Source organism: Candidatus Ozemobacteraceae bacterium, assembly GCA_035373905.1.
GTDB lineage: Bacteria > Muiribacteriota > Ozemobacteria > Ozemobacterales > Ozemobacteraceae > MWAR01.
This window is the reverse complement of sequence record DAOSOK010000015.1, coordinates 1-57,671: the sequence shown is the minus strand read 5'-3', so window position 1 is coordinate 57,671 and position 57,671 is coordinate 1. Positions and strand designations below refer to the sequence as shown.

Below are 57,671 nucleotides of genomic sequence, written 5' to 3'. Positions count from 1 at the left end.
CGGATGAGCGCACCCGCCTCGCACTGCCGGTCGATGGCGGTTTCAAACCCTCGAGGCAGTTTTCCGAAAGCTCGTGCAAGCGCCTCGAGATCGAGGCCGTCGCCGACGAGTCGCAGACGAAGCATGACCGTTTCGTGGAACCGATCTACCTCCGAGAGCGTTTCGACGGCGTCGGGAGCGCCGGAAAGCCACTGTTTCAACGGGGAAGGCTTCGTGCGCCGAACCCCCGCCCGCGTGCCGACGGCGGAGGGACCGGCGCCGACATACTCACCGCCGTTCCAATAGTTCATGTTGTGGCGGCATCGCCCGCCCGGGCGCGCGAAGTTCGAAATTTCGTACTGTTCGTAGCCTGCGGCCGCGAGTGCGTCGGCAACCTCGAACAATTCGCCGGGGCCGACGTCGGCCGGATCGGGAAACCCGCCTTCGTCGACGCGCGCGGCGAGCGGGGTGCCCTCCTCGACCGTCAGGAAATACGCGGAAACGTGTTCGAGGGGGAATTCGCGGACGAGATCGGCAAGCCCGGGAGCGAGAGACGGCCTGTCGGGCAGACCGAGGATCAGATCGACGCCGACGCGGCCGGTCAGCGACAGCGCCCGCGCAAGGGCTTCCCGGCCGGAAGAGAGAGTGCCCTGACGCCCGAGAAGCCGGAGTTCGTCATCCCGCAGACGCTGAAGTCCCATGCTCAGGCGGAGTCCCGGAATGTCGCGCAGGACGGCCGCGATTTCCCCCGACAGGGTCTCCGGGTTCGTCTCGACCGTCCATTCATCGACGGGGGCGCCGGCAATGGCCCGGGAAACGATTCGAATCAGCTTTTCGAAATGCCCGGGGCCGACGGATGTGGGATTTCCGCCGCCGATGAAGACCGTCCGCATGCGGGGCCTGATCCGTCCATCGATTTCGGTGCGAAGCTCGTCTTCGAGCCTGGCGAGGTAGGCCGTGACGAGATCGTGCGTCGGGAGGGTCGAGTAAAAGGCGCAGTAGCCGCATTTCGAAAGACAGAACGGCACATGGATATACAACCCGGGGCCGAACGTCGTCTCCTGGCCGCCGTCGATCATGGCGTGCGAGCCGACGGCGGAAACCGGCTACGGAGCGTCGAAACGAACGCTTCATCGGCTCGTTCGGAAACGTACCGAAGCGGCGACCAGCCCATGTCGCGGGTCTGCCGGAAAAAGAGGAATAATAAAATGATTGTAATTATTATATTAGGCCAAGCATTGACTTCCCATTGTCCGCTCCAGAGGAGAACCGATGCGCCGTCAAAGGGATACAGCCAGGGGATCGCCCAGGCTTCGCCGTCGGGACCCCGGGAGCCGACGACGTCGCCGATGACGTGAAGGATGAAAAGTCCCGCCGATGTCGCGGTGACGCGCAGCCGACGATCGCCGCAGGCTCCGAGAGCCGATGCCGTGAGGATGCCCGCGAGGACGTTGTGGCCGAGAATGTGATGGAATGCCGAGTAATACACGGCTTCGCCGCCGCGCACCATGTCGATCAGGGCGCCGGCTCCGTCCAGATCGGGGAGAAGTCCCGCCGAAGCGGCGAGAGCGGCGTCGCGTTTCGTCCCGCAGACGCGCTGGGCGATGCACCAGCTGAGAAGACCGTGCGTGACGATATTCATCGTCGTTCGAGATAGACCGACAGCACCGGGTCCGTTGCAAGCTCGAAGGGAGTGCAGCCCGATGCGTCGGGACGGCGGGGATCGGCGCCGCGTTCGACGAGAAGACGCGCCACTTCGGCGTATCCCTTTTCGGCGGCGATGTGCAGGGGCGTCCTGCCACGGCGATCCGCCGCGTTGACCCGCGCTCCGAACATGATGAGGAGGGCCGTCGCGGCGGCATCCCCGGACTCGGCGGCGAGATGCAGGGGCGTGATGCCATTCGTGATACTGCCGATGATCTGGGGCACGTTGGACACGAGCGGTTCGTCTTCGAGCGTCTGGCGGACGGCCGTCATGTCACGCCGGCTCAGGGCCTCGAAGAGACGCCCGGACTTGGCGAGCGTCGTTTCGGAAAAAACGATTCTGGATATATTGCTTGCGATACGAAGCGTCACCCGCTGTTTCGATTTCGGCTGTTTGACCTGGACCTCGTCGCCCGGCTGCAGAATCAGCACTTTCCCGGAAGGGATGCCGGGTCGCCCCCCGAGGCGGCGGATGGCTTCCGCCGCCGACGCGTGGCCGTAGGCCTGCGCGACGTCGAGCGGCGTCTGTTCGTATTCGTTTATACTATTCAATATATCCGCGGGCGAGGCGATGATGACGGGAATATCGGCGTTCCCGAGGGCCGCGCACAGGTGAAGCGCCGTTTCGCCGTCCCGGTTTTTCCGGGCCGGATCAGCGCCTGCGGCCATGAGCAGGCGACAGGCGTCGGCGTTTCCCGCGGCGACGGCGGCATGAAGGGGCGGTCGGCCGCCGGCCAGAGGCGCGTTCGCCAGCAGAGGGGCGCGATTCAGGACGTCGGCGATCCGGGCGGTGTCCGTCGATTTCAGCAGTTCCTCGAAATGAACAGGCGTGTCGAGCCCGCCGGCCTTTTTCAGGATCTCGGCGATATCGGACAAGCCCGCGGCGACAGCCATCGCGAGGGGCGTTTTCCCTTCGGAGTCGCCGGCATTCACGAGAGCTCCGCGGGAAATCAGCCAACCGGCCATGTCGACCGCCCCCCGGCGCGGTCCGTCGCGAGACGGCGCAGGCCGATCTGTCGGGACGGTCCAGTGAAGCGGGGTGCGCCCCCGCGCATCGCATGCGTTGATATCCGCCCCTCCACGGACCAACTCTTCCGCGGCGCGCGTCTGATCCCAGGCGGTTGCGAGATGCAGGGGCGTGACCCGGCTCACGGGACTGCCAAGCCGGGGATCGGCCCCGTGTTCGATGAGGATGCGAACGACGTCGGCGGCGCCCGTCATGGCCGCGATGTCGAGGGCAGACATGCCTTCGTTGCGGTGGTTTCTGCGATTCACGTCGGCGCCGCGCTCGAGCAGCAGGGAGACGATTTCGGCGTTTCCATCCCACGCGGCCAGATGAAGGGGCGTGATGTCCTGCGGATTCCTCGCGTTCACGTCCGCGCCGGCGTTCAGCAGCGCCCGGACGATGGAGATATTTCCCGACTGGGCGGCGAAATGCAGCGGCGTGGCCTGCTGGAGCATCGGCAGGCCTTCCGACCTTGGGCGAAGGGTGTCGCGGTCCTCGACGACGCGCGGGTGTCGGCCCAGGATATCGATGACGCGATCGAGATCGCCCCTGCGGACGGCTTCGTGGATGGCATCCGCGAACGAGGATGTGAGCAGGGGCGGGGCGAGCAGCAGGCAGACGGCGATCAGGGCCGAGCGCGACCGGCTCATCTGGTGGCGCGGCCTCTCACGGATTGGCGACGATGCCGACATTCGGAACGGCGGCGGAGGTTCCCTGCCGGTTCGTCCGCGACTCGCGCGGGTAAGCCGCGGAGATGACGACGGTGATCTTCGTCGGCGTATGGCCGGTGGTTTCGGCCTGGATATCGATCCATTCGACGTTCCGAACCAGGACTTCCCTGCGTTTCAGGGGGGCGTTGAAGGGATCGGCCGTCAATGCCATGGCGTAGTCGGGCGCGCTGGTCGAATACGTGGTTTCACGTTCTTCCCAGATGAGGTTGCCCTGGGTATTCAGGTCGGGCGAGCGTTCGAGTTTGAAGATGTTCCAGCCGAGCACGCCAGCCCTGTCTTCGGATGTGCTGAAGCCCTGCCGTTCGGGCAATGCCCGCGGCATGTACATCGAAACGCCGGAGTTGGCGCCGAGAATGGATGAGGCGGATTTCCGGCCGAGCCCCTGGACGATGTGAACGTAAAATTGCGCGGCGTTCGGCCCGATCAACGTCTGGTCGCGGCCGCCGGCGTCGTGCATTGCGGAAGGCAGGAGCGTCGTCGGGTATGAAGTCGCTTCGATGGCTTTCGTGATGACCATTTCAGCCTTGCGAAGGTCGGTGATGGTGTATTGAAGCCAGGCGGATTTTCCCGCGATCTTCTGGCCGCCGAAAAACAGCGAATACGCTCCGGCGAGGAACAACGACAGCACGACGGTCGTGACGAGCAGTTCGACCAGGGTGAACCCTCTGCGGCCCGGCATCATCGTCGGCTCACTTTGATGATTTTCTCCGTGCGGTGGTCGTGGGAAAGTCCCGTCTGCGGATCGAGAATCGAGGCTTCGACCACCATGCGAACGGCTTCCTGGTTGAAACGGCGCTGACCGGCGACGGAGATGACATTGAGGGCCACGACTTCGTAGGAAGCCCTGTAGGGAAAAAGGTTCGATGAGGAGATATCGAGCGTATACGGGTTGGCGACCATCGCGTCGTTCCAGTTAAGACTCCCCTGAATGCTCGGTTGATTCGTGATGTCGTGTCGAAACCGCCAGAGGTAGAGGTCCTGGTTGGGAACCGGGCCGTTCTCATCCCGCGGCCAGCCCGACGGGAACCAGGACGTGGGCCCCTGGCTCGTGTCGGCCGTATCGAGTGCGTCGAGTTTGTACCATTTCGTCGAGTTGTCGGTCGACAGCGTGCCGTCCGACAGGAAGCGCGGACCGGGGTTATACGGATTGGCGCGGCGGACGCAGGGGGCCGCAGGAGCATACTCGTTTCGCCGGATGAGAGGCAGGTTCGCTCGCTCGGCCGGGGTGATTTCCGAAAAATCGAACGCCGGATTCTTGCCGAGACTGTACATGCTCGCATCGTACAACTCCGTCGGAAACAGCCTGACTTTCAGTTCGGCGTGCTGGATGGCCCCCGCCGCCATATACTGTACCTGGAGTTCGCGGATCGATCGCGTCACTTGACTGCGATACTCTCGGCCGGAGCGCAGGAGCGACAGGGCCGAAACGAGAAGGACCGAAGCCAGGACCAGCACGATGAGCACCGCCATGCCGCGTCGCCGAATTCCGCCGTTCATCAGCACTCCCTTCAGTCCAGTTTTGCCTTGTACGTCACGACATGCAGTCGTTGCGGACGTCCCGCATTGCTGTCGGGACGCCTGTATTCGGATGATGCGAGGTTCCAGCGGATCTGGAGGACGAGGCGCTGCATCAGATAATACCTGCCCAACGAGTCGGGCTGGGCGAGACGCCGCTGATCGATGACGACCGGTTGGGTCGCCGGCCCCCACACATGTATAGCACCAGGTATATTATAATACCGATACGGAGAAACCACGCCGAGGGGGTTGGTCGGCCCCGATTTGCGATACATCGACGGCTGGCCGCCGGTCTCGGTCACCGCGGCGGCGGCGGCCATCGACGCCCATCCGGCCTGTTCTTCCGGGCGTGGGTTCGGGTAGAAGGAAAAGGTCAGCTCCGTTCCGAACTGCGTGTCTGCCGTCGTGTCCTCGATGGGGTCGGAGCGGAGGTAGATCGCGTAATGGATGCCCCTTCCGTCCGTTGCGATACCGTTGCACGTATACCCGCCCGCGGCCATGACGGAGCCCGGAAAAAGCATCTGCGCGAAACTGGCGCCCTGGGGGCCGGTCAGCATGGCGGGGTTTCCCGGAACGAGCGCGGAAAACGGGACGGTGTCGAGGAGCGTGTTCAGCACGAAGCGGGCGCGATCGACGGCGAAGGAGTTGGCCGCGAGAAGGTCCGTGTCTTTCACGTCCTTCGTCAGCAGACCGAAAATCGGGATGAGCGCGGAGGCGAGGATGATCATGGCCAGCATGACCTCGGTCAGCGTCATGCCGGATCTCGAAACGACGTTCTTCATTTGCACGGAAATTGCCGCCCCTCTCTTCCTTCATTATAATAGGCGAATGAGGGGCAAACAAGGAAAAAACGGCGGTCATTCCCGGAACAAGCGAATTCAGGTCTTTCTCCTGGCTGCGATACTGGGATTCTTGAGTCTCGGACCGCAGGGGAGCTTCGCCTGCGATGTCGACCTGATCGCCCTTCTCGAGGCCGAAACCGCATCCGTACCTGCGGCCATGCCATGGATGAGGGCGGCGCACGCGATCGCCTCGTTGTCAGACGCCCTGAATGCGGGGCAACCTTCCGGAGATGCCGTTTCAACGTGGAATGACGCGACGATGGCCCTGTTCGAAACATGGGTGATACCCTCCCGGGGCTTGCGAACCGAAATGGGTTCCACGACCTGGCGGATCCAGCATCTGTTGAATACCGGTGAATATATTCAAGCCCACGAGGCCATCCAGCGTCAGTTCAGGCTCGTTCTCCGGTGCCTCGCCGCGCTCGGGCTCCCGGCGCGCCCGGCGGCCCTCGCGGAGCTGGCCGGAAGGGTCTGGAGCCTTGTCGAGTCGGCAAGGGACCGGGACGAAAAGAGATTTGTCGTCGAATCCGCCGGCCTTGCCTCCGCTGCCGAAGAGTTGAGGAGCGCCTGGAACGTCCCAGCGGACTCTCCCTTGGAGGCCGTCAGCCATTGGTCGGGCGAACTCGGCCGGGTTTCTTCCTTTTTCACGGCGCATCGAGACGAATGGCCCGATGAACTGTTCCATGCCGTCAGCCAGTTGAAGGACGCCCTCGTCCGGCTTCACGGGTTTCTTCTCGAGTCCTGCAGAATGAAGATCTTCCGTTCGCCTTGAACTTGTCGAAGGGCGAGAGGCTCTTGTGCTTCGACAGCCTCGGCACGAACGAGAACACTCGATGGTCTTTTGTTACGCAGGAGGCTCTAAAAGCAAGACTCAGGAATGTAAAAACTTTTGAAATTGCGTAAAAACCATTTTACTCCGCAGAGACCGTATTCCCGGGCTCGCCTCCGTGACATACCGCCTGGTCCCCACTGCGTCGCCCCCCGGAGAGTATTCTCTCCAGGCCCGAGAATTGCTGTATAATTGTACAGGATGATTTTTTTCGAAATACCGAACTGGTCGGATGACCATGAAGCCACCTCGAGAGGAAAGAGAACGATGAAGTTTCCACGCAGGATACACGGCACGACGGGCGGAACCAGGATGGCGTATTTTCTTCTCGCCATGCTGACGGTCGCGTGTCCACCGATAGGTTTTTCCGCCCCCCCGGCCCCGGCGCCGGCGCAGAACGGCCAGGCCCTTGTGGCCGGAGCCGTCGATCTCGCCGCGGTCATCACATTCCATCCGGCGATGCGCAATTTTGACTATCGTTCGGGGAAGTTCGTTTCCCAGGTCGGTGTTCCCGGCACATCGACCGGAATCGAGGCATGGAAGGAAACGCGCGACGAGCAGCGCCGCATCAAAGCCATGGAAGAAGCCATCGAGGCCCAGGTCCGGCGGGTGAATGAGGAACTGATGCGGAATCAGCCCGAGATGCAGGAAGGAAAAAAAGTCGCCAGGCCCGAGTTCGACAAACTGACGAGGATGAACGAGGAGTACAGGAAGCTACTGGCACCGCTGGCAGAACGGGTTCTCGGCGGATTTCCGGAAAAACTGCTCGGCGACATCCCCCGGCAAAACCTCGAACGCATCATGACGGAGGTCCTCTGGGCCGTCCAGGCGAGCGCACAGGCGCGCGGCGCCGCGATCGTGCTGAACACATCGACGGGGGATTTCAAACCCGGCACGGAGGGACTGCCCCAGCCACCGGACCCCGGTTCCGTCGGTATCCTCGAACGCTGGAACATCCGCTCGCTGAGCGATATCGAAGCGCTGATCCAGGCTTCGGGATCCACCCCTATGCCATTCGAGGGAAAGCGCCCGAAGCAGAGGCCCGGACTCGTCTGCGGCGGGCATTTCGAGAGCGTCACGGATCCGGCGATGCTCAAATCGCTGGTGAGCGAGTTTTACGACAACCGCCAGGCCTTTTCCGGCGCTTTCCTGTCTCTGGGTGCGACGCGCCACGTTCTCTCCGGAAGCATCAACGTCACATCGGTCGATCTCACGTCCGATGCCGTTGCCCGCCTGCTCGACCTCTACAAGACGAGGGCCGCCGAGCGGAACGCCATCATGAACCTTCTTCGCGAGCGGCTCGGCCGCTGATTCCTGATCCTGGATGATCAAGGAGCGCTGTATGACGTATCGAAGCATGGTCCGTTGCCCGCACTGGTTCGTTCTTCTGCTGCTTGTTCTGCTGCCGGTGTGCATCGCCGTCGGTGCAACCAATTTTTACAAGGAAAACCGGAACGGGAAGGTTTTCATTCTCCAGGTCGATCCGTCCACGAATATCGAAACGGTGTTCAATCCCGACAAATCCGTCATTTTCCTGGCGCCGAAGGCGAAGCGCGTCGCCGTCCTGCCGACGGCAGGCTGGGGGGAACGCACTTCGAACAAAACCCCCCTCGGAGATCCTCTCGGAGTCGGCGAGTATCCCGGCGATCCCAACGCCATCATTACGTTGCGCGTGAAATCGCTGGGCGGTGCGACGCGGTATGAGCTGTACCGCGGCGCTTCGAGACTTCTCTGGGCCGTCGACGATTACTTTACGGCCTACAATCCCGACAACAACAAGTTCGACATCGCAGTCAGCCAGTATATGGGCCGAAATAAAGATGAAATGCGCGTTTATGTGTATATTTCCAATCTGTTCTACTATTTCGGTCCCGTCATCATCAAGCTGGAGTTCAAAAACAACGCCCTGGTCGAGGCCGGATACAAGATCACGAATGATTGGTCCTGGTACGGCATCATTTTCGATTCTTGGTTCTCCGCCTATTCCTCTCCAAGCCCGCAACGCAACCGCTGGCAAAACGTGACCGAGTCAGGCGATCGCGGGTCGGCTCAGTCCATCAGCGTGAATGCAACGTCGGATACGTCGGACCTGCTCGTCTACCACCCCACCCGGAGCTACTCCCTTCAGCACGTCTGGGACACCAGCCGCACGAACGGGAGCTGGGGCATCAACTACCTGCTCGACAACAACCGGGTCAAGAAGGCGAAGTCGACGAACTACCTGACGAACGATCCGAATCAGATGACCCAAATTTTCGACGTCGGCATGGATCTCGGCAACGCCTATGCCGACACATTGCTCTACTATCGGAGTTATTACAACCACGGCAATACCTTCGTCGCCAATAACGTCAACACGAACACATCGCTGTCCCATTTGTATTACGACGTCGAGGATGCGGCCGGTCAGATGGTCGAGATCCGGGACGGCGCCCCCAACGGAGCCGTTCTCAACACGATTCGGGTCAATCCGAATCCGTTGGTGCTCGGTCACAACGCCGTCGGCCTGTACGGTCTGTCGTGCCGCAACGCCCTTTCCGGAAGCGAACTCATCGTATACGAACCGGTATACAAAATCAATCAGAACGCGGTCGACATGCTCGAAATAACCGACAACAATCGCAACAACGTTCCCGACCACGTGGATAACGACGGAAAAGGCTATTTCGGATACCGCGCCGACTATCTCATCGACCGGAACAACGGTTCCGCGATCAACAGCGATTATGTACTGGACTACGTTATCGCTCACCGGTTTCCGCTGTCCGGAAAAACGGCGAACGATGAATTCACCTATCAGGAAATGGCCATCGAACGCGATCCGTCGGCTTCGCCGTCGAGAATGATCCCGGGCGAAATCGTGCATGTGCGGGTCGGCAACATCTGGCACCAGGACCCTGACGTATACGGCGAATACAACCAGTTCGGCTGGGACGGCGGGGCTGGAAACTCGGTGTTTATCTGGGTGGGAAATCCGGGAGAACCGTATCGCGGCTTCAACGGGTCTACGACACCCGTTCGCAGAAACAGCGGTCACATTCTCGGAGTCGAGGTGAAGAATACCTCCTACGCCACGGCCGATTACTTCGGCGTCGTCGGAAACGACGAATGGGCGGCGGGCCAGGGAGATCTGTATTTTCTCTCGAGAAAATATGGCGCCTATGTCAGCCCCCGCATCGTTGCCTCAAACAATCCGTGGGTTCCGCCGGTCTCGGGATACAATCTCTGGTGGAAATACCAGTACAACCGTTCGACATCCTACGGCATCTCACGTACCTACTGGATCGGCAGCAATCCCACCAGCGAATGGCTGAACACGGCCGGGTTCTTCATCGGAAACTCAGTCTATTCGCAGATGGTGTATAACATCAACTGCGGCTGCCGCGGCCAGCGGTACGACAACTTCCAGCTCGTGTCGGAAGCCAGTTCCCCGATTCTCGACTTCGCGATCGTCAACATCGGTGCCCCGCCCTTCGTCGACGGAACGATCGCGCCGACGATCGTCGCGAACAACGGCGGCGTCGTCGTCCAGCCGAATACGCCGGTCTATTTCACCGGCGGGTATTCCGACCCTGCGGGCCTCATCGATCCCGCGACGGTCAAGTTCCGCTACGTCATTCTCGACGACGCGTTCAACGATACCGATCCGTCCGCAGATCCGAAACTGGTCATCGACTCGAGCGTCGTCAACGGCGGGAACCTCCTGACGACCCCGAACTGGAACTACGTTTTCAAGGACACCGACCTCCGCGGCCGTCGGGTCGCGACGTTCACCGTCTATCTCGGCATCCAGTTCAAGTGCCAGGATTTCACGCAGATGCCATATCCTTCGTATTCCTGGTGGGGCACCCCCATCGTGGAGAAGTTCGCCTGGAGCAACTCACGCGGCGGCATGTATTACGACGGCACCCGCCACGACAAGTGGGGCGCGCCGCTTCGGATAACGGTGGATACGCAACGCGATCCCACCCCCGAGCATCCGGTGGTCGTCACCAACGTTCAGGCGTATTCGGACCTGACGAGCGGCTGGACGAGCGGCGCGCCGAAAGCCGACCAGGGTCGCAGGATCAAACTGCGCGTCATCGGCGACATGCTGTTCCTTTCCGAAATCCCGGCCCCCCAGACGACCAATTTTTCTCAGATGGGAGGCGTCATGCCGTGGCCGTTCGGGGTCGCGCAGACGGACAACCATTATCGCGTCAGCATGTACGGTTCGGGGATGCAGTATGACGTTTCCCGGGGGACCGTTCTGTCGAACGCCGAGTTCAAACAGGACCTCGCCGGAATAAAGTATGGAATATATATTCGTAGCTCCATCTTGAACCCGGACGGGACTACCTCTCCGTATACCCAGACGGTTCCCCTCGCCAATTCCGATCACATGCTCTACGAGGGCGCGACGCCGCCCCACCAGGGGTTCACGGAGATCGCCTCCGGCACGCTCGACGGCATCGGAACGACCCGAAGAGGCCTTTTCGACCCCGGCGCCTGCAGTGTCGTCGTGACGCCGGATTTCACCAACCGGCTTCCGAACCAGCGCAAGTTCAAGTTCACGATCGAAACGCCGTGGATGTATCTGCCGGTGCCGCTCGACGGCGGCATGGATGACACGGACGTCAGGGACAAGTATGAGGTGCGCGTGGCCCTGAAGTATCCGGTGGCGCAGTGGAGCCAGGTCACGGTCAAGAATTACAACACGAATATCCTGACGAATAGTTACAACTGCAGCAAGGTCGAGGACCAGCACGAGCGCAGTTACAGCACCAACTTCAACCAGCGCGTGTATCTGCGGATCATGGACAAGGAAGGCCCGGCCGTCACCGAGTTCGTCCCGCCTGCCCAGGGCGCGTCGGGCGATCCGTCCCCGAGCTCTGCGATCAGGGTCCGGCTGGTCGATAACAACCCCCACGACTACTGGAAGCGCGGGCGGCATCCTCAAGTGCGCTACGTGTTGGAAGCAGGCGCGGATCCGTCGCTGAACATCGCGAATGAGGGGGGCCTCGATATCGATTACACCGGCTGGAATACAGCAGGGCCCTACACGCTCCCGTCAGGCCTGGCGATGACGAGCCAGGGAGGGCGTTCATGGGCATACAAGACCGCGGCCGTCGATCTGTCGAGCTGGTCCATGCAGTTGTCGACATTCCCCGGCCTGGTTCAGCTCCGGAACGATCCCGTCGGCAACCTGATCAACGCCAATACGCTCTATTCTCCCTGCTTCAACCAGAACCAGTTCGTTCAGCACTGGGCTCTGTACGATGATCCTGCTGGCGCTCCGAATTTCGACGGCGACGGTCTGCCGATCGCGACGATTCGCGACGGCTCCGGGAATCCCCAGTCGGCCGGCGTTGCGACCGGCACGACGGTGATCGCCGATAACGAACCGCCGAATATCCGGCTGATCGTCAGCGACGACATGAACCTCGACGTGATGATCGAAGTGAAGGGCGGATACCGGGATACCGCCACGAGACTCGTTGCAAGATCCGTCAAGGTGTCCAACCTCAAACAGGCCGGAAGCACTCTGTTCGAGGCGACCGTTGCGACGACGACGCCGACCTTCCCGGTGGCTTCGCTGACCGAGATCTACGATCTCGGAACGTTCGCCGGACGGCCCGCCGGATACTCGATCTCAGTTCCGGTCCAGGCCGGGGCGATTCCGCTGTCCGTCTGCCCGGATTCTCGCCTGCGGGTCGTCGGCGAAGGGTTCGACAATGCGAATGCGGGAAAGACCGCCGTCTCGATCTCCATTCCGCACCCCGACACCCCCGTCGCCGGTGCGGGGTCCGTCGAGTCGATCTTCCGCCGCGGCCTTTCCGGAAACACCTACGTCATCACCGCGGAAACGGTCGACGGGGCCGGGCACAAGGTGAAAATTCTGGTACCCTTCACCGTTTCGCAACCCGGCATGATCGACGTCCGGACCATCGAGGAATCGAGCAGGAAAAAGTAACGACGTCTATACACCATTTCTCTCCCGCCCGGCACTGCCGGGCGGGGATTTTTATGCTACGATACCGCAAACGCTTCGGAAGCGGCGAGGGCGAAGGAGGAGCGGGAGATGTTTCTCGAAACGGTCCGGGTGGGGCCCATGGGGAATTTCTGTTATCTGATCGGCGACGAGGACGGCGGAAGAGGGATCGTCATCGATCCGGCATTCGACGCAGAAAAGATTGCGACCGCGGTGAAAGCCCGCAGGCTCGATCTGTCGTGCATCGTCTTGACGCATCACCATTTCGACCACATCAACGCCGCCGCAGCCGTGAAAGCCAGGACGGGCGCGAAAGTGATCGCGCACAAAGAGTCTGAACGATATATTCATGGCGATATACGTCTGGATGCGTATGCGGCCGACGGCGCATCGCTGGACTGGGGCGGTAAAGGAACCGTCGACATCATCCACACGCCCGGCCATGCACCGGGGGGCATCTGCCTGATCGTGGACGACCGTTGGCTGATCACCGGCGACACCCTGTTCGTCGGCAACTGCGGCCGAACCGACCTCGAGGGCGGCGACGCACGGGCGCTGTACAAAAGTCTGGAGCGGATCAAACGACTTCCCGACGGCCTCGTCGTCTGCCCGGGCCACGATTACGGCCCGGCGCCGAGCCGGACGCTCGGCGAGGAGAAAAAACTCAACCCCGCCCTGGCGGCGGCGAGTTACGAGGCGTTTCTCGCCGTTCCATAGCGTTCACCATTCATATGGGACGCCCTGACGCAGACTCCAGAACGCCGACTCCTTCCAGCCCGACTCGAACTGGTCGCGCGACATCTGGAAAATCTCCTGCAGGGCCGTCGCTAGCGGAACGCCGTTTCCCAGTTTTTCGAGAAGCGCAAGGACGGCGGCGATACCCTGGGTGAAATCCGTTTTTTTCTTCACGAGAAACGCGGCCGTCAGATACGCCTGGGCACGCGCCGTGTCTCGGGCGGCGATCGACGCCGACGCGTCGCCGAGCAGATCGTCGACCTTGTCCAGCTGGACAAGCTGCGCCTCGTCGCTGGCGATTCTCGCCTGCACCGTCTGGAGCAGGAACTTCGTGACGTCGTCGCTTCCGCCGAGGATCTCCGAAATGCCGGCCTGAAGCCAGATGGCGCGGTTTTCCGGCGCGAATGCCTTCGGAGCCCTGCCGAACAGAAGGGCCCGGGAAAGCTCCCGCGCGAGTTCAAAGCCGGGCAGAGCCTGCGAAAGGATCATCGTATTTTCCTCGTCGGCGGTCGGGTATTCGGTGGCTATCCAGCTTCGAACCGCGCCCAGGTCGGTATACAAAGCCGAAATGACGAGGGTGTTTTTGTCCGGGAAAAAGCGGGCGATGCTCGACCCCATCGCCGAGACGGGCACCAGGTGGACCGCGAGGGGAGCTTTCAACGGCCCGAGGCGCGATTCGAGACGATTCATCGTCATCTCGAGAGTCTGCAGCATGATGCCCGGAAGACTGGGAGCCGTGCCGGCCGCGGATTTGATCGTGAACCTCGCGGAGTTCGCCGCAGGACCAGTCATCGGAAAATCCGGCATCACCGCTGCCACAGGCTGGGCGGGGGTGGGCGGGTTCGAAGGCGAAGCGATCGCTGGAGAGGGAGCGGGAGAGGGATCGACCGACGTCTGCCCGGCGGCCGAGTTCTCCTCCGGAGATGGTTCCTGCGTCGGGTCGGGCGGGAGGGGGGTGGGCTTCCCGTCCTCAGCTTCCGGCAGATCGGGTTGCGGCAGGGCGGGATTTTCCTGGGCCGCCTGCTCCGCCGCCGACAGCCGGGTCATGATCTGCTGGGCGAGAACGGGATCGCGGCTCAGCGCCGGGATCGACGTGAGGGCGTTGAGAACGGTGACGTGATCAGGGTTCATGGCGAAGCCCTTTTTCAACCACTCGAGCCCCTTGTCGACGTCGCTGACTTTGAAACAGTATAGCGCCTCCATGTAGCAGGCCAGACTGCGGCGGGGCAGGCGCGCGGCCCAGATATCGAGCGCGCGGCGGGCGTCCTGGACTCTGTTGGTGATGATGGCGAGCTGGACATACAAAAACCAGGCGTCGCGGTCGAGAAAGGGCAGGCTGTTCGCCGCATCGTCCATGATCGTTTTCGACTCGTCGGGCCGCGCGTTCGCGGCGGCGAGTAAGCCCGCCTTCAGATTGACCGACGGAAAATTGTAGCCGCGCCGGAACGCGCGTTTCAGAATGTCGCCGCCCTTTTCGGGCTCGCCGGTCATCAGCGCGAGATCGAGGCGAAGCAGATCGAGCATCGGATGGTCGGGATCGCGCTGAGCGGCGCGGTCGAGAAACACCTGGGCGTTTCTCGGCTGCATGCGGTCGAGCGCGATGCGCGCCCGCACCAGCAGACCCTCGGCCGATTTTGGGAACCCCTGCGTCAGCTGGTCTGCGGCCTTTTCCGCCTCCTTCCAGCGGTCGAGGTCATACAAGGCCCGGGGCCGCGACGTTGCCGACGTTTCGGGGTTCGTGTCGGAGACCATCGCCTTGATGAAGAGAAGAAGCGGGTGGCAGGGAACCTTTGCCAGGCCCTGCTCATACAGCTGAATCGCGTCTTTCGTGCGGCCCAGATACAGCGCGCACAGCGCCGTCAGTGCAGTTCCGTCGACGCCGGGATGCCGCTTCTCATACTCTTCCGCGAGGGCGAGAGCCTTGTAAAACTGGCCCCGGGCAATCTCGTCGAGAACGCTGTCGTAGTGCAGCTTCTTCGTTTTCAGGCGCGACAGCAGCTGCGGCAGTCTGGAGGTGATCTGCGCGAAGTGTTCCTGGAGCGCCGCCGGGTCGACGGGGATCGCCCGCGGCGTCGGGGGCAGGCGTGCGAGGAGCTTGCGGGCCGTGGGATCGTCCTGATTCAGGCAGAGCGATTTCCTGAGCCATTCGCCCGCCAGCAGGGGCTGACCGGCCTTGATCTCGATGCCGCCGAGCAGGTCGAGCAGGTTGTTGCTCCGGAATCCGTCGAAAAAAATGCGCAGCGCATACAACCTTGCTTCATCGATTCTGCCCTCGGTGAACGCCTCGTGGGCGAGCCTGTACAGGTCCCGGGGTACGACCGTCCGTTGTTTGAGAAAAGCGGCTTCGGCGGCAGCAAGGCCCTCCGGCTGTCCGGCCGCGGTTGCCGGTGAAGCGATCGAAAGACCGACCATGGACAGCAGAATCCCCAGCAGAAGCGTTGTCACCTTCATCCTGTTCGTTCGTGCGCTCATCTCTCGTTTCCTTCGCATGATGGCTGGTTGTCTGCATTATATGTCGACCGCACCGCTTCGGCAACGAATCCGGAACTATTGCGTCCTGCAGTTCGTCGAAGGACGAGATACTCTCGTGCTTCGACGGGTTCAGCACGAACGGAAACACGCACTTGTCTTTCTGTCGCGCTGGAATCAACAATCCTCCAGATCACGTTCGCAATGGGCGGTTCGCAAACCGCCCCTGCCACAGGGAATCATTCTGGCGCAGGAAAGATTTGAACACACGTCCTGCCGTCGTATTCTGCCCGTAGGCGCGCATCGCGATGCGCCCGACATGCGATGCCATCCGTCACGCATGACTGCGCCGACGGGAATGAAAACGGCAATGTTATACTATTGACTATAATATTTTGTTCATGCACAATACTCCCGTGGTTCATCCACAGGACGCCGTGACCGGCCCCAGCGGTTCAGCTGAACATTCCACGACGGGAGACCTGTGCCATGAACGTGCCGCCCCCTTTCGATCCAGCGAACATCCAGGGTCTTTCCTCCGGCGAGGTTCTTGAATCGCTCAAACGCTGGGGGCCGAACGAACTCCCGCTGGCGAAAAAACGCGGTCTGTTCGACATCGCGGCGGAGGTCGTCCGCGAGCCGATGTTCCTGCTGCTGATCTTCTGCGGCGCTCTCTACCTGATTCTCGGCGATATCGAAGAAGCCCTGATGCTTCTGGGCTTCGTGTTCGTCATCATGGGCATCACCTTCTACCAGGAACAGCGCACGGAAAACGCCCTCGAGGCCCTGCGAAATCTCTCGAGCCCCCGCGCTCTGGTCATTCGAGGCGGGGTCCAGGAGCGCATCGCCGGCCGAGACGTCGTGCAAGGCGATATCGTCCTGTTGTCCGAAGGCGACCGCGTCCCGGCCGACGGCATCATTCTCCACTCCGTGAGCCTCACGACCGACGAGTCGCTTCTCACCGGCGAATCCGTTCCGGTAAGAAAGCGGGCGGACGCACCAGCGACGGAGATGGGACAACCCGGCGGCGACGACACGCCCTTCGTCTTTTCGGGGTCGATGGTCGTGAAGGGGCAGGGCATCGCCCGCATCGTTCACACCGGCGTTCGCACCTCGATGGGAAAGATCGGCAAGGCTCTGCAGAGCCTCGAACCCGAGCAGACGCGTCTGCAGCGGGAAACGGGCCGCATCGTTCGGAACTTCGGCATCGTCGGCGCGGTTTCCTGCGTCGTCGTCGTCGTCGTGCATGGTTTCACCCAGGGAAACTGGATCCAGGGCTTCCTGGCCGGTCTCACCCTCGCCATGGCGACGCTTCCCGAAGAGTTTCCCGTCGTTCTTACGATTTTTCTCGCCCTCGGCGCATGGCGCATGTCGCATCGGAACGTCCTGACGAGACGCGTGCCGGCCGTCGAAACGCTGGGCTCCGCGACGGTCCTCTGCACCGACAAGACGGGGACGCTTACGCAGAACAGAATGAGCGTCACGCACCTCTCGACGGACAGCGCGATCCACATCGTCGAGCACGGGGCAGACTCGCTTCCCGATGCGTTTCACGAACTCGTCGAGTTCAGCATCCTGGCCAGCCCCGTCGATCCGTTCGACCCGATGGAAAAGGCGATGTGCGAGCTTGGGAGAACGACGCTCGGCAGAACCGAGCACCTGCATCGCGACTGGACACTGATCCGTGAATACCCGCTTTCGGAGCAACTTCTCGCCATGTCGCGCGTCTGGCGCTCGCCTTCCGGCGACTCGCTGATTCTCGCCGCCAAAGGCGCTCCCGAAGCGATCGCCGACCTTTGCCACCTTCCGAAGAGCGACCTGGATACCCTTCGGACGCAGATCAACGCGTTGGCCGACCAGGGACTGCGCGTCATCGGCGTTGCGCGGGGAGCGTTTTCCGAAAAAGAACTTCCGGACGGCCAGCATGACCTGACGTTCGAGTTCCTCGGTCTGCTCGGCCTCGCCGACCCGGTCCGTCCCGAAGTGCCCGCCGCCGTCGCCGAGTGTCTCACGGCCGGCGTCCGCGTCATCATGATCACGGGGGATTATCCAGGAACCGCGCGCAGCATCGCGCGCCAGATCGGGCTCGCCAACCCCGAGGACGTAATTTCCGGTCCCGAGCTCGATACGATGGACGACGCGACCCTCCAGAGCCGCATCAAAAACGTCTCGATTTTTGCGCGGGCCGTTCCCGAGCAGAAACTTCGGCTCGTCCAGGCCCTCAAGGCGAACGGAGACGTGGTCGCGATGACCGGCGACGGGGTGAACGACGCCCCCGCCCTGAAGGCCGCCCACATCGGCGTCGCCATGGGCGGCCGCGGCACCGATGTGGCCCGCGAGGCTGCGTCGCTGGTGCTGCTCGACGACAACTTCACCTCGATCGTCCAGGCGGTCAAACTCGGCCGACGGATTTTCGACAATCTGCGCAAGGCGATGTCCTTCATCGTCGCCGTCCACATACCGATCGCGGGGCTCTCTCTGCTTCCCGTTCTTCTGAAGTGGCCGCTCCTTCTGCTGCCGGTCCACGTCGTATTTCTTGAACTATTTATCGATCCGGCATGTTCCGTCGTGTTCGAAGCCGAAGCCGAGGAACCTGACATCATGAGCCGCCCCCCGCGCACCGAGAACGAGCCGCTGTTCGACCGGAGCACCGTGATCCACAGCATCCTGCAGGGCGCCGGCATCCTGATCCTCTCGCTGATCGCCTACGTGGTGGTGTCGGGCGTCAGCCGGTCCGTCGACGAGGCCCGGGCCGCATGTTTTATAACGCTTCTTATGGGCAATTTCGGGCTCATCCTGAGCAACCGATGTCTGCAGAGAAACTTCATCTCCGCGCTTGGCCGGCCGAACAAGGCCCTCTGGTGGGTCATAGGCGGAACCGGCGTCGCCCTCGTTCTCTGCCTGTCCCTGCCGTTCCTGAAGAACCTGTTCAAGTTCGGCTCGCTGCATCTCGCGGACCTCGCCGTCGCTTTCGGAGCCGGTTGTCTCGCGATCGTCCTGAGCGAGCTGATCAAACTGTTCTTCCACCAAAGCCGCGCCGCGACGCCTTCCTGAAATTTCTTTTTCCAAGAGAGGCGGTCCGGGATGTCTGGACAGCATTCAAAAAATAGTTGTCGACATAACCAGTGTGAGTCGTGCCGTATCCATTTCAAAGGTTGATCTGAATATACGACTCGTCTCACAAGGAACACGACAATCACCCACATCCTCGATACCGTTCGTGCTGAGCTTGTCGAAGCACGAATGCACTCGCCCTTCGACAGGCTCAGGGCGAACGGCTGTGCCTTGTCGGTCTGGAGGAATTATATTTTACTCGTGATAGCTGTTGCCTAACATATGAGACGAGTAGTAGTAAACCTCCTCGTATTTGACACGTTCGACGAAAACGTTGTCCACCCACCGTCCCTTGCCATCCATCCTGATCTTGATCCATGCTCTTTCAGAACGGATGTAACCGAATGTGAAGTGAATCGACGTCACTGGTCGCTGTTGAAGAAAAACCGCCGGGCGATTCCCGGCGGGGATTCCGTTCGACCGCGAACGGTCAGAACTTGTAGATGAAGCTGCTCTGGAGGCGGGTGTCGTCGCCGTCCAGCCGGCCCTTGTATGCCGTCTCGATGCGCATGTATTCGAGACCCATCTGAACGGCCTCGTTGAGGTCGCAGAGGGCGTTGATCCAGCGGGTGCGGTTCTTGGTGCGGCTGGAGGCATTGGCGTTGGGCAGAAGCTCGTCATCGGGATTGTCGACGCTCATGCCGAGGTTATAGCGCCACTGCTGGAAGGGACCGACGTTGAGTTCGAACCAGCCGCCCTTGCTCTTGAGAGCTTGGGCGTTGAAGAACCTGCCGCCGAACGCGGCGTTGTTGAAGTAGGTGCCCGAGGCGCTGGTGACGATGACGCCGTTTCCGATGCCGCCCTGGTATTCGTCGAGGTTCCTCCCCTCCCACACTTCGCCCTTGAAGGCAAAGCGCTTGTCGAGAGCGATGTTCAAGTCGACACCCTTGGAACTGCTCTTGACCGAGACGTTGTCGCCGGCGGCATTGTAGTCATACTCGTCGTTGCCCGAGTGGCCCCAGACGCCGATGGAGCCCTTCTGCACCTTGCTGGTCGGGAAGGTGTACCCGATGCGCCCCTGGAACGCCGGCGAGCCGGAGTCGGCGCCGGTGTCGGGCGAACTGCTGAACGCGGTGGCGTCGCCGACCTTGCGGGAGGCCGCGACCTGGACGAGCACCTTGCCGTCGCCGGCCTTGATGCCCTTGCTGAGCCGCAGTTGAGGGTGGCGGAAGCCGATGTTGCCGGCCTGCCAGGCGACAGTATAGTTGAGCGTATTGGGGTTCAGGGGCCCGATGAGATCCCAGGTCTGGCCCATCAGGAGGCTGACGTCCTCCGGCCAGTCGACCTGGAAGAATGCGTGCCGGGTGCGGATCATGGCGCTGTTCTCTGCGCCGCCGCCGTAGAGATCGACCTCATACTGGCCGCTGACCTTGGCCTTGCCGGCTTCGGGGCCCTTGAAATTGAAGCCGAAGCGGGTCTGGTTGATGGTCTGGCTGAACTGGCGGTCGTTCGGCGCCACCGCACTCTCGGAAAGCGTCCAGCGGGCGAAGTTGCCGGTGTCGGAACGGGCCCGGTCCCAGGCCATGTCGAGCTTGAGATACCCATACAGGTCGACATTGTATTTGGAGGTGATGGCCGGTTTGGCCGGTGCCGCCGGCTTTGCGGGGGCCGCCGAAGTCGTCAAGGCGGCCGCTTCGATCGGACCGGCCGCGACGGGTCGGGCGGACAGCTTGTCGTTGATCTCGGCGAGGGCCTTCTCGAGGGCGTCGACGCGATCGCGCAGGTGCGCGTTCTCGGCCTGTAGCGCCTCGATCTCGGACGTCGGGGCGTTCTGGCCCCAGGCCGGGGCAACGGCACAGATGATGCCGAGGAGCATGACAAGGAAAAATGAGCGTTGCATGTTTGTCGACTCTTGAAGCAAATAGGGCCAGCGAACAGGGCGGTACGATCTGCACCACCCGGAAAAATGAAGCCGAACAGGTCGGCTGGTTCATATACTCTACTTCAGATGCTTTTGGCAAGAAGAACGTCAAAATGAAACCCTTGCCGGGCCGGTCGCTCGAAATGATCAGGCAGGCTGCGACTATCACGAGTGAAATATGTTGCATCTATCCGACATGATATACCCGCTCGCCCTGAGCCTGTCGAAAGGCGATGCCTCTCGTGCTTCGCCAGGTTCAGCACGAACGGAATAGAGTGCACGGGTGATTGTCGTGGCATGTGTGCGAGAAGGAGATGTTGACGATCTTGTTGCTCTCAGGCACAATGCCGACATGAAATCCTTTCTTCGTGCCGGGCCTGTTTCCGAGAAACCCCGAACGCCGGACACGCGTGGCCAGCTTCTCACGAACGTCTTCAGTCGCAGGTTTGCCATATCCTGGCTCGTTTTGGTCGTCTGGAGTCTGTTCATGTGGGGAACGGGCAGCATGGCGCTGTTTCGTACATACTGGCCCGTATCGCTGACCATGACGCTGGGCTCGTTTGTCTCGGGGGCAACCGCGGAGGGTGGCGGCGCGGTCGCCTTTCCCGTCTTCACAAAGCTGCTGCATATTCCGTCCGATACGGCGCGCGATTTCGCTCTCGCCATCCAGTCCGTCGGGATGACCTGCGGCGGCCTCATCATCATTCGAAGCGGCTACGCCTGGCTTCCGCACGTATTCGGCTGGGCGCTCGCCGGCGCCGCGACGACGCTTATTCCAGGCTTTCTCTGGCTGGCTCCGCAGGTGCCTCCCCCGTATCCGAAAATCATCTTCACCCTCTTCACCCTGTGCTTCGGATATTTTCTCTGGAACGCCAACCGGCGGAAGAGAAATATACAAAATAATATAGATATACCGCCAGGCCGCCGCTTGTTCGGTTTTTTTCTGACGGGAGCCCTGGGCGGCCTGATCTCGTCGCTCGTCGGTAGCGGCGCCGACGTTCTTCTCTTCGTCGTGCTCTGTCTGCGCTACGACGTCGACGAGCGAGTCGGAACCCGGACGACCGTCATTCTGATGGCGTCGGTCTCGACGATCGGCTTTCTGTTCAGGCTGCTGTCGGGAACCCTCGCTCCCGACGTGCTGCCGATGTGGCTGTGCGCGGCTCCGATCGTGGCATTCGGAGCGCCTCTGGGGGCCGCGTTCTGCTCGGGGCAGGCACGGGAAAACGTCGTCCGGTTCCTGCTCGCCCTGATCGGCATCGAATTCGTCTCAACCCTCCTGCTGGTACCATTCGACCGGACTGCCGTCTGCTTCAGTCTCCTGTTCGTAACCGTCGCGCTGACCTGCATGCGGCTCTTGAAAAAGCGATGTGCCGACCTCCCGGAGGGAGGATAAGCCGGCTTCAGTCCGTTCGGCGAAGGTGGCCGGGATAACCGAGCGCGCGGCCGACGACGAGGAGCGGGGATGTTCCTGCGATCAGGGCGGCCCATTCCGTAAGGGAGAGCGGAACGGTCCTGAACAGGGCACCACCCCACTGGACGATGGCCCCCTGGGCCAGGAGAATGGCGAGAAGCATCGCGCCGAACCACCGGTTTTCGCCCAGCCCCAGCCAGGGCGGCCGGCGGGCGCCGAAGCCGCGGGCGTTGACGAGGTTCCAGAGCTGGACCAGCACGAACAGGCAGAAAAACCACGTCAGGCGGCGGGCGTCGATGCTTCCGTCCGGTCTCTGCCAGTGGCGCAGCACCAGCAAAAAGACGGACATGGACAACGCGGACGTCGTCAGGATCGCCTGGACCATTGCCCCGGTCACGATGAAATCGCGGCTTCTTCGGGGCGGGGCGTCGAGGATGCCGGCATGCGGAGGCTCGGTCGCGAGAGCCAGGGCTGCAAATATATCCATAATGATATTTACCCAGAGCATCTGAAGAATCGTCAGCGGAAGGCGGACTCCGATGAGGGGACCCAGCAGATTGATCCCGAGGGCCATCAGGTTGACGGAGAGCTGGAACACGAGGAACCGCTGAATGTTGAGAAAGAGCGCACGGCCCCACTTCACGGCGGTCAGAAGCGCGGGAAGCCCCTCGTCGGGCAGGATGAGATCGCCGGCGGAGCGTATTCGTTCGGAGGCGCCGTTTCCCATGACAAGGCCGATATCCGCCCTCCGAAGACTGGCGGCATCCGCGTCATGATCGCCGACGGCGGCGACGACTTCACCCCTTTGCCTGAGGAGGTCGATCAATTTCGTTCGGTCCGAAACGTCTGCACGGGCAAGAACGGCGAGTCTGCCGGCGGCGTGTGCGGCATGCATGCCGTCGAGCCTGTGCATCTCCTCTCCCGTCAGGATGCTGCCGGGATCGGCGTCTGCCATGCGAAGTCCAGCTTCGCGTGCGACCCGGGCCGCGTTTTCCGGCCCTGCGGACGACACCAGGGTCACTCGGATCCCGGCCCGGCGGCATTGATCGAAGGCGGCGGCTGTTTCCGGCGAGATGGATCCGGTTATCACCACCGCTCCCAGCCACGTCAGATCCGCCGATGGATCGTCAGGATGCGCTCCCGCTCCTTCGCGCATGGCAAAACCGATCGTCCTGCCGACCGGGGAAAGACGCTCCAGATGGGTTTCCAGAGAGAGGCGAAACGGCGAGCCCGCCTCGAGGGAAACGATATTTCCATCGACGAGGGCGCTTCGGCATCGCTTCAGCAGCATGTCACCCTGGGCTTTCACGTGCAGGCGCCAGGCATTCGGCGAATTCTTGTCCGCAGGATGCCCCAGAGTCGCCATGAACCATGCGTCCGGGCCGGCCGGCCATTGTCGATGAAGTTCGAAGTTGCTCCGGTGGCTCATGTAGGAAATGCCTCGATCGCGCAGCCAGAACAGGAGCGCGCCCTCGAGCGGATCGCCGATCGTGACGGGCGGATCCTCACGCCGTCGCGCAAGATGCGCGGTCGCGTTCACGGCCATGGCTTCCGCAAGAAGCGAGTGTGGAACCGTTTCCCGGGATTGGAGCGAGCAGCCCTGGATGACGCTTCCAACGGTGAGCCGCGGGTCGAGCATCGCCCCGGAATCGCCCGTGCAGATGACGGTCACGGCCCCGATCGTCTCGCAGGCATGAAGCCGGCGCACGAGGGTTCGGCCCGCGAGCAGCCGGCGCATGCCCCAGGCGAGGCACAGCGTGATGCTCATGCTGAGCCCGTCGGGGACCGCCACGACGATCAGGGCGAGGGTCTGGAGAAAATCCTGCAGCAGGGCCGCCTCGAGCGGCCGGCTTCCCCACGCCGCCGGAACGAGGGGCAGGATGCCAGCGGCGCTCCCCAGGAACAGCCCCGCGCCGACGCAGATGCCGCCCCAGCGAAGACCGAGGCGCCAGGGAGATTCGACGAAGAGATCTCTGCCCGTGACTTCAAACCCGAGAATGCCCAGAACGTCCAGCGCCGCGGGCAGCCAGAATGGAAATATCATTGCCACTATACCAAACCCGAGACTGGCATGTGCCCATGCCTGAGCCGGAGTGAACGAGACATTCCCGCCCGCGATACGGCCTGCGACGAGAACCGTGAAAACGAGTGCGGATATGGTGACGCCGAAGAAAGCGATGGCGCGGGCGATGCCGTCGAGCTGCAACCTGAGCGGAGACGGTTCCTCGCGCTCGGCCACGGCTGCCGCACCTGCCTGCCCCAGCTTCGTGGCGTCGCCGACCGAGGTGACCCTCATCACCCCGCGGCCATGGGTGACGGTGGAACCTCGCAGAAGCCGATCGGAACGTGAAAGCCTGGCACCAGTCATGGCGATGGAATGCGGGTCGTACGGAACTTTCGAGATGGAAGGCCGGTCGCCCGTTATCATGGATTCGTCGACTTCAACGGCCTGCCCGTTCAGGAGAATGCCGTCTGCCGGCACTTCATCTCCCGCTTCCAGCCAGACGATGTCATCGACGACGACCTCCGAACGGGCGATGGAGATCATCGCTCCGCCGCGGACGACGCGCACCGGAACGCATTCGCGGGCCGAGATAAGCAGGCTGAATTCACGCTCGGCACGTTCCTCGCTGATGAAGCCGATCAGCGTCGCAAGGAGGATGATGAGACCGATGACGGCGCTTTCGAGCATACTGCCGTCGGATATCCCGATGAGAGCCGTTGCAGCGGCTGTTACGAGAAGGATGCGAATGATCGGATCGTCGAACTGTCTGAGCCACCCCGTCCACCAGGGCGGTCGTGGAGGTGGTGAAAGCAGGTTTGATCCGAACCTGCCCCGTTGAGACTCGATTTCCTCTTCCCGGAGGCCCCCGAGCTCTTCGGGAGTTGGGAATATCCGCGGCGGAACCGGTGCTGCGGAAACGTCCGGGGACAACGGGCCGCCGGTTTCCGTACCGCCGGCTCGAAGTTTCGGAGAGGAACGTCGCTTGTCGGAGGTCACGCTGTATTCTTCGGCGGCTCCGGATCGGCGGGGGGCGGCGGCGGAATGATGACGGCAGGCGTTGCTTCGAGATCCTCAGCCGAGTAACGCCGAGTCGTTGCGGCCGCGTCCTGAACGGAAGGATCGGACTCATCCGGTGCCGTCAATGCCTTCACCTTCTCGTAGAACAGCTTCGGAGTTTCGAAGTCGAGCGCTTTCGCATGACGCTTGCAATAGGGGCTTCCGGCCATGGCCTGCCTCGAACAGGGGGTGTTCAGATTGTCGACGAAGGCGCAGCGCCGGCGCACGATATGGATCTTTTCGAGATCCGTCCAGGAGGCCATGTCGAACCGATAGATCTTGCGGGTGATGAGGCCGGAATTCATGTGGTAGGTGTTCGATGCCGCATCGTAGACGAACAGGCTCGAGGACTTGTACCAGGAGGGATGGACGGGGTCCCCGTTCTCCTCGATCGTCCAGCCGCGGATGAAGCCGAGTTCCTTGAGTTTGCCGAGATCCTGGTGGATCTGCTCGAGAAGCGCGTCATCATGCCCGGCGCTCATCTCGAGACAAGCCTTTTCGATCAGCCCTATCAGCGACAGCTCGACGGCGCTCGAGACTCCCGTCGCATCGGGGCCGGCCGCCGCGAGATCGATCCTGTTTCGTTCCACCAGCAATTCCCAAAGCGTCAGATAGGCCCGGAACGCGAAGGGATGCCGGCGATCGTCGAGCGCGTAGGCAACGGGGTGCGGCAGTTTCGGATAGCGGTTCCTGAGATGCTCTTCATAGAGAGGCGGTGAAAATCGGAAACGCCCGGCGGTGAACGCCTCGATTTCGCGTCCCGCGGAGTCGCGCACCCATTCCTTTTTCACCTGGTCCTCGAAAGGAATCAGGGGACAATAGGTGCGGATCGCCATGCCGCGCGGGCCGGAAATCTGGAAGTAGAAAAACTCGTCGCACAGCTCCGTGAAGGCGATGGCGATCATGCCTCTGCGGCGGTCCGTAAGAGCGTCCTCGCCCGGCCACAGGAGGGCGGCGACCTTCCCGATGTCGAACTCCAGGCTTCCGTCGGGATTGCCCTTCGATAACGCAAAGGCGATCTCGAACATCTTTCGCTGAAACGGCGTCAGCGAGCGAACCAGGCCGTACGGCTGACGCGACGCTCCGTCCTTGTTGAACTGGCCGTATATCCAGTGGAATATTTTCCAGCGCCGTTCGGCGCCGCCATAGATGACTCTCAGAAGGATGAAGAGGACGATAAAAAATGCCAGAAACACGAATCCGATGGAGCGGACCATCAACCGGAGGATCGTCAGGCGAAGGCGGATGAGCTCGATTGCCTGGTTGTTCGGCGACAGTCGTTCGGCATACTCGGGAAACTTCGTGATGCCGGCCCCGTCCTTTTCCATCTCGTGCATGACCCGTGTGAGCAGCGATTGTTCGGACATGCCGAGCTTGCTCACTTCCTTCCCGGCGAGATCCGCAATCTCATCCTGCAGGCGCGGCCAGAACACGGCGTCGATGAACGAATCCGTGCGCAGAAGCATCAGCCAGGCAGAAACGGCGGTGAAAAGGGCGAGAAAGACGACCGTCAGCCGCAAAAAAGCGTCTGATATATGTCTGTCGAAATAATAGAGGCGGTTTCGCGACCGGATGACCATGGTTCAGCTCTTCCGCCCGGCCCGGCCCGTCGGGGCCTGCCCGATCAGGTCGATGAACACGAGAAAGCCGCAGTAGGGACAGCGCACGGCGTTGGGTTTCGCATTACAGCCGGGGCACGTCTTCGTCGGAGCTCCGACGATGTGATCGCCGCAGACGTCGCAGGTGACCGTTCCCTCGGCCCATTCGATCCTGGCATGGCAGTTCACGCAGCGCAGCAGGTTCAGGCGCGCGACGAGATGATAGGCGGTTCTCACCATGAGATTCACGGTGAGAAAAAAGAGGGAGACCACGAGGTAGACCGGGAGGAACGCCAGTTTGAAGACGAGCCGGACCTCGATTTTCTCTTCGAAAATGACGTAAAAGTCAGAATTCACATACCAGTTGTAGATCTTCACATAATCTTCGAGAATTCTGGGAATGCTCAACAGCACGATGATCGCGACGGCCAAGCCGGCGAGCATGGCAATGGCAAGCCAGACGAAGGCCTCGAGAACGCCTGTTCCGACGAACACCTTGCCCAGATGCCCGAAAAAGTAGCCGATGGCGCGCAACTCGAGAAATCCCGATACGTCATTCATCCGCGTTCCTCATCCTCCCCTTTGGCGTTCATTCTATCACGCATTTCACAGGATGTGGTTCCGACTTCTCGACCGGCCAGAAGTCGCAGCGAACACCGGCGAAAAATGGCGAGAGCAGCGGATCCCAGCAGCAGCAACTTGATGGAGGCGACGAACATCCCGGCTGCCCGGGGAGAAACGTTCATCGCCGTGGCTGTGGCCCCGAGGCACCCCAGAAGAGAGAACACGGCGTCTTTTCGGTGATGCCATGCGAACAGGCAGCAAAGCGGAGAATCTGCCCGTTCGTCGAGCCGGAAAAGTCCGCGGGCGATCGTCTCTTTCGCCGCCGCGAGAACGCCGATGAAGAGCCAGAGACCGGCCAGACCGACGCCGGAGCCGGCGAGATCGGCATTCAGAGGGGGCGCATACGCGATCGCCCAGGCCGGCAGGAGGGCGGGGAAGGCGGCATCGACCAGGTTGATTCCGACGCCGAACAGCACACGCCAGAGAATGAGGCTGGCGATCAGCGTCAGCAGGGCTTCGCCGGCCTCGCTGTTCCAGAGAGGTTTTCGCCACCATCGAAGCGCGAGAAACGAACTGCCCAGGTCCCAGGCGGTGATGGCCGCGACTCTCGACACGAGAGCCGGTTCGCGAACGACGAGCCCCCAGGACGCTCCTTCACCGGAGAGGCTCAGATGACCGGCCGCGACGAGCCCCGCGGTCACGAGAAACGCCATGGCGACGGCACGGTCCAGCGCCGCGGCAATTTCATCCGCGATCTCTTTGCGCCGGCGTTCTTCAGGCACCATGACACACCTTTCCATCACGTGACGAAGCCCCGGCCATTCTCTGCCGGGGCTTCGCATACGTTCTGTTATTTTACCACGAAGCTGGCCATCCGCTTCGGGACGTGAATGAATTTCACGATCGTCTTGCCCTCGAGGAACTTCTGCACCTTCTCGCTCTTGAGGCATTCTTCCCGAACCTGGTCGTCGGAAAGGCCGATCGCGACGCGAACCTGATCGCGCAGTTTACCGTTGACCTGCACCGGCAGGTTCACGGAATCCTCGGCAAGGGCCGATTCGTCCCACTTCGGCCAGGCCTGCTGATGAACCAGCCCGCGCGGACCTCGGCCGGTGCGCTCCCACAGCTCTTCCGCGAGATACGGAGTGATCGGAGCCAGCAGCAGGAGCAGGGTGTCGATGGCCTCGCCCCAGAGCTTCGTGCCGGCGAGCGGGGTGTTGCGCGCGTAGTCGGAAAGCGCGTTCACAAACTCCATCAGCTTCGCGACGGCCGTGTTGAAGCTGAAGGTCTGGATATCGTTCGTGATGCCCTTGATAGACTTGTGGATCCACCGCTTCAGCTCGATCGCCTTCTCGCCTTCGGCATCGCCGCCCTTGTCTCCCGGATACTCCTGGACGAGATCGTAGACGCGGTTCACGAAGCGGTACATGCCCTTGATGCCTTCGTCCGACCAGGCGACCTCGAGTTCGAAGCAGCCCAGGAACAGGATGAACGCACGAAGCGTGTCGGCGCCGTATCTCTCGACCATTTCGTCGGGGGTGATGACGTTGTTCTTCGACTTGCTCATCTTCTGGCCGTCGGGGGCCAGCATCATGCCCTGGTTGCGCAGCATCGCGAACGGCTCGCCGAAGGGGATCAGCCCTTCGTCCTGCATGACTTTCGTCCAGAACCGGGCATACAGGAGGTGCATGACGGCATGCTCGGCGCCGCCGACATACAGGTCGACCGGCAGCCAGTAGGCGGCCTTTTCCTTGTCGAACGGGGCCGAATCGAGCTTCGGGTCGATGAACCGCAGGAAATACCACGAGGAGCAGGCAAAGCCGTCCATCGTGTCGGTCTCGCGCCGTGCGGGCTTTCCGCATGTCGGACAGGTCGTGTTGACCCAGTCGGAAATGCCGGCGAGCGGCGATTTCCCGTCCTGGCCGGGCTTGAACTCCTTGATCGGGGGAAGCAGCACCGGAAGCTGGTTGTCGGGAACCGGCACCGTGCCGCAGCTGTCGCAGTGCACGACCGGAATCGGTGCGCCCCAGTATCGCTGGCGGCTGATCAGCCAGTCGCGAAATTTGTAGTTCACGCGCTTCTGGCCGAGCTTTTTGCCTTCGAGCCAGGCGGCCATGCGCTCCATCGACTGCTCGGAGGTCAGGCCCGAGAACTCGCCCGAATCGATCAGGATGCCGTATTCGGTATAGGCGGCCGAAAGATTTCCCTGCGCCTTGCCGGCGGGCGTGATGACCTCGCGAACCGGGATGCCATATTTCTTCGCAAATGCAAAGTCACGCTCATCGTGCGCCGGAACGGCCATGACGGCGCCCGTGCCGTAGCTGACGAGAACGTAGTCGCCGATATAGATCGGCACCTTCTCTCCGTTGAACGGATTGATCGCGAAGCTGCCGAGCGCCGTGCCCGTTTTTTCCTTCTCGGTCGAGAGACGGTCGATCTCGCTCTTGCGGCGAGACTCTGCGACGTATTCCTCCACGGCTGCTTTCCGGTCGGGGTGGGTCAGCTTCTCGACGAGCGGATGCTCGGGGGCCAGCGTCATGAACGTGACGCCGAAGATCGTGTCGACGCGCGTGGTGAAGATCGGGATGTCAAACGTCTCGCCGGTCGTCGGGTGAACGCCTTTGAAGGTCACTTCCGTGCCGGTCCGGCGGCCGATCCAGTTTTCCTGCATCTTCTTGATGTGGTCGGGCCAGTCGACGGTCTTGAGATCGTCGATCAGCCGGTCGGCGTAGGCGGTGATCTTGAAGAACCACTGTTTCAGGTCTTTCTTCTCGACCTGCGAGTCGCACCGCCAGCAGCAGCCCTGCTCGACCTGCTCGTTGGCGAGGATCGTCTGACAGCTCGGGCACCACCACTGCGCGCCGGTCGCCTGGTAGGCCAGGCCCCGCTTGTGCAGCATCAGGAAGAACCACTGGGTCCACTTGTAGTAGCCCGGATCGGTCGAATTGATCTCGCGATCCCAGTCGTAGGAACACTCGACGAGACTGAGCTGGCGCCGGTAGTTCGCGGCATTCTTCGCGGTCGTCTCGGTGGGATGGACGCCCATCTTGATCGCGAAGTTCTCTGCCGGTAGGCCGAACGCGTCCCAGCCCATGGGGTGCAGGACGTTGAAGCCCTGCATCCGCTTCATGCGCGAGATGACGTCGGTCGGAACGTAGTTGCGCAGGTGACCGACCGACAGGCCGTTCCCGGAGGGATACGGGAAAAAGTCGAGGCAGTAGAATTTCGGCTTCGAGCGGTCTTCGGCCGTCCGGTAGATCCGCTTGTCGGCCCAGATCCTGTGCCACTTTTCCTGCACTGCGGTGAATTCGTATCGTTCTGCCATGTCGGTCGCTCCGTTGAATAGTAAATGTTATAAAGTCAGGCGCCTGACGACTTCGTCGCGGCCCAGGAGGTTGAGCACGTTGATGAGATCGGGGCCGTGGCAGGTGCCGGTCAGTTTGACGCGAAGCGGCATGAACAGTCCCTTTCCCTTCGCTCCCGCCTTCTTGCCCGCCGCCTTGATCGCAGCATTGATCGGGTCCTTCTCCCACCCGCAGGTCTTGAACTCTTCGGCGAGAGCGGCCATGAGGACCGGAACCTCGGGGGCGGCCAGGGCCGCCTTCGCCTCGTCGTCGGCGGGTTCGCCGGCCTGCAGGAAGGGCTTCGCGACGTTCACGACGTCGGGAATGACCGCCAGCGCCGGCTGGACCGTCAACGCGAGGTTTTTCAGAAACGCGGCGTCGTTCATCCGCGGATCGTCGGGAAATGCGGCGCGCATCGGCTTCGCGATCATCTCAGCGAGCTTTTCAGGGGGAAGCAGGCGGATGTGCATGCCGTTCATCCAGACCAGCTTGGTGTGGTCGAACACGGCCGGCGCCGGGTTGATGCGTTCGAGCGAGAACTTCTCGATCAGCTCCTGGATTGTATATACTTCTTTATCTATTCCCTCGGCCCAGCCCAGCAACGCCAGGAAGTTGATCATCGCTTCGGGGAGAAAACCGTCGGCCTCATACTGCCCGACCGACGTCGCCCCGTGCCGCTTCGACAGTTTGGTCTTGTCGGCGCCGAGAATCAGCGATACGTGAGCGAACTTCGGCGTCGGCTTCCCGAGCGCCTCGTAAAGGATCAGCTGGCGGTGCGTGTTCGTGAGGTGCTCTTCGGCGCGGATGACGTGCGTGATTTCCATGTCAGCATCGTCGACGACGACGCAGAAGTTGTAGACCGGCATGCCGTTCGAGCGCAGGATGATGAAATCCCCGAGCGTCTCCGCCTTCCACTCGACCCGGCCGCGCACGAGATCGTCGACGGCGTAGTCCTTCGCCGGCACGCTGACGCGGATGCAGTGCGGCTCGCCCGCCTCGACGCGGCGTTTCGCCTCGTCGGGGGACAACCGGCGACAGGTTCCGTCGTAATGGAGCGAGCGGTGCTCCGCCTCGGCCTGCTGGCGCTTCTGTTCGAGCTCTTCTTCCCTGCAGAAGCAGGGATACGCCGCGCCTTTCTCGACCAGGCGATGCGCCCATTCCTGGTAGATCTTCGTGCGCTCCGACTGCCGGTACGGCGCGTGCGGGCCGCCGATGCCGGGGCCTTCGTCCCAGGTCAGGCCCAGCCAGCGCAGATCGCGCAGCAACCCCTCCTCCGACTCGGCGGTCGACCGTTCGAGATCGGTGTCCTCGATGCGCAGGATGAAGCTGCCGCCGTGGCGTTTTGCGAACAACCAGTTGAACAGGGCCGTGCGGGCGCCCCCGACGTGCAGGTAACCGGTGGGCGAAGGCGCGAAGCGTACTCTGACGGTCATTTCAGACGATGTTCCCCCCCATGAAAATCTGCTCGTTGCCGTTGGCAAGAGCGTGGCCGCACCGGCCGAACGCGGCGACCGCGATCCGGCCTTCGCCCCGGACGATGGCGACCTTGAAGCCGCCGCCGAGGCCGGGGTTGATGACATTGCACTGACTATAAATATCGCGCACCGCGTTACTCACGGCGAACTTTTCGCGCGGATCCTCGCGGATGACCGAGCGCGCGATCGCGGCGACGATCGTCGCTTCCCGCAGCTTGATCGGCAGCTTCTCGGCCGTCGCGCCGACCTGGGTGATGGCGGCCCGGAACCCGGCGCTGGTGACCTTCTGCAGCCAGTATTCTTCCTGCTCGGGATCCCGCGTCATCGCGAGGTAGATAACCGCGCTCTCGGGCGTCAGCTTCTGTTCCGAGCGGTCCTCGACCAGATCCTTCACGATGTCTTTATACGTGACGACCCCGACGAGCTCCTCGGCGTTGTCGAGCACGGGCAGTGCCTCGAGTTCGCTCGCCGAAAGCAGCGCCGCCGCTTCCCGCACCTCGGCGTTGGCGTTGACGACCTTGAACTTCTTGATCATGAACCGGTCGACCTTGTCGTCGACGTCGGCGTCGTTCGCGGTGGCAAGATGCGCCGGCGTCAGCAGCCCGGCGACTTTCCGATACTGATTGAGAACCAGCACGCACTCGGGCTGTCGCAGGATCATGATCTCGCGAAGGCCGAAGAGCGTCTCGCCGCACGCCACCGTGACCGGATTCGGATCCATGATGTCCTTTACCCGGATACCCATTTGATTATCCTCCCTCGGAATACGACGTGCCGCGGCACCTTCTGCCGGTTGATGGCCGCCGTCATGCCGTTATGATTTTTTCGGTCGAATGCGGGCGAAGATCATGCGACCCGCAGCGGTCTGAAGGATGTTCGTGACGGTCGCGGAGACCTTCTGGCCGATCTGGCCGCCGCCGTCCTCGATGACGATCATCGTGCCGTCGGACAGGAAGCCGACGCCCTGGCCGGGCTCCTTGCCCGCCTTCGAGATCTGAATCTCGATCTCCTCGCCGCTGATGAAGATCGGCTTGAGAGCGTTCATCAGTTCATTGAGATTGAGCACACGGATCTGGCTGATTTCCGCAACGCGCTTGAGGTTGTAATCGAGCGTGATCAGGCTCGCGCCCTCGGCTTTCGCGTATTCGATGAGCTTGCCGTCGACTTCCTGCACTTCCGGGAAGTCCCGTTCCGGGACGACGACCTGGTCGGGAAACTCCTTGCGGAGCTTGCTGAGCAGGGTCAGCGCCTGGCGGCCCTTGCTGCGTTTGGTCGGGTCGACGGCGTCGGCGAGGAACTGCATCTCGTTCACGACGAACCGCGGAATGACCAGCTGCCCTTCGATGAATCCGAGCCTGAATAGCTCGACGAAACGCCCGTCGATGATCGCGCTGGTGTCGACGAGCTTCGGCGGCACCGAGAGGCTGGACGTCCGGCTTCGCCGCTCCATCCCCCGGTACCGGTGGCTGATTCTGACGCCGAGATATCCGAACAGAAGATTTATACCAAGAGGTATAGAGAGATACAGCAGGGCGACGAGCGAGTTGAAGTATTTGTTCTCGAAATTGATGTTCACGATGCCGCGATACATGATGAAATACACCGGGATGAACAGGAGGTTCGCGGCGATGAGGCCCAGCAGAAGGCCCAGCGCGCCCCACGTCAGCTCGTAGCTGCTGTTGTTATCGATGCGCTGCTCGATCCAGTCCTGGAGTTCGCGGCCCGCCATCGACATCAGCAGGTAGCCGATGCAGCCGAGGAGGGCGGCGAGCTTGACTTCGGGATAGTCGGTGTCCAGAAAGTTTTCGTACTGCGACGTGACGCCGTACGCCAGCGCGACCCCGGCGACGGTTCCCGTGATGACCAATAGAAATCGCAGAAGCTGAAAAATCATCTCTTGCTCCGAAGGCGGAGAAGGATAGCACGAAGAACCCTCCGAAGCAAATTTCCGACGAAGGCGAGCCCGACAGCACACGTCCCGCTCTGCGCGTCACGCCGGGCTCGCCGTGCCCGCCCGGCGTTTTTTCGCTTGCGTTGCCAAAATGATATCTCTTGCGTCGGGCGGTATGGTATATTGCGTCTCTATACTGGGACGCACATGCAAAACTATTATCAACTCTTCGGTGTGCCGAACTACGCCAGTCTGGACGAGATCCAGAAGGCGTATAACCGCATATACGCGGAACTGTTCACGACCGACAGCCCCCTTTCCAACATTCCCCGCCTGAAAGAACTGAAGGATTCCCTCGATCTGCTGCTCGACCCGGTGCGACGCGAGGAATACGATGCGAAGCTCCGCGAATTCCTTGCCGAGCTCGAAAAGCGGTTCGATGCCGCCACGGAGGCCCTCACCCAGGAGCGGTACCAGGAGTGCATCGATATCCTGAAGGAGTGCATCCGCGCGAATCCGCGCGAGCCGGATTTTTATGAAACGATCGGTCTTGCGTATCAACTCTCGAAGCGGTACGACGACGCTGTGAAGGCGTTCCAGCAGGGGCTGCAGATCGCCCCGAAAAGTCCTTTGTTCAACTGGTATCTCGGCGACCTCTATCGCGGCCTGCGCGACGACGAAAAGGCCGACACGCATTACCTCGACGCCGCCGATGGCTTCAAGAAGCAGCTCGAGGTCGACCCGCGCAATGCCAGGTCGCTCGAGCTGCTTGCCGACACGTACGCCAAGATGAAGTGGTTCGAGGAGTCGCGGGACGTCTACATGCAACTCGTCGAGCAGTATCCCTTCAAGTCCGCCTATCACCGGGACCTCGGCGGCGTGCTGTACGAACTGGAAGATCTCGACGCGGCCGAAGAGCATCTGCTGGAAGCCCTGCGCATCGACGCGACGGATGCGTCGGCGCTTCTGTTTCTCGGCCTCGTCTACTACCGGCGCCGCCTGCTGACGCTGGCGGTGCAGACCCTCGAATCATCGCTCGACCGGAACCCCGACCAGCCCGAAGTCGCCCACCTGATCGAGAAAATCAAGGAAGTCCAGGCCGAGATCGGCCGCACGGTCGAGGAGATCATCTACCAGCCCGAACCCGACGCCGTCGTCGAGGGCACGGTGAAATGGTATAACGTCGATACGGGAATGGGCGTGCTGACCTGCCCCGAGTATGCCGAAGTCCTGCTGCATTTCACCGCCCTCCACCCCGAAGACCAGGAGACTCTCGCCAAGGGCGACGCGGTGCGATTCGGCATCGTGAAGGACAAAATGGGCCCCGTGGCCGTGCAGGTCGAACGGCTCGGCGCCTCTCCCGATTCGGATACCCTTCCGGGCACGATCGTCCGATACGATGCGAATCTTCGCATGGGCATCATCAGGACGATGGGAGACCGCGAGATCATGTTCCCCTTCGCCTCGCTGTCACAGGATCTCATGGAAAAACTCGAGATCGGCCAGGAAGTGCTGTTCGAGACGAAATCCGTCATCGGCCTCTCCGACAAACCGATCGAACAGGCGATCAACATCCGCCCTCGCAGGAAAAAATCCCCTCCAAAGTCCGATTCGCCAACGGCCTCCTGAACGGTTTTTCGGAAAACCCCTTCAGCACACAGGACACAGAGGCTCCGCCGAGGATGATTTCATCTGCCCTGCAGCTGCGGTCCTGAAGGCGAGGCTTTTTTCAACGGAGCATCTGCGTGGTGAGTCCTCCGGCCGATGGTCAATTCTGGCGGGAGGTGAGGCTGAAAAAGGCTTTCTCGAGAGAATTGTCGTGGGGAGCGCACACCTCGGCCAGCGTTCCTGAGGCCCGGAGCATTCCCGAATCGATGATGGCGACATGGGTCACCAGTTTCTCGACGACCTCGAGAACGTGGCTCGAGAACAGAACCGTCGAACCTTCGGCCGTCATGCGGGTCAGCATGGCCCTGCAGTCTTTCGTCGCCTGCGGATCGAGGCCGTTGAACGGCTCGTCGAGCAGCAGCACGGAAGGCTTGTGGATGACGATCCCGGCGAGCGCAAGCTTTTTTTTCATGCCGAAGCTATAGTTAACGGTATATTCTCCTGCCGCCGATTCGAGACCGAAAAACTCGAGCAACTCCCGGATCCGCTGATCGCGCGCTTCCCGCGAAATGCCGCGCATATCAGCGACGAACTCGAGAAACTGCTGCCCCGTCAGATAATCGTACAGAAAGACCTCGTCAGGCAGATACCCGACGCAGGCCCGCACGGCGACGGTATCGTCCGTCACGTCGAGACCCTCGATGCGCGCGCTTCCCGAACTCGGCTGCAGCAGCCCCATCAGCATGCGCAGCGTCGTCGTCTTCCCGGCCCCGTTCGGCCCGAGAAACCCATACATGGCCCCGCGCGGCACGGACAGGGTGAGCCCCGCAACGGCTTCTTTTTCCCCGTATCGCTTCGTCAGGTTCTGAATCTCGATCATCGGTTCCATCATGGCCAACCCCTCGAGCCGTTGCCCTCTCGTCATCGCCATGCGTAGGGGCAGGTTTCAAACCCGCCCGGACGAGGTTGCGAAGGACAAATATCTCTGTGATTCTGTGGTTCGTTGTCTCTCATTTCCGCTCATCATGGCGACGTTTCAAGGTGCGGGCGTAGGCGGCGAGTTCGGGAAACTCTTCGAACGCGGCAAAGGTCGAGGCGTTGTCCCAGAAGTCGCCCAGGGCGCGAAAGCCGGTGTGCTCGTATTCCGATGCCGTGATGAGCATCTCGAGCTTGTCGATGGCGCGCACGAACCGGGCCTCGACCGTCGCGTTGCTCTCGAACTCGGCGAAAAGTTCCTGATACCGCTTTCCTGATTCGCCAAGCGGGGCCGTCATGTCGGCGACCGCCGCCTGTTCGGCCTCGGATTTCTGCGTCCAGTACCGAAGCGCCGTGTAGGGAATATCGCCGACGCGGCATTCGCCCAGTTCATGCGTCATCGCGAGCTCGAGCGCGTGTGCCCGGTCGAGCTTGTGGCTCGTTATCTTGTCGGAAAGCAGCATCGTCAGCAGGGCCACGCCGAACGCGTGGTCGGCGATCGACTCGCAGTCGCGGATTCCCCGCAGCTGCCAGCCGGTGCGGCGGATTTTCTTGAGGTTGAGAAAATCGTGGAACAGCCCGTCGAGTGTCGTCAGATCGATGCTCATGCGTTGTCTCCGTCGTTGATGCGATGCGGTGACATCATACTCGCCCCGCCGGCACGAGGCAATCGACGCAAAAAAGAAGACCGGGGATGTATCCCCGGCCCGAAATAATAAGGAGGCAAACAAAACCACAACCCTTATCGCCCCGATGCGACGTTTTGTTGATACCCCTCACCCCCGACAAATTCAGACATCGCCAAACACTCGCAAACACCTGCGAAGTCATTCGGAGAAATACAGGCTTTGGCATACCGAAAAAAAGTGAAAAAATTTCATCTGGTAATTCGTTGGAGCATGAACGACGGTTTGTTTGCTGATCTCTGGTCACGGTGCTATGGTGCTATAGTGGATACCGGAATACTCAGGGTCATCATCGACGAAGCCGGGGCGCCGGAAACGAACATGGCGGCCGACGAGGCGCTGGCGCGATCGCTGCAGCTGCGCGGCGGCGGGCCGTTCGCCAGGTTCTATCGGTGGAATCCGCCTTCGATGTCGTTCGGATATTTTCAGCCCGTCGAGCGCCTTGTCGATCTGCACGCCGCCGAAGCCGCCGGGATCGGCGTGGTGCGGCGCAAATCGGGCGGCAAGATGGTGTTTCACGCCGACGAGATCACGTTTTCGATCGGAATGCCCTTTTCCCTGCTTCGGAACGGCGCCGCCGGGAGAGGCGATTTCCTGACGTGTTTTCAGGCCGTGATGCGGCCCCTCGTCGATGCTCTCGCGGCCGCCGGAGTTCCTGCGCGGTTTTCGGAAGACCATGAAGTGAAGCCGGGCCGCTCGGATCGCATTCACTGCTACGCCGCGGCGGCCGGTCACTCGGTATACGCCGGGGGAAAGAAACTGATCGGGGCTGCCGGGAGCGTCATGGGAGAAGTTCTCGTCGTCCACGGTTCCCTTCCGATCACTCGACGTGATCTGCCTTCGGCGGTTCTCACGCCGGCGGTCCGGGCTCGAGAGGACGACGCTCGTCAGCCACTCATTTCGGTTCTGACCGATTTCATGTCACCGGCCTCCGTGGCTGATCTGCCGGCACACATCGCTCGCACCATTGCCTCGACATTCGATCTGGAGCTGCTTCCGTCGGAATACGATGACATCGAGCGCCATGAAATCGAGATCCTCAGCCGAGAAAAATACTCCCGCATCGACTGGAAGAGCCTCCCCCCCGAAACCTGGGAATCACGGCTCCAAAAGGCTTTCCCCCGGAACGATTGAGTCCTGCAGAATGAACGACATCCGTTCGCCCTGAGCTCGTCGAAGAGCGAGAGGCTCTCGTGCTTCGACGGGCTCAGCCCGAACGGGAACACTCCTTGGGTTTTTGTTGCGCAGGAATCACTGATTTCACCTCCGCGCGCACGATCGCCCAATACCCGCTGGGGCGATTCGCGAACCGCTCCGTCCCCGATTCGCAACGCCGACGCACAAACGCAAACAGAGCCCAACACCGAAGGATGCAGATAAAGAGCGCGTTCCCGATGAAGGCATTCTCTGCGTTTGCGCGCCTGCGACGAAGACGTTTCTCCGCGTCTCGGAGTCCGGCCGTTATGTGGTTGCATTTGTGGGTGGCATCCATTATCTTTTCTTGGTTATGCCCCAGGCATTCTCTTAGGCAGAGGACTATGTCGGAAATCGAAGTCATTCAGCTCCCGCGCGGCGGCACGCTGATCAAGACGCCGTCAGGGATTCTCCAGGTCGGCGCCACGCCCGAAACGATCAAGGACACGCTGCACCTCCTCGGCGAGGTGCCGGATACGTTCGTCCTGCCGAATCGCCTCTTCAGCACGGAGCGCGGCGTTTCGCTCGCCGACATCGAGTTCCCGGCCTACTACAACTACTTTCTCAAACATCGCAGCATCAAGGTCATCGGCCAGACACACCAGATCGAAACGATCATGGGCGTCCTCAAGGAAGCCGTGCTCGGCCCCGATATCGTTTCCCTCCAGCGGGAATTCCCCTACGGCGTGAATCACGACCTCATTCCCGATCTGCGCGCCGAAATGGAGTTCTTCCGGGCGAAAGACGCCTCCGGCCTCAGGAAAATGGAACTGAGCGACATCGCCACCGGCATCCCGTGGGGCCCCAACAACCGCGTACCGTTCGGAAACCTCGCTCTCGAGCGAACCCCGAAGGGAATGCTCCGCGTGGTCGACGGCGCCCGAGTGCTCGCCGAAGTGCCCCTGGACGTCTCGTTCGGCATCGACCGCGAATTCCCCGAGCGGCATCAGCCGTTCACGCCCCCGCTGTTCGGCGTCACCGTCATCGGCTCCGGCCACGGGTTCGACCCGAAGGAGATGACAAGCGGCTTCATTATCTGGGTGAACCGGCGCGGCATCCTCGTCGATCCGCCCGTCGACTCGACGCTGTGGCTCAAGGCGATGGACATCAACCCGCGCCTTATCGATGACTGCATTCTCACGCATTGTCACGCCGACCACGACTCCGGCATTCTGCAGAAACTCCTCGAAGAGAAAAAAATCAACCTCTATACGACAGAGACCATCCTCGAGAGCTTCGTGCGCAAATACCGCGCTCTGACCGGGCTTTCGCACAAAACGTTCATGGGGCTGTTCCATTTTCATGCGATCACGCTCCAGGTGCCGATCCGCATCCACGGCGGCGAGTTCAGGTTCTTCTACACGCTTCACTCGATCCCGACGATCGGTTTCGAGGTGTATTACCAGGGAAAGAGCTTCGCCTATTCGTCCGACTCGCTGTACGACCCGCCGACCGTGCGGAAGCTGTTCGAGACGAACGTCGTGAACCGGTATCGGATGATCGAGCTGATGAACTTCCCCTGGCACCACACGGTGATTTTCCACGAGGCGGGCATTCCGCCGATTCACACGCCGATCAAGAACCTCGCCGAGCTGCCGGAAAACGTTCAGGAGCGTCTGTTCCTGATTCATGTCTCGGAACGCTCGCTGCCGCCCGGTTCGAAGCTGCGGAAAGCGCCGGCCGGCGCCGACGATACGCTCGTCATTCCCGTCACGCCGCCTGTCAGCACCGAGGCGCTCGAGTATCTCGACGTGCTCAGCCATATCGATCTGTTTTCCGGACTCCCGATCGAGAAAGCGCGCGAGTTCCTTACGCTGGCCAAGGTCGAAACCTTTGCGCCGGGCGACGTCATCTTCAAGCAGGGCACGGTCGGGGACCGTTTCTTCATGGTCGTCAGCGGCCGCGCCTTGGTGCGCCGCAACGGCGATGTGATCAAGACCTACTCGAACAACGATTACTTCGGCGAAACCTCGATGATCCTCAACATGCCCCGGAACGCCGACGTGGTGGCCGAAACCAACCTCAAGGTGCTGGCCATGGATAAATATGACTTCCTCTATTTTATCCGCGGCTCCGAGATCGCCCGCCACATGAAGGTCATCGCAGAGAACCGCGAATACGACACCTGGGGGCTGTTCGACGATACGCCGCTTCTGCGGGGGCTTTCCTCGACCCAGCGGACGCAGCTGCAGGGCATCATGACCAGGCTCGAGATCCCCGCCGGAAGAACGCTCGCGAAGGAAGGAACCGAGCGGGAGGCGTTGTATCTCCTCGACTCCGGCACCATCGTCATGTCGCGTTGCGGACGCAAAGTCGCGAAAGCGCGGCGCGGAAGCATGTTCATGCGCATTTACTCGACCCCGTCGCGCGGACGGCACCGATTCACCCTGACGGCCGACGGCCCGGTGGTGGTGTTCGGCATCGACACGATGGAGTTTTATCGTTTTCTGGAGCACAACCCGGGCGTGTTCCTGTTGCTGCGGGAAGCCAAGATCCGCGCCCAGATCGTCTCCGCCGGGCGTGACCCGCACGACGCGGGGAACGAGCCGTCCGAGCCCGGACAGCGTCGTTCAGGCGAACCCGCCTGAAAGGATACGGTATGATCGACAAATTCCAGGCCGTTCTTCTCGGATACGCCATCGGCGACGCTCTTGCCGCGCCGATCGAGGATGTCATTCGCGACCCCTCGATGGGTCATCAGCGCGTGACCGAATACGTCAAGGCAATGCCGTCGCACCCGATCGCGCATCTCGAGCCCGGCCAGTATTCCGACGAGACCCAGGTGATGCTGATCGTCGCTGAGAGCCTCGTCGAAAAGCGCGGGTTCTCGGTCGATGACCTGACCCAGCGGTTCATCGACTGGTATCAGATGCAGAAACTGCGCACGTCGTGGCGCTTCCCCGGAAACACCATGATGAAGGCCTGTCGCAAACTCGCCTCGGGGATTCCCTGGTCCCAGGCCGGCTTCCCGTCCGCAGGGGTGATCGCCTCGGCCCGCGCCGTTCCTATAGCACTCGCGATGTGGCGTTCACCGGGCATGCTCAAGGATGCCCTCGACAAGTCATGCCGCATCACGCATACCGACCCGCGGGCTGTCGCCGGGGCCATCGTTCTCGCGACCGTCATCCGCATGGGCCTCGAGGGCAGCGAACCGGCGCCCGACGTCGTCGTGAACGCCGCGATCGAACGTTCCCAGGCGTTTGCACCCGAGATCGTCAAACGCCTCAAGACGATGCGGGACGCCCTGCGCGCGGAACCGGCCGTCGCCATGCACCAGATCGGCGTCAGCGGCTTCGCGATGGAGTCCGTACCTGCGGCGTTATACTGGTTCCTCCGACATCCCCGCAAATTCGACGAGATGATCGTGGGCGCGGCCAACGTCGGCGGCGATTCCGATGCGATCGCCGCCATGGCCGGAGCCATGTTCGGAGCCTACAATGGCCTCGCGGCGATCCCCGACCGCTGGACGAAGAAACTCGAAGGCGCCGCCCGCATTCGCCAGCTCGGCTGCGACCTTTACCGTCTTTCCACGCCCCAGAAGTAAGTCTTTTGCCGCATAGACGCGAAGACACTATATATTCATTGATTTGTTTCGTACCTTCCCGGTGACGAAAGGTTGGGTATGTATGACTGATTCGTTGACGCATCTCGATGGCGAGGGGCGTGTGAAGATGGTGGACGTCGGCGGCAAGGCCGTGACGAAGCGACGCGCCGTCGCATTCGGGACGGTGCGAACCGGCGAGCAGGCCCTTGCGCTGCTTCGCGACGGACAGATCGCCAAGGGCGATGCTTGGGCTGCAACGCGGGTGGCGGCCATCATGGCCGCGAAGCGGACGTCCGATCTCATCCCGCTGACGCACCCGATCAGGCTCGATGCCGTGAATCTCACCCTGGCGCCGTACGGAACCGAACGCGTGGCGATCGTCGCCGAAGCCCTGGCGAGCGATCGCACAGGCGTCGAGATGGAGGCCATGACGGCCGTCTCCGTCGCCCAACTGAATCTGTACGATATGGTGAAAGGCGTGTCGAAGGGCGTCACGCTCGAAGGCGCCCGGCTGCTGTTGAAAACGGGCGGCAAAAGCGGCGACTGGCTTGCGGACGGCGTCGAACTCGGCAGGATCGAGAAGCTCGCGACCAGCCGCTCCAAAGGTACGCCCAAGGACCCGATCGACGCCGTGACGATCAAGCTCGGCTTCGGCGTCGAAGGCGATGCGCACGGCGGCGACTGGCATCGTCAGGTTTCCCTGCTCGGCATCGAGAGCATCCGCAAGATGCAGGAAAAAGGGCTGAAGGTCGACTTCGGCTCGTTCGCCGAGAATATCGCCACCTCGGGCATCTGCCTGTACGAACTTCCCGTCGGCTCGCTCCTGTGGACCGGCGGCGGCGTCCTTCTCGAGGTCACTCAGATCGGCAAGGAGTGCCACACGAAGTGCGCCGTCTACCACAAGGCCGGCGACTGCGTCATGCCCCGCGAAGGCATCTTCGCCCGCGTCCTCGCCGGCGGCCCCCTCCACGCGACCGACGCCCTCCTCGCCATACGCGTGAAATGACAAGCCTCACCACGGTGAAGCCCGGTCTTCCGCAAGAACGGCGGACCACGCCCCGCGAAGGAGGCGCCGGAATGACCGCGTCCTGCCGGATTTCCACGATTCGATGAAGTATCTCCTGGCTCTCGATCCGGGTTCCGATAAATGCGGTTACGCAGTTGTCCGATACGATCTTTCCCTTGTCGACAAAGGCGTCGTCTACCTCGCCGAACTGCATCGCACCCTTCAGCGTCTCTGCATCCCCCCCTTGCCCGACGTCATCGTGCTGGGAAGCGGCACCGCCGCAACCGCCGTTTCCGACCTGATCGAAGATCTCGACCTCGGCGTCCCCGTGCGAGCCGGCGAAGAACGCAACTCCACCCGGGAAGCCCGCGACCGCTACTTCCGGGATCACCCCCCCACCGGTTTCTGGCGCCTGGTCCCTCTCGGGCTTCAGGTCCCGCCTGTCCCGGTCGATGACTACGCCGCCCTCATCATCGGCGAGCGGTATATCCTCCAACATCGGCTGAATGAAGGCAACTCCGTTGAATAACGTCGGCTTCAGCAACGCATCCGCAGATTGAAGACCGATGACGATTCAGGCGGACACGCCCTCCCGCCTGCGCATGGTCTCATGGGAATCCTCATTGAGATATAATATGAGCCAGGATGGATAAGAATATCGAACGGTCATTGGCTGCCCTGAACTCCTGGTTTTCGAACCAACATGGCGTTGCTGTCGCCTACTCAGGCGGCATGGACAGCGCCTTCCTGGCCCTTGCGGCAAAACGGGCCATCGGCAAGGCAAGCAGGGCCTTCCTGGTGGTTTCCGAGGTCATGTCGCTCCACGAGATCGACGCGGCCCGCGCCGCGGCCGTTCGCCACGATCTCGATCTCGTCGAAGTCCCCCTGAGCGTCCTTCCCCTGGAGGCCTTCACCGCGCATCCGCCCGACCGATGCTACCATTGCAAGAAGCATGTCTTCACCTCGCTTCTCGGCATCAAACCGGACGGCTGGGTCCTCGCCGACGGTTCGAACGTCGACGACCGCAGCGATCATCGGCCCGGCCGGCGCGCCCTCGCCGAACTGGGCATCGCCAGCCCGCTCGAGCTGGCCGGGTTCGGCAAGCGGGCCATTCGTGAAATCCTGATTTCATGGAACGCCGCCGACCTGGTCAGACCGCCAGGCCCCTGCCTCGCCACACGCATTCCCTTCGGAACGCGCGTGACCGCGGAGATGCTGCAACAGATCCAGGCCGGGGAATCAATCCTCCGGGAGGCCGGGTTCTCCGACTGTCGCCTCCGCCACCTCGGCGCATCAGCCAGGATCGAGGTTCCCCCCGGGGAGGTGGCCCGGGCCGAATCCCTGTTGCCCGACCTGGTCGCAAAATTCAAAGCCCTCGGCTTCACCGCGATCACCGTCGATCCCGCGGGATACCGCAAAGGCGCTATGAATGCCCCTGCCGGCCACCCCCGCCAACCATGTCCGATCTGAACCTCCGGCTTTTTCTTCTTTCTCCGCTCGCGGAAAAAGTGCTTCCGCTCGCCCTCGCCGCGATCCTCGCCCTTGTCGTGTTCCCGCTCCTGTTCAGCCCGGCAGATCCGTCCCGACATCGTCTGCGAATCGGCGTGGTTCTCGGCAGCATCGGAAGTTTTCTGCTCGCCTGGCAGGCGATGTATGTCGACCACGACGAGGTGGAGCACCTTCACTCGGCCTGGCTGATGTCGCAAGGACTTCTGCCATTCCGCGACTTCTGGCAGCACCACCTGCCCACACTCTGGATCCTGATCGCTCCGGCAACCGCGTGGTTCGACGCCGGTTCGAGCCTGGTCGAGACGACGCGGCTCAGCTGTCTCCTGATCGCCGTCGTGACCGGTTTTCTCGCATGGAGAACGAGCGTCTTGATCCATTCCGGAAAACATATATCCTGGTCGGTATTTCTCTTTCTCTGGTCGGCGATGCTGATACCGTTCCAGTGGAACGTCCTCCGTCCCGATCTGGTTTCTGCCCCTCTCGTTCTCACGGGCCTTTTTTTCCTCCTCAACGCCGGCAATGCAATCCCGGGACGCTTTTTGGCGGGCCTGTGTCTCGGCGCCGGCCTGGCGTTCACGCCGAAGCTGCTCCCCCTCGTCGGTTTTGCCGGAGCGGCCGACGTCCTGCATCGACCGTTTCCGCCAATCGGCACGATCGCTCGCAGAGGCCTTGTCATGCTCTGCGGTGTCGCGATCGCTCTCATTCCGCTCCTCGCATGGCTGATCGCTCACGATCTGACGGAACTCTGCCGCCACTGGGCTTTCGCCTTCAATCGGAAACTTCAGGAAATGGTGTTTTCCGACGGAGGCGTCCTGCCCCTCCTCTTTATTATAGCTGCTGTTGTATTTCTATTCGCATACCGCCGCGACGAAACGGAAGACCGGCGCAAGGCGAACATCGTCGGGGGGTGCATTCTCGGCGGAGCGTTGCCGATGCTTCTCAGCCCGGCCAAGGTTCTCTACCATCTGCAACTGGCGGGGATCCTGGTATTGATCGCCTTCGCCCCCGCGGCGACGGATCTGTTTCGGCAACTCGCCGCGAAGCGACGCTATTTTTCCCTGTCGTTCATCTGCGTCCTGTTCGTTCTCCCGGCCCATAGTTACACCCGGCCTTCGGCCTTGTCGCCGTTTTCCGAAGGCTTGATCCAGATGGACATTCTTCAGGCCTATTCGCACAAAGGGAGTGTCAGCCTGATGTTTCCCGCTCACCCGATTCTGGCCCGGAACGCGACGGAGTTCGCTCACGGATGGCTCTGGGAGTTTCTCAAGCTTCCCATCCTTCACGAGGATCTTCGACAGCCGCTTGGAAGCTTCACGGATCAACTCCTGACGAAAAATCCCATCCTCATTTTTCCGCAACGACGCACCTGTTCTCCTTCTGCGGAGACGGAGCGGCACGCCCTGAGCGATCATCTCCTGCAAACGGGGTTTATCGGCAAGGCGGAACGCGATCGTCTCCAGGAGTTTCTCGACCGGCGGTATCGTCTCGTCAACGTCATGAACGGCTGGTTCTGGCTCCGGAACGACATTCCGGAAATATACTAGAAAGGATATCGCTCTCTCACCAGGCCCTCATCCATCTCACTTCCGGTCGAAACGTCGAAATTCACTCTTCGAACGTCACCAAAAAAGAACCGTGCGGCCCGAAGGTCGCACGGTTCTTTTTTGGGGTGCTTACTTGAGGGTGATCTTCGCGCCGGCTTCTTCGAGCTTCTTCTTCATGCTCTCGGCGTCGGCCTTCGGAGCGCCTTCCTTCACGGTCTTCGGGGCGCCGTCGACGAGGTCCTTGGCTTCCTTGAGGCCCAGGCCGGTCAATTCGCGGACGACCTTGATGACGTTGATCTTGTTCGCGCCGGAGTTCTCGAGAACGACGTCGAACTCGGTCTTCTCGGCAGCGGCGGCAGCCGGGGCGGCGGCGCCGACGGCGGCGACGGCAACCGGAGCGGCGGCGGTGACGCCGAACTTGTCTTCCATGGCCTTGACGAGCTCGGAGAGCTCGAGAACCGACATGCTGCCGATAGCTTCCAGGATCTGGTCCTTATTCATTGTTCTAACTCCTTCTTCTTATGCTTGTTGTTCGATGAAATTGAATAATATTGAACGGTATAGATCAGGTTCAGGCTGCGGCCTTTTCCTTCTGCTCTTTGAGGGCCTGCAGGGCATACGCGAACTTGCGGATCGGGCCCTGAGAGACGGAGAGCATGTTCCGGATCGGTCCAACCATGGTGGAGAGCAGCATGCTGAGCATCTGCTGCTTGTTCGGAAGCTTCGAGAGGGCCTCGAGTTCCTTCACGGTGAGGACCTTGTCGCCGAGCAGTCCGGCCTTGAACTGGAACTTCTTGGCCTTTTCCGCGAATTCGAACAGTGCCTTCACGGGCGCCGCTTCGTCGTGATACCCGAAGGTCACGGTGTTTTCGCCGGTCAGGAAGGGTTCGAGCGCCTGGTGCTGCGGATCGTGCAGCGCGCGGCGAGCGAGCTTGTTCTTGACGACCTTCATCTCGTCGCCGAGATTGCGAATGCTCTTGCGGACAGCGTTCATCTCTTCGACGGTGACGCCTTCACATCCGGCCACGATGACGACCTTGGCCTTCGAAAGCTTGTCCTTCAGCTCGTTGATGTAGGTTTCTTTCTGTTTCATATCTGCCATTTTGAGAGTCACCTCCTTCGGTGGCTGTATCGTAATCCGTAATCAAAAAGGGTTTCCGGCCCGAAACCGGAAACCCTTCGTGATACTTCGAGGTTTCACCAGTCTCGGCAGGCCGGCCGACCCTTTCGGATCGAGCCGATTAACGCATCGGACCCGCGTCTACGACTCAGAACTATGCTTCAGGCCGCCGAAGCGGCCGTAAGCGGGAATGCACATCACACGGCGATCTTCTCGACCGTGGCGCGCGCGGCGTTGACATCGAGATCGATGCCAGGGCCCATCGTCGAGCTGATGGTGCAGCCCTTGATGTAGGTCCCCTTCGCGCCGGACGGCTTGGCCTTGTTGATGGCCTGGAAGAAGGTTAGGAAGTTGTCGTGCAGCTTCTTCGCACCGAACGAGGCTTTGCCAATGATCGAGTGGATGATACCGGCCTTCTCGACGCGGTACTGCACCTTACCGGACTTGAGTTCCTGAACCACTTTTCCGATGTCCATGGTCACGGTTCCGACCTTGGGGTTGGGCATCAGGTTGCGGGGGCCCAGAATGCGGCCGAGTTTTCCGACGAACTTCATCATGTCGGGGGTCGCCACGGCGGCATCGAACTCCGTCCAGCCTCCTTCGATCTTGGTAACCAGATCCTGGGCACCAACGAAGTCTGCTCCAGCAGCTTCGGCCTCTTTGGCCTTCTCGCCAGCGGCAAAAACCACGACACGGCAGGTTTTGCCTACGCCATGAGGCAGCACAACGCTGCCACGCAGCTGCTGATCGGCATACTTCGGATCGAGGCCGGTGCGGACGGCGATGTCGACGGTTTCATCGAACTTGGCCGATGCGCAGGCGACTACTTTCTCGAAGGCAGCCTCCGGGGTGAAGACCTGACCCAGGACGACATGCTTTTCCTTCAGAGCTGCAAAACGCTTGGAGTGTTTCGGCATACGGGTAATGTTTTCCTCCTTTCTTCAGGAATGGCCGGCCGTTTCGGGCCGGTTGAATTCGGAATCAGCCAACGACTTCCATGCCCATGCTGCGGGCGGTGCCCTTGACCATGCTGATCGCGGCTTCCATCGAGCCGGCGGTCAGGTCGGGCATCTTGCGCTTGGCGATCTCGGTCACCTGGGCGAGAGTCACCTTGCCGACCTTGGTGCGGCCGGAAGTGGCGTTGCCCTTCTCGATCTTCGCGGCCTTCTTCAGAAGGAACGCCACGGGCGGGGTCTTGGTGATGAAGGTGTAAGACCGATCGCTGTAGACCGTGATGATGACCGGAATGACGGCATCGCCTTCCTTGGACGTTCTGGCATTGAAGTTCTTGCAGAAGTCCATGATGTTGACGCCGTGCTGGCCAAGGGCCGGACCGACCGGGGGAGCCGGGTTTGCCTTGCCGGCGGGAATCTGCAATTTGACGAAACCGGTAACTTTCTTGGCCATGTTCTTGTACTCCTTCGAACGTTAGGGGAGAGCGTCAGGACTCTTCGAGCTGGATGAGATCGACTTCGATTGCGGTGTCGCGTCCGAAGATGAAAACCAGCACCTTGGCCTTGCGCTTTTCCTGGTTGATTTCCTTGATGACACCGATGAAATCCGTGAACGGACCATCGATGATCTTGACCGTCTGCCCCTCGGTGAACCCGATGGGCGTCATGGCAGCCGACCGCTGCGGGCCGATGCCGGCCGTGCGCAGGACGTTCTGCACTTCCTTGTCGTGAAGCGGAGTCGGCTTGTCGCCAAGTCCGACGAACCCGGTGACGCCGGGGGTGTTCTTCACGACCGTCCACGTGTCGTCATCCATGTTCATCTGGACGAGGACGTAGCCGGGGTAAATCTTGCGGGTCTGGGTGACACGCTCACCGTCCTGGACGCGCTCGGCGCTCTCGGTCGGAACGAGCACCTCGAAGATGCGCTCCTGTTTTCCGAGAAGCTGGACGCGGTGTTCCAGGTTGGCCTTGACCTTGTATTCAGACCCGGAATTGGTATGGATCACATACCATTTAGCTCTGGAGATGTTCACAGTCCGACCTTCCCGCCACCCACGATAACCTTCAGCACTTCACCGAACACGACATCGAGAAGGCCGATGAACAGCCCGAGGCCGATGGACGAAATGATGACGACCTTGGTCGAGAGCTTGATGTTCTCGTAGGTCGGCCAGGCGACACGGCCCTTCTCGGGTCGCACTTCGATCCAGACTTCCATCAGATGCCGGGACAGTTCTTTCCAGTAGGTGCGTAACTTATCCATGTGCCCCTCTATATAGTAAGTGATCTTGTATCAAGCAGGGCTGAAGGGAATCGAACCCCTAACCCCCGGTTTTGGAGACCGGTGCTCTGCCAATTGAGCTACAGCCCTAGACGCTGAATCATCTGTACTTTGACGGTAAAACCAGCGTTTGTGTGCGCTGGTTTCATTCCGCTCAGTTCAGAAACGCTTACTTGCCCTCTTTGTGGGGAGTGTGCTTCCGCTCTGCCGGGCAGTATTTGCTCAGCTCGATGCGGTCAGGATCGTTGCGCTTGTTTTTCATGGACGTGTAATTCTTGCGCTTGCAGCTCGTGCACACAAGGTTGATCTGTTCTCGCATAGGACTCCCTCTTTTCGGAACATTCGACCCACGAATCGGGCCGGAAGAGAAACCCCGGGGCGGTTGCCCCACCCCGGGGCTCCGTTATGACTTACTCGGTGATCGAGGCGACAACGCCTGCGCCGACGGTGTGGCCGCCTTCGCGGATGGCGAAGCGGAGACCCTGCTCGCACGCGATCGGGGTGATCAGCTCGCAGATGAACTCGGCGCGATCGCCCGGCATGACCATTTCCTTGCCTTCGCCCAGCTGGACGACGCCGGTGACGTCCGTCGTGCGGAAGTAGAACTGGGGCCGATAGCCACTGAAGAACGGCGTATGGCGGCCACCCTCTTCCTTCGACAGGATGTAGACCTGGGCCTTGAACTTCTTGTGCGGGGTGATGCTCTTCGGCTTGGCCAGGACCATGCCGCGCTCGACTTCTTCCTTGGTGATGCCGCGGAGCAGCAGACCAACGTTGTCGCCGGCCTGACCCTGATCGAGGGTCTTGCGGAACATCTCGACGCCAGTGACGGTCGAGGTTTTGACTTCTTCCATCAGACCGACGATCTCGATGGCATCGCCGACCTTGATCATGCCGCGCTCGATGCGGCCCGTCACGACGGTGCCGCGGCCGGTGATCGTGAACACGTCTTCGACGGGCATCAGGAAGGGCTTGTCGAGTTCGCGCTGCGGCTCGGGAATGTATTCGTCGAGGGTCTTGAGCAGCTTGATGATCGGCTCGGCCGCCGGGCCTTCGCCGCCGGCTTCCATGGCCTTGAGGGCGCTGCCGCGGATGATCGGGGTCTTGTCGCCGGGGAACTCGTACTTGTTGAGCAGATCGCGAACTTCGAGCTCGACGAGGTCGAGCAGCTCGGGATCGTCAACCATGTCGCATTTGTTCAGGAACACGACGATGTAGGGAACGCCGACCTGGCGGGCGAGGAGGACGTGCTCTTTGGTCTGGGGCATCGGGCCGTCGGAGGCGGAAACGACGAGAACCGCTCCATCCATCTGGGCGGCGCCGGTGATCATGTTCTTGATGTAGTCGGCGTGGCCGGGGCAATCCACATGGGCATAGTGCCGGATGTCGGTTTCATACTCGACGTGGCAGGTATTGATCGTGATGCCGCGAGCCTTCTCTTCGGGTGCGGAATCGATCTGATCATAATTCAACGCCTTCCCCTTACCGGCTTTGGCCGAAGTCAGCGTAATGGCAGACGTGAGAGTGGTCTTGCCGTGGTCGATGTGACCGATCGTACCGACGTTGACGTGCGGCTTGGTCCGGGTAAAAGTTTCCTTAGCCATGTGGTCCTCCTGATGATGTATGAGCGATTGAAATAAAAGCCCGCGGCCGGGATTGAACCGGCGACCTCTTGCTTACCATGCAAGTGCTCTACCGACTGAGCTACACGGGCGAGAAATGGATGGGGATGGATTCGAACCACCGTAGGCGCGAGCCAACAGATTTACAGTCTGCCCCCTTTAGCCACTCGGGCACCCATCCAGGTATCTGCACAAGCCGACGATGGGAATCGAACCCACAACCTTCTGATTACAAATCAGATGCTCTGCCAGTTGAGCTACATCGGCATGTTTGCATTACATTGGTCAAAGAACGTACCGGCAAGGCCACCGGTATTTGGCGATTATAAGTGAAGTTCGATCGAATGTCAATATCTATTTTTCGCGGCGACCGCGGACCGCAAAACCCTTCTGTCGCAAGACTTCGAACAGCGCAACCGCTGTACTGACGGAAACATTCAGCGAAGGCGTTTTTCCGCTCAGCGGAATCGACACACACTCGTCGCACGCACCTCCGATGCGGACTCCCAGCCCGACATCCTCTCCGCCTGCCACGAGCATCACCCGCCCCGTGTACCGGATTTCGTCATACCGTTTCGGCGCCGCCCCGTCGAGGCCAATGACCCAGAATCCGCGCTTTTTCGCGGCTTCGATCGCCACGCCAAGATTCACCACCTTCGCCACCGGCAGATGGGAAGCGGCCCCCTGAGCTGTACGGAGCGCGCCGCCCGTCATGGCCGCGGCACGCTCTCTCGGAATCACGATTCCCGAGGCGCCGGAGGCCTCGACGGTGCGGACCACGGCCCCGAGATTGCGCGGATCCTCGACGTGGTTCAGCGCCACGAGAACCGCCTCAGGATCCTTTTCGCATTCGTCGAGAAGCGCGTCGAACTCGGCATACTCGAACGCCCCCGTCTTCGCCGCGACGCTCTGCGTATCGTCACCAAAGCGGCGCCGAAACGCCTGGACAGGGATCACCTGCAGTTTCAGCTTTCGCCGATGGGCCTCCTCGCGAATCTCCCGGATCGCCTCTCCATGTGCCGAATCGGCAATGACGACCGCCTCGATCGGGCGATTCGCCCGGAGCAGCTCGATCACCTCATGCCGGCCGACGACCCACATCGAATCGTCTTCGCCGCCCTCCTGCGCCGTCTCTAGCGACGGCCGGACATGCCGGGGCTTCTCGAACCGGTGCGCATCACGATCGCCGCGATGCCCCTCGAAATCGCCCGGCTTCCGAACTTCGCCTTGCTTCTTGAACCCATGCCTCTTTCCCTGCTCGTCGCCCTCGCGCCGGGGACCGCGGTCCCTGCGTCCGAACTCGCCTCCGGCCCGGCGGCCGTCACCGCGCCGCGGAGATTCGTATCCGTCACGGCCACCGTGCGGCTTTCCTGTCTCGCCGGCTTCACGCGGCTCGCGGAATTCGCGAATCTCACGGGGTTCGCGTGATTCGCGAGGCTCGTATTCATCTCGCTTTTTGCGTTGAGGAGGACCGTCGTTCGCGGATTGGCCGCCGTGTTTCTTGTGATGGCCCTGCTTTTCGCTCCACCACTCGGTCTTTTTCTGTCCACGCGCTCCGTGAGCGGGGCCATCGGAACGGCGGGAGCCTGGGTTGAAGCGTTTCGAGCGGTCGTTACTCATCGGAATCTCCTTCTTCATCTGCCGGCGGCGCCGGCTCGGGCGGGGTCACGAGTTCGAACAACTCGTCCAGGCGGGAATCCTGGCCGGTCAGGAACAGATAGCCCACCCATGCTTCGAGCGCCGTCGCGCGCGCGTAGGTGAGCCGGTCCATCCGGGGTCCGCGATACGGCATCTTGGCGTTGCGCCACCGGCGGAGCAGCTCCTGCTCCTCGGGGGAAACGCGCTCCCAGACGGTTTCGAACATGCGCGCCTGATTGGGGGCGCACACGAGTTTGACGACGGACGAGTGCAGGTGGCCGGCATCGTCGGTGCCGCTTTCCACGTGGCGAAGCCGGTTTCCCAGCTCGAACACGCAGTCGCCGATATAGGCGAGTGTGCGCGCGGTCAGTTTCTCTGCCCGTCGTTTTTCCCAGGGGCGGGAAAACGTGAATTTCAGGGTTTCGGCAAGGTTTTCCGCAACGGTCACGCGCGCCGCCAGCGGGCGCCGTCCCGCGTATCTTCGATCATGATGCCGGCGGCCTTGAGCCGATCGCGGATCTGGTCGGCGAGATCGTAGCGCTTGCTCGTCTTCATCTCTTTCCGCAGGTCGAGGATGATGCCCATCAGAGGGTCGATGTCGACGCCGCCGGCGGCACCTCCCTGGACGGGCGGCAGAATGCCGAGCACATCGCCGCCCCAGTCGCGAAGTATATCTAGAGCTTTATTTGCCGCTCCGGAGGAAACGCCGCCGGCCATCAGGCGGTTCGCCGTCGTCACGAACGTATACAGGTGCGCGATGGCGCCTGGGGTATCGAGATCGTCGTCGAGGGCTTCGCCGACGGCGTTCGCCGTCGTTTCGACGGCTTCGAGGAACGCCACGTCCTGCGCGCCGGCCGCCACGCCCTGTTTCGCGAGCGCGTCGAGAGCGGCATGGAGCTGGCCGAGCCGCTGGAGACCAGTCGCGGCGGCGCCGATCGCCTCTTCCGTGTAGTTGCTGGGCGAACGGTAATGGGTCGAGAGAATGAAGACGCGGATCGCCTCGGGACTGTGCCGCTCGAGCAGGTCCTCGCAGGTGCGGAAGTTGCCGAGAGATTTGCCCATCTTCACGCCGTCGACGGTGACCATGTTGTTATGGACCCAGTAGCGGGCGAATGGTTTGCCGGTTACGGCTTCGCTTTGTGCGATCTCGCACTCGTGGTGCGGAAACATGTTCTCGAGGCCGCCGCCATGGATGTCGAACGTCTCGCCCAAATACTTGGTGCTCATGACCGAGCACTCGATGTGCCAGCCGGGATACCCGGGGCCCCAGGGCGAGTTCCATTGCAGAATGTGATCTGGCTCGGCACGCTTCCAAAGTGCGAAATCCTGGGGATTGCGCTTGTCGGAACGGGCCTCGACGCGCACAGCCTCGCGCAGTTCGTCGATCGTACGACCTGAAAGTTTGCCGTAATGCTTGAAGGAGGCGACGTCGAAATACACGTTCCCGTCGGAAACGTAGGCATGGCCTTTCTCGACGAGCTTCCGGACGGCTTCGATCTGCTCGCCGACGTGCTGGGACGCCCGCACGTAGAAACTCGGATGCGCCACACGGAGTCGTTCCATATCATGCATATACTGGAACATGCACTTGTCGACGATCTCGTAAGGGTGGACGCGGTCGATGCGCGCCTGGCGCTGGATCTTGTCCTCGCCGGCATCGGCGTTGTCGGTCAAATGGCCAACGTCGGTGATGTTCTGCACATAGCGCACATTGAAGCCGCGCTTCCGAAGATGCTTCACAAGAACATCGAAAGTTATATAGCTCTTTGCATGGCCCAGATGCGGCGGCCCGTAGACGGTCGGGCCGCAGACATAGATGCCTACATGCCCCTCCACCAGCGGGACGAATTTCTCTTTGGTGCGACTCATCGTATTGTACAGCATCAGATCCATGGTCATGTCTCCGTGGAAATCAAATTCGCGAAGTCTCGAAGGTTCGTGATGATACCACATCCTCCGCCCCTTTCACTCTTCAAACTTCCCGATTCGGGAATTCCCCGAAGAGGGATTGGCGAAACGGGTCACCCTGCCGATAGATGGGGTATGACGTCTGCAAAAAAAACGGGCAGAAACCCGATCATCGAGGCCGTGCTCGACCAGCTCGCGGCCGGCGTGCCCATGGAAGAGGTCAAGCGGCGTTTCAACCTTTCCCAGCGAGACATCATCCAGGCGGCGATGTACGGGGTGGCCGAGCTGCGCGAGGAGTATATGAAGCTGCTGGCGAACAAGCTTCTCAAATCGAAATGACGCCGCATCGCGCCGCGGGGTATACTTACCGGGAACCAGGCCGTTCAAAGAAATCATAGAGAACACGATGGGGATCATCCGATGTCCGCACCCGACGAACTGAAGCAACGTATCATTCGCCAGTATGGCTTTGCACTCAGGGATCCGAACCCGAGCATCCGCTTTCTGGCACTCGAAGGCCTACAGACATACCCACAGGAGTTCGACGGCGAGCTGATTCTCCCTCTGCTGAACGACTCCGACCGGTTCGTGAAATGGAAGGCCATCCAGCTCTGCGGTGTCATCGGCCTGAAAAACTCGTATCAGCCCCTCGTGAAAGCCCTTTCTTCCGCCGACCTCAGCACGAGGCTGTTTGCCGTCCATTCGCTTGCCCTGAGCGGCGATCCTGCGTTCCTGCCAGCGCTGATTCAGACGGCACAGAGCGAACTCTCACCGAAACTCCGCCAGACGCTCGTCAGGGCATTGCATTATTTCGGCGAGCACGTCCCCTGGGACTTCTTGGCCAAGGCGAGCCGCGATCCGGATATCGGCGTGCGCATCGACGCGGCGCTCGTCCTCGGCTACCTCGCCCCCCTCGAACCGGCCTGCAACGTGCTCATCAACCTGCTCGAGTCCGAAGACAACAACAACGTCTTCGCGACCGCGCTTCTCTCGCTCGGCAAATACCGCAAACAGCCTCTGGTCGCCTATTTCCAGCACAGCCTCCTCCATTCCGAAGCACGAATCCGTGCGAACGCGATCGAGGCACTCGGCCAGCTGCCGTTCCCGCTGATCGAAGTGATTGTGACTCCCTTCCTGCGAGACCCATCGAACCGGGTCAAGGCGAACGTCATGTGCATTTTTTACGACAACGGCTTTGGCGACCGGATCAGCGCAGAGCTCGATCGGTTCATGCTCTCGCCGAACCGCTGGGAGCGCTCGAGCGGCGCCTGGCTTGCCGGCACCTACAGGATAGCGCAGGCTGTCCGGCAGCTGATCCGGATGCTGTCCGACGAAGAGGGAGTCGTCGCGGGCCGAAGCGCCTGGGCCATCGGCCAGATCCGCGCCCCGAACAGCTTCAACGGCCTCGCCGCCGCATACAACACCGCCACGCAGTGGGCGCTGACACACTTCATCAAAGCGATGGGCGAAGTCGCGGCGCCAGGGGACGCTCCGCGGATCATCATGATGTGGAGCAAGGAGCGCAGCCCGGTGCTGAGAGCCCAGTTCATCGACCTTCTGTCGAAGCTTCGCAGCGCCGAGTTCAGGCAGTATGCGGCGCCCCTGGCCGGCGATGCCGACCACAACATCCGTGCCGCATCGTACCGGTATCGCGCGGCAATCGACGGCGCGAAGGCGAACGACACCCTGTTCAAGGGGTTGAATGATCAGAACGAGGCCGTCCGCGCGGCCTGCGGCGAGCTGATGCTCAGGCAGGGCGACTTCCGGGCCCTCAAGACGATGGCCGAACTGCTCAACGACAATGACAAGCTGCTCCGCGTGCAGAAGGCGTATTCCCTGCGCGAAGCGGCCTGGCTCGCCCAGAAACAGAAGGCATCGACGATGCCGCCGGCGGCTGGATGACTGCTCCGCCTGAAACAAAGCGCCTCCCGGTGCTCATGGGCATTCCGGGAGGCGTCGGTTCGGTCTGCGGAAATTATTCGGACAGGTAACCGTAGACGTAGCCGGCAAACGCGGCCAGACTGATGATCATTGCCCACCAGATGAAACGGAATATCGACATACGGCCTCCGATGTGAAATGTGGTCTGCTGAACCGATAGTAACATAGGGACCCGGTGACGTCAAAAACAGGACGATGAACGATGCAGAAACGCTTTGACACTGAATGGAACTTCCGGAAATGGCTTGCAGTGCTGCTTCTTGGCCCTGCGCTTCCGGCCTTCGCGCAGTTCGACGACACGAATATTCTCGTCGAGGAGGCCGTCAACCATATATATCAACAGCGATACAAGCAGGCCCACCAGTGCCTGCAGCGAGCCTACGAGCGGTCTCCCCGTCATCCCGGCGTGCATTTCAACCTGGCCCGTGTATTCGAGCTGACCGGGAACTTCCAGGAGGCGCTCAAGGAATACCAGCTCGCGGCCGTCCTCGACCCATCGATGGTCGCTGCACGACGCGGCATCGCCCGATGCACCGTCGATATGAAACGGCAGCGCGGGGAAGAACAGGCCGCGGTGCTCGACCGGGCTGCGCAGGAACGGGCGGGCCGGAACCGGCAACCGCAGCGAGAATCCTCCTCCCAACAAGCCCGGGCACCGGTCGTAACCCAGCCCTACACGCCGGATCTGCCGGTCCTGCCGCCGGCCCGGCAACCACAACAACAGGCACCCGTCTCGCTTCCGGCGATGCCGCCATCGACTCAGCTTCCTCCCACCGAAAGCCTCCGGGTGCCGCCGCTTCCGCCGCAGGCCGCCCAGAAAGCGAAGGAAAGCCTCAAAACCGGCGCCGAGTCGCGCGCCGAGGAGTTCATCGAGCGTGGCCGGTATCAGCAGGCGATCGACCTTCTCGAGTCCCTTCTCGAGAATGATGCCGACAACCCCCGCCTGCACTACCTTCTCGGCAAGGCCTACAGCCTGAAAGGCGACCTGTTCGCCGCCATCAAGCACCTGGAAGAGGCGATCAGGGTCGACGAGCATTT

The 57,671-nt window shown here is 61.4% G+C and carries 47 protein-coding genes, 4 tRNA genes and 1 pseudogene (1 of these 52 running past the window's edge); 18 read left to right on the top strand and 34 right to left on the bottom strand.

The annotated features are described in order from the left end of the window. The 6 genes in view from PLU72_09120 to PLU72_09095 are tightly spaced (at most 16 nt apart) and all read right to left on the bottom strand, a layout consistent with a single transcriptional unit that may run on beyond the window. Window positions 1-1,058, bottom strand: the 5' portion of a protein-coding gene (locus tag PLU72_09120; GenBank protein ID HOT28337.1) for a coproporphyrinogen-III oxidase family protein. The gene continues 73 nt to the left of window position 1, outside the view; 1,058 of the gene's 1,131 nt are visible here — the first part of the coding sequence; it begins with the start codon at window positions 1,056-1,058; the stop codon falls past the left edge of the window. Further along, a complete protein-coding gene (locus tag PLU72_09115) occupies window positions 1,055-1,621 on the bottom strand; it encodes a metal-dependent hydrolase (GenBank protein ID HOT28336.1) in 567 nt (188 codons plus the stop codon). Before PLU72_09115 ends, PLU72_09120 begins: the two co-directional genes overlap by 4 nt. Beyond that, window positions 1,618-3,339 carry an ankyrin repeat domain-containing protein gene (locus tag PLU72_09110; protein HOT28335.1) on the bottom strand — a complete coding sequence of 574 codons (1,722 nt, stop codon included), beginning with the start codon at window positions 3,337-3,339 and terminating at the stop codon, window positions 1,618-1,620. The genes PLU72_09115 and PLU72_09110 overlap by 4 nt, the downstream gene beginning before the upstream one ends. Window positions 3,340-3,355: 16 nt before the next feature. Next, window positions 3,356-4,102, bottom strand: a complete 747-nt coding sequence (locus PLU72_09105; protein ID HOT28334.1) for a prepilin-type N-terminal cleavage/methylation domain-containing protein — start codon at window positions 4,100-4,102, stop codon at window positions 3,356-3,358. After that, window positions 4,099-4,917, bottom strand: coding sequence for a hypothetical protein (locus tag PLU72_09100; protein ID HOT28333.1), 819 nt, complete (start codon window positions 4,915-4,917; stop codon window positions 4,099-4,101). The genes PLU72_09105 and PLU72_09100 overlap by 4 nt, the downstream gene beginning before the upstream one ends. Window positions 4,918-4,928: 11 nt before the next feature. Beyond that, the gene (locus PLU72_09095; protein HOT28332.1) at window positions 4,929-5,720 is read right to left on the bottom strand and encodes a prepilin-type N-terminal cleavage/methylation domain-containing protein; all 792 of its coding nucleotides are present in this window, start codon (window positions 5,718-5,720) and stop codon (window positions 4,929-4,931) included. A 130-nt stretch (window positions 5,721-5,850) separates the two neighbouring features. Between PLU72_09095 and PLU72_09090 the strand changes: the two genes are divergently transcribed. From PLU72_09090 to PLU72_09075, 4 genes are all read left to right on the top strand, one after another. Continuing rightward, window positions 5,851-6,552 (top strand): hypothetical protein, encoded by a 702-nt coding sequence (locus PLU72_09090; GenBank protein ID HOT28331.1) that lies wholly within the window; start codon window positions 5,851-5,853, stop codon window positions 6,550-6,552. A gap of 324 nt (window positions 6,553-6,876) precedes the next feature. Continuing rightward, entirely contained in the window at window positions 6,877-7,920 is a 1,044-nt protein-coding gene (locus tag PLU72_09085; GenBank protein ID HOT28330.1) for a hypothetical protein, read from the top strand. A 31-nt stretch (window positions 7,921-7,951) separates the two neighbouring features. Continuing rightward, window positions 7,952-12,562, top strand: a complete 4,611-nt coding sequence (locus PLU72_09080) for a hypothetical protein (protein ID HOT28329.1) — start codon at window positions 7,952-7,954, stop codon at window positions 12,560-12,562. A 108-nt stretch (window positions 12,563-12,670) separates the two neighbouring features. Further along, entirely contained in the window at window positions 12,671-13,297 is a 627-nt protein-coding gene (locus PLU72_09075) for an MBL fold metallo-hydrolase (GenBank protein HOT28328.1), read from the top strand. Window positions 13,298-13,300: 3 nt separating this feature from the next. On the opposite strand, the gene PLU72_09070 is transcribed toward PLU72_09075, so the two are convergent. Then, window positions 13,301-15,787 (bottom strand): hypothetical protein, encoded by a 2,487-nt coding sequence (locus tag PLU72_09070; GenBank protein ID HOT28327.1) that lies wholly within the window; start codon window positions 15,785-15,787, stop codon window positions 13,301-13,303. 486 nt (window positions 15,788-16,273) lie between these two features. On the opposite strand from PLU72_09070, the gene PLU72_09065 reads away from it, so the two are divergent. Continuing rightward, window positions 16,274-18,838: a cation-translocating P-type ATPase gene (locus tag PLU72_09065; GenBank protein HOT28326.1), complete on the top strand. Its 2,565-nt coding sequence runs from the start codon at window positions 16,274-16,276 to the stop codon at window positions 18,836-18,838. Window positions 18,839-19,135: 297 nt separating this feature from the next. Here the strand turns inward: PLU72_09065 and PLU72_09060 are convergent. Together PLU72_09060 and PLU72_09055 are read right to left on the bottom strand one after the other, a co-directional pair. Then, a pseudogene (locus tag PLU72_09060) lies at window positions 19,136-19,278 on the bottom strand (IS3 family transposase). Window positions 19,279-19,328: 50 nt separating this feature from the next. Next, window positions 19,329-20,738 (bottom strand): hypothetical protein, encoded by a 1,410-nt coding sequence (locus PLU72_09055; protein HOT28325.1) that lies wholly within the window; start codon window positions 20,736-20,738, stop codon window positions 19,329-19,331. Between the two features lie 373 nt (window positions 20,739-21,111). Here PLU72_09055 and PLU72_09050 point away from each other — a divergent pair, with 373 nt between their 5' ends. Continuing rightward, window positions 21,112-22,152 carry a sulfite exporter TauE/SafE family protein gene (locus PLU72_09050; GenBank protein HOT28324.1) on the top strand — a complete coding sequence of 347 codons (1,041 nt, stop codon included), beginning with the start codon at window positions 21,112-21,114 and terminating at the stop codon, window positions 22,150-22,152. A gap of 7 nt (window positions 22,153-22,159) precedes the next feature. Here the strand turns inward: PLU72_09050 and PLU72_09045 are convergent, their stop codons facing one another. The 8 genes from PLU72_09045 to PLU72_09010 all read right to left on the bottom strand — a co-directional run bounded on the left by PLU72_09045 (window position 22,160) and on the right by PLU72_09010 (window position 34,106). After that, window positions 22,160-24,862, bottom strand: a complete 2,703-nt coding sequence (locus PLU72_09045; protein HOT28323.1) for a cation-translocating P-type ATPase — start codon at window positions 24,860-24,862, stop codon at window positions 22,160-22,162. A 305-nt stretch (window positions 24,863-25,167) separates the two neighbouring features. Next, complete coding sequence (locus PLU72_09040; GenBank protein ID HOT28322.1) at window positions 25,168-26,811, bottom strand: hypothetical protein; 1,644 nt, start codon at window positions 26,809-26,811, stop codon at window positions 25,168-25,170. Between the two features lie 3 nt (window positions 26,812-26,814). Continuing rightward, window positions 26,815-27,390 carry a hypothetical protein gene (locus PLU72_09035; protein HOT28321.1) on the bottom strand — a complete coding sequence of 192 codons (576 nt, stop codon included), beginning with the start codon at window positions 27,388-27,390 and terminating at the stop codon, window positions 26,815-26,817. Further along, window positions 27,387-28,178, bottom strand: a complete 792-nt coding sequence (locus tag PLU72_09030) for a hypothetical protein (protein ID HOT28320.1) — start codon at window positions 28,176-28,178, stop codon at window positions 27,387-27,389. Before PLU72_09030 ends, PLU72_09035 begins: the two co-directional genes overlap by 4 nt. Before the next feature lie 65 nt (window positions 28,179-28,243). After that, window positions 28,244-30,718 carry a leucine--tRNA ligase gene (gene leuS / locus PLU72_09025; GenBank protein HOT28319.1) on the bottom strand — a complete coding sequence of 825 codons (2,475 nt, stop codon included), beginning with the start codon at window positions 30,716-30,718 and terminating at the stop codon, window positions 28,244-28,246. Between the two features lie 27 nt (window positions 30,719-30,745). Next, window positions 30,746-32,170 carry a glutamate--tRNA ligase gene (gene gltX, locus PLU72_09020; protein HOT28318.1) on the bottom strand — a complete coding sequence of 475 codons (1,425 nt, stop codon included), beginning with the start codon at window positions 32,168-32,170 and terminating at the stop codon, window positions 30,746-30,748. A gap of 1 nt (window position 32,171) precedes the next feature. After that, entirely contained in the window at window positions 32,172-32,957 is a 786-nt protein-coding gene (locus tag PLU72_09015) for a HutP family protein (GenBank protein HOT28317.1), read from the bottom strand. A gap of 69 nt (window positions 32,958-33,026) precedes the next feature. Next, on the bottom strand, window positions 33,027-34,106 hold the full coding sequence (locus PLU72_09010) for a PIN/TRAM domain-containing protein (GenBank protein ID HOT28316.1): 1,080 nt from the start codon (window positions 34,104-34,106) through the stop codon (window positions 33,027-33,029). A 204-nt stretch (window positions 34,107-34,310) separates the two neighbouring features. Here PLU72_09010 and PLU72_09005 point away from each other — a divergent pair, with 204 nt between their 5' ends. After that, window positions 34,311-35,732, top strand: coding sequence for a tetratricopeptide repeat protein (locus PLU72_09005; GenBank protein HOT28315.1), 1,422 nt, complete (start codon window positions 34,311-34,313; stop codon window positions 35,730-35,732). A gap of 139 nt (window positions 35,733-35,871) precedes the next feature. On the opposite strand, the gene PLU72_09000 is transcribed toward PLU72_09005, so the two are convergent. Both PLU72_09000 and PLU72_08995 read right to left on the bottom strand, forming a co-directional pair. Beyond that, the gene (locus PLU72_09000; protein ID HOT28314.1) at window positions 35,872-36,603 is read right to left on the bottom strand and encodes an ABC transporter ATP-binding protein; all 732 of its coding nucleotides are present in this window, start codon (window positions 36,601-36,603) and stop codon (window positions 35,872-35,874) included. 118 nt (window positions 36,604-36,721) lie between these two features. Continuing rightward, window positions 36,722-37,294, bottom strand: a complete 573-nt coding sequence (locus tag PLU72_08995; GenBank protein ID HOT28313.1) for an HD domain-containing protein — start codon at window positions 37,292-37,294, stop codon at window positions 36,722-36,724. A gap of 342 nt (window positions 37,295-37,636) precedes the next feature. On the opposite strand from PLU72_08995, the gene PLU72_08990 reads away from it, so the two are divergent. From PLU72_08990 to PLU72_08960, 7 genes are all read left to right on the top strand, one after another. Then, a complete protein-coding gene (locus tag PLU72_08990) occupies window positions 37,637-38,506 on the top strand; it encodes a biotin/lipoate A/B protein ligase family protein (protein ID HOT28312.1) in 870 nt (289 codons plus the stop codon). Between the two features lie 404 nt (window positions 38,507-38,910). Then, window positions 38,911-41,154 carry a cAMP/cGMP-dependent 3',5'-cyclic-AMP/GMP phosphodiesterase gene (locus PLU72_08985; GenBank protein ID HOT28311.1) on the top strand — a complete coding sequence of 748 codons (2,244 nt, stop codon included), beginning with the start codon at window positions 38,911-38,913 and terminating at the stop codon, window positions 41,152-41,154. Between the two features lie 11 nt (window positions 41,155-41,165). Then, window positions 41,166-42,110 (top strand): ADP-ribosylglycohydrolase family protein, encoded by a 945-nt coding sequence (locus PLU72_08980; GenBank protein ID HOT28310.1) that lies wholly within the window; start codon window positions 41,166-41,168, stop codon window positions 42,108-42,110. Between the two features lie 82 nt (window positions 42,111-42,192). Further along, window positions 42,193-43,116 carry a cyclic pyranopterin monophosphate synthase MoaC gene (gene moaC / locus PLU72_08975; protein ID HOT28309.1) on the top strand — a complete coding sequence of 308 codons (924 nt, stop codon included), beginning with the start codon at window positions 42,193-42,195 and terminating at the stop codon, window positions 43,114-43,116. 103 nt (window positions 43,117-43,219) lie between these two features. Further along, window positions 43,220-43,645 (top strand): hypothetical protein, encoded by a 426-nt coding sequence (locus PLU72_08970; GenBank protein HOT28308.1) that lies wholly within the window; start codon window positions 43,220-43,222, stop codon window positions 43,643-43,645. Between the two features lie 116 nt (window positions 43,646-43,761). Continuing rightward, a complete protein-coding gene (locus tag PLU72_08965) occupies window positions 43,762-44,586 on the top strand; it encodes an ATP-dependent sacrificial sulfur transferase LarE (protein ID HOT28307.1) in 825 nt (274 codons plus the stop codon). Continuing rightward, the gene (locus PLU72_08960) at window positions 44,574-46,169 is read left to right on the top strand and encodes a hypothetical protein (GenBank protein ID HOT28306.1); all 1,596 of its coding nucleotides are present in this window, start codon (window positions 44,574-44,576) and stop codon (window positions 46,167-46,169) included. Before PLU72_08965 ends, PLU72_08960 begins: the two co-directional genes overlap by 13 nt. Window positions 46,170-46,298: 129 nt before the next feature. On the opposite strand, the gene rplL is transcribed toward PLU72_08960, so the two are convergent. The 13 genes from rplL to rlmB form a co-directional block, all read right to left on the bottom strand. Next, window positions 46,299-46,670, bottom strand: coding sequence for a 50S ribosomal protein L7/L12 (gene rplL, locus PLU72_08955; GenBank protein ID HOT28305.1), 372 nt, complete (start codon window positions 46,668-46,670; stop codon window positions 46,299-46,301). A gap of 70 nt (window positions 46,671-46,740) precedes the next feature. Beyond that, a complete protein-coding gene (rplJ, locus tag PLU72_08950; GenBank protein ID HOT28304.1) occupies window positions 46,741-47,271 on the bottom strand; it encodes a 50S ribosomal protein L10 in 531 nt (176 codons plus the stop codon). A 215-nt stretch (window positions 47,272-47,486) separates the two neighbouring features. Beyond that, window positions 47,487-48,206, bottom strand: coding sequence for a 50S ribosomal protein L1 (rplA, locus tag PLU72_08945; GenBank protein ID HOT28303.1), 720 nt, complete (start codon window positions 48,204-48,206; stop codon window positions 47,487-47,489). Between the two features lie 64 nt (window positions 48,207-48,270). Further along, window positions 48,271-48,696 (bottom strand): 50S ribosomal protein L11, encoded by a 426-nt coding sequence (gene rplK, locus PLU72_08940; GenBank protein HOT28302.1) that lies wholly within the window; start codon window positions 48,694-48,696, stop codon window positions 48,271-48,273. A 34-nt stretch (window positions 48,697-48,730) separates the two neighbouring features. Next, window positions 48,731-49,276 carry a transcription termination/antitermination protein NusG gene (nusG, locus tag PLU72_08935; GenBank protein ID HOT28301.1) on the bottom strand — a complete coding sequence of 182 codons (546 nt, stop codon included), beginning with the start codon at window positions 49,274-49,276 and terminating at the stop codon, window positions 48,731-48,733. Then, a complete protein-coding gene (gene secE / locus PLU72_08930) occupies window positions 49,273-49,506 on the bottom strand; it encodes a preprotein translocase subunit SecE (protein ID HOT28300.1) in 234 nt (77 codons plus the stop codon). Before secE ends, nusG begins: the two co-directional genes overlap by 4 nt. Before the next feature lie 35 nt (window positions 49,507-49,541). Beyond that, window positions 49,542-49,614, bottom strand: a tRNA-Trp gene (locus tag PLU72_08925). Window positions 49,615-49,693: 79 nt separating this feature from the next. After that, window positions 49,694-49,843 carry a 50S ribosomal protein L33 gene (gene rpmG / locus PLU72_08920; protein HOT28299.1) on the bottom strand — a complete coding sequence of 50 codons (150 nt, stop codon included), beginning with the start codon at window positions 49,841-49,843 and terminating at the stop codon, window positions 49,694-49,696. Between the two features lie 91 nt (window positions 49,844-49,934). Further along, entirely contained in the window at window positions 49,935-51,128 is a 1,194-nt protein-coding gene (gene tuf, locus PLU72_08915; protein ID HOT28298.1) for an elongation factor Tu, read from the bottom strand. A 37-nt stretch (window positions 51,129-51,165) separates the two neighbouring features. Beyond that, window positions 51,166-51,238 (bottom strand) — tRNA-Thr (locus PLU72_08910). A gap of 6 nt (window positions 51,239-51,244) precedes the next feature. Next, a tRNA-Tyr gene (locus PLU72_08905) sits at window positions 51,245-51,327 on the bottom strand. Between the two features lie 13 nt (window positions 51,328-51,340). Then, window positions 51,341-51,413 (bottom strand) — tRNA-Thr (locus tag PLU72_08900). An 87-nt stretch (window positions 51,414-51,500) separates the two neighbouring features. Then, window positions 51,501-52,247 (bottom strand): 23S rRNA (guanosine(2251)-2'-O)-methyltransferase RlmB, encoded by a 747-nt coding sequence (gene rlmB, locus PLU72_08895; GenBank protein ID HOT28297.1) that lies wholly within the window; start codon window positions 52,245-52,247, stop codon window positions 51,501-51,503. Between the two features lie 48 nt (window positions 52,248-52,295). On the opposite strand from rlmB, the gene PLU72_08890 reads away from it, so the two are divergent. Next, window positions 52,296-52,574, top strand: a complete 279-nt coding sequence (locus PLU72_08890) for a hypothetical protein (protein ID HOT28296.1) — start codon at window positions 52,296-52,298, stop codon at window positions 52,572-52,574. A 184-nt stretch (window positions 52,575-52,758) separates the two neighbouring features. Here the strand turns inward: PLU72_08890 and PLU72_08885 are convergent, their stop codons facing one another. Together PLU72_08885 and cysS are read right to left on the bottom strand one after the other, a co-directional pair. Then, window positions 52,759-53,232, bottom strand: a complete 474-nt coding sequence (locus PLU72_08885; protein HOT28295.1) for a ribonuclease III domain-containing protein — start codon at window positions 53,230-53,232, stop codon at window positions 52,759-52,761. Continuing rightward, window positions 53,229-54,677: a cysteine--tRNA ligase gene (gene cysS, locus PLU72_08880; protein ID HOT28294.1), complete on the bottom strand. Its 1,449-nt coding sequence runs from the start codon at window positions 54,675-54,677 to the stop codon at window positions 53,229-53,231. The genes PLU72_08885 and cysS overlap by 4 nt, the downstream gene beginning before the upstream one ends. Window positions 54,678-54,827: 150 nt before the next feature. On the opposite strand from cysS, the gene PLU72_08875 reads away from it, so the two are divergent. From PLU72_08875 to PLU72_08865, 3 genes are all read left to right on the top strand, one after another. Next, complete coding sequence (locus PLU72_08875) at window positions 54,828-55,031, top strand: hypothetical protein (GenBank protein ID HOT28293.1); 204 nt, start codon at window positions 54,828-54,830, stop codon at window positions 55,029-55,031. An 81-nt stretch (window positions 55,032-55,112) separates the two neighbouring features. Beyond that, window positions 55,113-56,594, top strand: coding sequence for a HEAT repeat domain-containing protein (locus PLU72_08870; GenBank protein HOT28292.1), 1,482 nt, complete (start codon window positions 55,113-55,115; stop codon window positions 56,592-56,594). Window positions 56,595-56,835: 241 nt separating this feature from the next. Continuing rightward, on the top strand, window positions 56,836-57,671 hold an 836-nt coding region (locus PLU72_08865; GenBank protein ID HOT28291.1), incomplete at its 3' end, for a tetratricopeptide repeat protein.

What these genes read in the sequence shown, in the direction of transcription:
- rpmG (HOT28299.1), bottom strand. Translation starts at nt 49,843, where the DNA reads ATGCGAGAACAGATCAACCTTGTGTGCACGAGCTGCAAGCGCAAGAAT.
- PLU72_08980 (HOT28310.1), top strand. Translation starts at nt 41,166, where the DNA reads ATGATCGACAAATTCCAGGCCGTTCTTCTCGGATACGCCATCGGCGAC.
- leuS (HOT28319.1), bottom strand. Translation starts at nt 30,718, where the DNA reads ATGGCAGAACGATACGAATTCACCGCAGTGCAGGAAAAGTGGCACAGG.
- PLU72_08890 (HOT28296.1), top strand. Translation starts at nt 52,296, where the DNA reads ATGCCGGGGCTTCTCGAACCGGTGCGCATCACGATCGCCGCGATGCCC.
- tuf (HOT28298.1), bottom strand. Translation starts at nt 51,128, where the DNA reads ATGGCTAAGGAAACTTTTACCCGGACCAAGCCGCACGTCAACGTCGGT.
- PLU72_09100 (HOT28333.1), bottom strand. Translation starts at nt 4,917, where the DNA reads ATGAACGGCGGAATTCGGCGACGCGGCATGGCGGTGCTCATCGTGCTG.
- PLU72_08965 (HOT28307.1), top strand. Translation starts at nt 43,762, where the DNA reads ATGGATAAGAATATCGAACGGTCATTGGCTGCCCTGAACTCCTGGTTT.
- PLU72_09080 (HOT28329.1), top strand. Translation starts at nt 7,952, where the DNA reads ATGACGTATCGAAGCATGGTCCGTTGCCCGCACTGGTTCGTTCTTCTG.
- PLU72_09085 (HOT28330.1), top strand. Translation starts at nt 6,877, where the DNA reads ATGAAGTTTCCACGCAGGATACACGGCACGACGGGCGGAACCAGGATG.
- PLU72_08995 (HOT28313.1), bottom strand. Translation starts at nt 37,294, where the DNA reads ATGAGCATCGATCTGACGACACTCGACGGGCTGTTCCACGATTTTCTC.
- PLU72_09040 (HOT28322.1), bottom strand. Translation starts at nt 26,811, where the DNA reads ATGGTCATCCGGTCGCGAAACCGCCTCTATTATTTCGACAGACATATA.
- PLU72_09115 (HOT28336.1), bottom strand. Translation starts at nt 1,621, where the DNA reads ATGAATATCGTCACGCACGGTCTTCTCAGCTGGTGCATCGCCCAGCGC.
- rplJ (HOT28304.1), bottom strand. Translation starts at nt 47,271, where the DNA reads ATGGCAGATATGAAACAGAAAGAAACCTACATCAACGAGCTGAAGGAC.
- PLU72_09045 (HOT28323.1), bottom strand. Translation starts at nt 24,862, where the DNA reads ATGCTCGAAAGCGCCGTCATCGGTCTCATCATCCTCCTTGCGACGCTG.
- PLU72_09005 (HOT28315.1), top strand. Translation starts at nt 34,311, where the DNA reads ATGCAAAACTATTATCAACTCTTCGGTGTGCCGAACTACGCCAGTCTG.
- gltX (HOT28318.1), bottom strand. Translation starts at nt 32,170, where the DNA reads ATGACCGTCAGAGTACGCTTCGCGCCTTCGCCCACCGGTTACCTGCAC.
- PLU72_09050 (HOT28324.1), top strand. Translation starts at nt 21,112, where the DNA reads ATGAAATCCTTTCTTCGTGCCGGGCCTGTTTCCGAGAAACCCCGAACG.
- PLU72_09055 (HOT28325.1), bottom strand. Translation starts at nt 20,738, where the DNA reads ATGCAACGCTCATTTTTCCTTGTCATGCTCCTCGGCATCATCTGTGCC.
- rplK (HOT28302.1), bottom strand. Translation starts at nt 48,696, where the DNA reads ATGGCCAAGAAAGTTACCGGTTTCGTCAAATTGCAGATTCCCGCCGGC.
- PLU72_08870 (HOT28292.1), top strand. Translation starts at nt 55,113, where the DNA reads ATGTCCGCACCCGACGAACTGAAGCAACGTATCATTCGCCAGTATGGC.
- PLU72_08985 (HOT28311.1), top strand. Translation starts at nt 38,911, where the DNA reads ATGTCGGAAATCGAAGTCATTCAGCTCCCGCGCGGCGGCACGCTGATC.
- PLU72_09010 (HOT28316.1), bottom strand. Translation starts at nt 34,106, where the DNA reads ATGATTTTTCAGCTTCTGCGATTTCTATTGGTCATCACGGGAACCGTC.
- rplL (HOT28305.1), bottom strand. Translation starts at nt 46,670, where the DNA reads ATGAATAAGGACCAGATCCTGGAAGCTATCGGCAGCATGTCGGTTCTC.
- PLU72_09105 (HOT28334.1), bottom strand. Translation starts at nt 4,102, where the DNA reads ATGATGCCGGGCCGCAGAGGGTTCACCCTGGTCGAACTGCTCGTCACG.
- rplA (HOT28303.1), bottom strand. Translation starts at nt 48,206, where the DNA reads ATGCCGAAACACTCCAAGCGTTTTGCAGCTCTGAAGGAAAAGCATGTC.
- PLU72_09015 (HOT28317.1), bottom strand. Translation starts at nt 32,957, where the DNA reads ATGGGTATCCGGGTAAAGGACATCATGGATCCGAATCCGGTCACGGTG.
- PLU72_09035 (HOT28321.1), bottom strand. Translation starts at nt 27,390, where the DNA reads ATGAATGACGTATCGGGATTTCTCGAGTTGCGCGCCATCGGCTACTTT.
- rlmB (HOT28297.1), bottom strand. Translation starts at nt 52,247, where the DNA reads ATGTGGGTCGTCGGCCGGCATGAGGTGATCGAGCTGCTCCGGGCGAAT.
- PLU72_09030 (HOT28320.1), bottom strand. Translation starts at nt 28,178, where the DNA reads ATGGTGCCTGAAGAACGCCGGCGCAAAGAGATCGCGGATGAAATTGCC.
- PLU72_09075 (HOT28328.1), top strand. Translation starts at nt 12,671, where the DNA reads ATGTTTCTCGAAACGGTCCGGGTGGGGCCCATGGGGAATTTCTGTTAT.
- secE (HOT28300.1), bottom strand. Translation starts at nt 49,506, where the DNA reads ATGGATAAGTTACGCACCTACTGGAAAGAACTGTCCCGGCATCTGATG.
- PLU72_09070 (HOT28327.1), bottom strand. Translation starts at nt 15,787, where the DNA reads ATGAGCGCACGAACGAACAGGATGAAGGTGACAACGCTTCTGCTGGGG.
- PLU72_09000 (HOT28314.1), bottom strand. Translation starts at nt 36,603, where the DNA reads ATGATGGAACCGATGATCGAGATTCAGAACCTGACGAAGCGATACGGG.
- PLU72_09065 (HOT28326.1), top strand. Translation starts at nt 16,274, where the DNA reads ATGAACGTGCCGCCCCCTTTCGATCCAGCGAACATCCAGGGTCTTTCC.
- moaC (HOT28309.1), top strand. Translation starts at nt 42,193, where the DNA reads ATGACTGATTCGTTGACGCATCTCGATGGCGAGGGGCGTGTGAAGATG.
- PLU72_08875 (HOT28293.1), top strand. Translation starts at nt 54,828, where the DNA reads ATGACGTCTGCAAAAAAAACGGGCAGAAACCCGATCATCGAGGCCGTG.
- PLU72_08960 (HOT28306.1), top strand. Translation starts at nt 44,574, where the DNA reads ATGTCCGATCTGAACCTCCGGCTTTTTCTTCTTTCTCCGCTCGCGGAA.
- PLU72_09110 (HOT28335.1), bottom strand. Translation starts at nt 3,339, where the DNA reads ATGAGCCGGTCGCGCTCGGCCCTGATCGCCGTCTGCCTGCTGCTCGCC.
- PLU72_09095 (HOT28332.1), bottom strand. Translation starts at nt 5,720, where the DNA reads ATGAAGAACGTCGTTTCGAGATCCGGCATGACGCTGACCGAGGTCATG.
- cysS (HOT28294.1), bottom strand. Translation starts at nt 54,677, where the DNA reads ATGGATCTGATGCTGTACAATACGATGAGTCGCACCAAAGAGAAATTC.
- PLU72_08970 (HOT28308.1), top strand. Translation starts at nt 43,220, where the DNA reads ATGAAGTATCTCCTGGCTCTCGATCCGGGTTCCGATAAATGCGGTTAC.